Origin of the sequence: Pseudomonas sp. Tn43 (assembly GCF_014192635.1) — a bacterium.
Classification (GTDB): Bacteria; Pseudomonadota; Gammaproteobacteria; order Pseudomonadales; family Pseudomonadaceae; genus Aquipseudomonas.
This window is the reverse complement of the sequence record NZ_JACHYG010000005.1, coordinates 122,184-179,854: the sequence shown is the minus strand read 5'-3', so window position 1 is coordinate 179,854 and position 57,671 is coordinate 122,184. Positions and strand designations below refer to the sequence as shown.

Annotated in this window: 49 protein-coding genes (1 of these 49 only partly in view); 26 read left to right on the top strand and 23 right to left on the bottom strand. The window is 59.8% G+C overall.

Annotated elements, in window-relative coordinates:
* The 3 genes in view from fabG to FHW68_RS15320 are tightly spaced (at most 28 nt apart) and all read left to right on the top strand, a layout consistent with a single transcriptional unit that may run on beyond the window.
* Positions 1 to 713 carry the 3' portion of a 3-oxoacyl-ACP reductase FabG gene (gene fabG / locus FHW68_RS15330; protein WP_183681105.1) on the top strand. It extends 16 nt beyond the left edge of the window, so 713 of the gene's 729 nt are visible here — the last part of the coding sequence; its start codon lies beyond the left edge, outside the window; the stop codon is at positions 711 to 713.
* A complete protein-coding gene (locus FHW68_RS15325; protein WP_095633493.1) occupies positions 713 to 1,939 on the top strand; it encodes a beta-ketoacyl-ACP synthase in 1,227 nt (408 codons plus the stop codon). Before fabG ends, FHW68_RS15325 begins: the two co-directional genes overlap by 1 nt.
* 28 nt (positions 1,940 to 1,967) lie before the next feature.
* Positions 1,968 to 2,414 (top strand): excinuclease, encoded by a 447-nt coding sequence (locus FHW68_RS15320; RefSeq protein ID WP_183681103.1) that lies wholly within the window; start codon positions 1,968 to 1,970, stop codon positions 2,412 to 2,414.
* A gap of 626 nt (positions 2,415 to 3,040) precedes the next feature.
* On the opposite strand, the gene FHW68_RS15315 is transcribed toward FHW68_RS15320, so the two are convergent.
* Positions 3,041 to 3,943, bottom strand: a complete 903-nt coding sequence (locus FHW68_RS15315; protein ID WP_183681100.1) for a LysR family transcriptional regulator — start codon at positions 3,941 to 3,943, stop codon at positions 3,041 to 3,043.
* A 153-nt stretch (positions 3,944 to 4,096) separates the two neighbouring features.
* On the opposite strand from FHW68_RS15315, the gene FHW68_RS15310 reads away from it, so the two are divergent.
* On the top strand, positions 4,097 to 5,338 hold the full coding sequence (locus FHW68_RS15310) for an MFS transporter (RefSeq protein ID WP_409258757.1): 1,242 nt from the start codon (positions 4,097 to 4,099) through the stop codon (positions 5,336 to 5,338).
* Positions 5,339 to 5,400: 62 nt separating this feature from the next.
* On the opposite strand, the gene hemE is transcribed toward FHW68_RS15310, so the two are convergent.
* From hemE to FHW68_RS15255, 11 genes are all read right to left on the bottom strand, one after another.
* Positions 5,401 to 6,468 carry a uroporphyrinogen decarboxylase gene (gene hemE, locus FHW68_RS15305; RefSeq protein WP_095633481.1) on the bottom strand — a complete coding sequence of 356 codons (1,068 nt, stop codon included), beginning with the start codon at positions 6,466 to 6,468 and terminating at the stop codon, positions 5,401 to 5,403.
* A 181-nt stretch (positions 6,469 to 6,649) separates the two neighbouring features.
* Complete coding sequence (locus tag FHW68_RS15300; protein ID WP_095633480.1) at positions 6,650 to 8,068, bottom strand: FAD-dependent oxidoreductase; 1,419 nt, start codon at positions 8,066 to 8,068, stop codon at positions 6,650 to 6,652.
* 126 nt (positions 8,069 to 8,194) lie between these two features.
* Positions 8,195 to 12,640, bottom strand: a complete 4,446-nt coding sequence (gene gltB / locus FHW68_RS15295; RefSeq protein WP_183681096.1) for a glutamate synthase large subunit — start codon at positions 12,638 to 12,640, stop codon at positions 8,195 to 8,197.
* Positions 12,641 to 12,990: 350 nt separating this feature from the next.
* The gene (locus FHW68_RS15290; RefSeq protein WP_095633478.1) at positions 12,991 to 14,595 is read right to left on the bottom strand and encodes an AAA family ATPase; all 1,605 of its coding nucleotides are present in this window, start codon (positions 14,593 to 14,595) and stop codon (positions 12,991 to 12,993) included.
* 10 nt (positions 14,596 to 14,605) lie between these two features.
* Entirely contained in the window at positions 14,606 to 15,706 is a 1,101-nt protein-coding gene (gene aroB, locus FHW68_RS15285) for a 3-dehydroquinate synthase (RefSeq protein ID WP_095633477.1), read from the bottom strand.
* 149 nt (positions 15,707 to 15,855) lie between these two features.
* Complete coding sequence (gene aroK / locus FHW68_RS15280) at positions 15,856 to 16,374, bottom strand: shikimate kinase AroK (protein ID WP_032830073.1); 519 nt, start codon at positions 16,372 to 16,374, stop codon at positions 15,856 to 15,858.
* Between the two features lie 4 nt (positions 16,375 to 16,378).
* Positions 16,379 to 18,454, bottom strand: a complete 2,076-nt coding sequence (gene pilQ, locus FHW68_RS15275; RefSeq protein WP_183681094.1) for a type IV pilus secretin PilQ — start codon at positions 18,452 to 18,454, stop codon at positions 16,379 to 16,381.
* 13 nt (positions 18,455 to 18,467) lie between these two features.
* Positions 18,468 to 18,995 (bottom strand): pilus assembly protein PilP, encoded by a 528-nt coding sequence (locus FHW68_RS15270; protein WP_095633475.1) that lies wholly within the window; start codon positions 18,993 to 18,995, stop codon positions 18,468 to 18,470.
* Positions 18,992 to 19,615 (bottom strand): type 4a pilus biogenesis protein PilO, encoded by a 624-nt coding sequence (gene pilO / locus FHW68_RS15265; protein WP_183681092.1) that lies wholly within the window; start codon positions 19,613 to 19,615, stop codon positions 18,992 to 18,994. The genes FHW68_RS15270 and pilO overlap by 4 nt, the downstream gene beginning before the upstream one ends.
* Positions 19,612 to 20,178, bottom strand: a complete 567-nt coding sequence (locus FHW68_RS15260; protein WP_095633473.1) for a PilN domain-containing protein — start codon at positions 20,176 to 20,178, stop codon at positions 19,612 to 19,614. Before FHW68_RS15260 ends, pilO begins: the two co-directional genes overlap by 4 nt.
* Positions 20,178 to 21,242: a pilus assembly protein PilM gene (locus FHW68_RS15255; protein ID WP_183681090.1), complete on the bottom strand. Its 1,065-nt coding sequence runs from the start codon at positions 21,240 to 21,242 to the stop codon at positions 20,178 to 20,180. The genes FHW68_RS15260 and FHW68_RS15255 overlap by 1 nt, the downstream gene beginning before the upstream one ends.
* Before the next feature lie 220 nt (positions 21,243 to 21,462).
* Between FHW68_RS15255 and FHW68_RS15250 the strand changes: the two genes are divergently transcribed.
* Positions 21,463 to 23,907, top strand: a complete 2,445-nt coding sequence (locus tag FHW68_RS15250; RefSeq protein ID WP_371916219.1) for a penicillin-binding protein 1A — start codon at positions 21,463 to 21,465, stop codon at positions 23,905 to 23,907.
* A gap of 123 nt (positions 23,908 to 24,030) precedes the next feature.
* On the opposite strand, the gene FHW68_RS15245 is transcribed toward FHW68_RS15250, so the two are convergent.
* The 3 genes from FHW68_RS15245 to rpmE form a co-directional block, all read right to left on the bottom strand.
* Positions 24,031 to 25,299, bottom strand: coding sequence for a malic enzyme-like NAD(P)-binding protein (locus FHW68_RS15245; protein WP_007899225.1), 1,269 nt, complete (start codon positions 25,297 to 25,299; stop codon positions 24,031 to 24,033).
* Between the two features lie 183 nt (positions 25,300 to 25,482).
* Complete coding sequence (locus FHW68_RS15240) at positions 25,483 to 26,271, bottom strand: thermonuclease family protein (protein WP_095633522.1); 789 nt, start codon at positions 26,269 to 26,271, stop codon at positions 25,483 to 25,485.
* 26 nt (positions 26,272 to 26,297) lie between these two features.
* The gene (rpmE, locus tag FHW68_RS15235) at positions 26,298 to 26,525 is read right to left on the bottom strand and encodes a 50S ribosomal protein L31 (RefSeq protein ID WP_095633470.1); all 228 of its coding nucleotides are present in this window, start codon (positions 26,523 to 26,525) and stop codon (positions 26,298 to 26,300) included.
* Positions 26,526 to 26,825: 300 nt separating this feature from the next.
* Between rpmE and FHW68_RS15230 the strand changes: the two genes are divergently transcribed.
* The 11 genes from FHW68_RS15230 (at position 26,826) to FHW68_RS15180 (ending at position 40,027) form a co-directional block, all read left to right on the top strand.
* The gene (locus FHW68_RS15230) at positions 26,826 to 29,045 is read left to right on the top strand and encodes a primosomal protein N' (RefSeq protein WP_183681088.1); all 2,220 of its coding nucleotides are present in this window, start codon (positions 26,826 to 26,828) and stop codon (positions 29,043 to 29,045) included.
* 219 nt (positions 29,046 to 29,264) lie between these two features.
* The gene (gene argS, locus FHW68_RS15225) at positions 29,265 to 31,001 is read left to right on the top strand and encodes an arginine--tRNA ligase (protein ID WP_183681086.1); all 1,737 of its coding nucleotides are present in this window, start codon (positions 29,265 to 29,267) and stop codon (positions 30,999 to 31,001) included.
* A gap of 1 nt (position 31,002) precedes the next feature.
* The gene (locus FHW68_RS15220; RefSeq protein WP_095633467.1) at positions 31,003 to 31,710 is read left to right on the top strand and encodes an SPOR domain-containing protein; all 708 of its coding nucleotides are present in this window, start codon (positions 31,003 to 31,005) and stop codon (positions 31,708 to 31,710) included.
* Between the two features lie 250 nt (positions 31,711 to 31,960).
* Positions 31,961 to 32,491 carry an ATP-dependent protease subunit HslV gene (gene hslV / locus FHW68_RS15215; RefSeq protein WP_007936812.1) on the top strand — a complete coding sequence of 177 codons (531 nt, stop codon included), beginning with the start codon at positions 31,961 to 31,963 and terminating at the stop codon, positions 32,489 to 32,491.
* Between the two features lie 52 nt (positions 32,492 to 32,543).
* A complete protein-coding gene (gene hslU, locus FHW68_RS15210; protein WP_095633465.1) occupies positions 32,544 to 33,884 on the top strand; it encodes an ATP-dependent protease ATPase subunit HslU in 1,341 nt (446 codons plus the stop codon).
* Between the two features lie 96 nt (positions 33,885 to 33,980).
* Positions 33,981 to 34,358, top strand: a complete 378-nt coding sequence (locus FHW68_RS15205) for a gamma-butyrobetaine hydroxylase-like domain-containing protein (RefSeq protein ID WP_008009230.1) — start codon at positions 33,981 to 33,983, stop codon at positions 34,356 to 34,358.
* Between the two features lie 242 nt (positions 34,359 to 34,600).
* Entirely contained in the window at positions 34,601 to 36,280 is a 1,680-nt protein-coding gene (gene phaC / locus FHW68_RS15200) for a class II poly(R)-hydroxyalkanoic acid synthase (protein ID WP_095633464.1), read from the top strand.
* A gap of 134 nt (positions 36,281 to 36,414) precedes the next feature.
* On the top strand, positions 36,415 to 37,269 hold the full coding sequence (gene phaZ / locus FHW68_RS15195; protein WP_095633463.1) for a poly(3-hydroxyalkanoate) depolymerase: 855 nt from the start codon (positions 36,415 to 36,417) through the stop codon (positions 37,267 to 37,269).
* A gap of 129 nt (positions 37,270 to 37,398) precedes the next feature.
* A complete protein-coding gene (gene phaC, locus FHW68_RS15190; protein WP_095633462.1) occupies positions 37,399 to 39,081 on the top strand; it encodes a class II poly(R)-hydroxyalkanoic acid synthase in 1,683 nt (560 codons plus the stop codon).
* Between the two features lie 59 nt (positions 39,082 to 39,140).
* Complete coding sequence (locus FHW68_RS15185; protein WP_095633461.1) at positions 39,141 to 39,761, top strand: TetR/AcrR family transcriptional regulator; 621 nt, start codon at positions 39,141 to 39,143, stop codon at positions 39,759 to 39,761.
* A gap of 17 nt (positions 39,762 to 39,778) precedes the next feature.
* Positions 39,779 to 40,027, top strand: a complete 249-nt coding sequence (locus FHW68_RS15180) for a hypothetical protein (RefSeq protein ID WP_183681468.1) — start codon at positions 39,779 to 39,781, stop codon at positions 40,025 to 40,027.
* Here the strand turns inward: FHW68_RS15180 and FHW68_RS15175 are convergent.
* From FHW68_RS15175 to FHW68_RS15165, 3 genes are all read right to left on the bottom strand, one after another.
* The gene (locus FHW68_RS15175; protein WP_095633459.1) at positions 40,018 to 40,803 is read right to left on the bottom strand and encodes a phasin family protein; all 786 of its coding nucleotides are present in this window, start codon (positions 40,801 to 40,803) and stop codon (positions 40,018 to 40,020) included. The two genes, FHW68_RS15180 and FHW68_RS15175, sit on opposite strands and share 10 nt — an antisense overlap.
* 10 nt (positions 40,804 to 40,813) lie before the next feature.
* Positions 40,814 to 41,236, bottom strand: a complete 423-nt coding sequence (locus FHW68_RS15170; protein WP_095633458.1) for a phasin family protein — start codon at positions 41,234 to 41,236, stop codon at positions 40,814 to 40,816.
* Positions 41,237 to 41,485: 249 nt separating this feature from the next.
* Positions 41,486 to 41,761 (bottom strand): polyhydroxyalkanoic acid system family protein, encoded by a 276-nt coding sequence (locus FHW68_RS15165; protein WP_183681084.1) that lies wholly within the window; start codon positions 41,759 to 41,761, stop codon positions 41,486 to 41,488.
* A gap of 155 nt (positions 41,762 to 41,916) precedes the next feature.
* Here FHW68_RS15165 and ubiE point away from each other — a divergent pair, with 155 nt between their 5' ends.
* The 10 genes from ubiE (at position 41,917) to FHW68_RS15115 (ending at position 50,195) form a co-directional block, all read left to right on the top strand.
* On the top strand, positions 41,917 to 42,687 hold the full coding sequence (gene ubiE, locus FHW68_RS15160) for a bifunctional demethylmenaquinone methyltransferase/2-methoxy-6-polyprenyl-1,4-benzoquinol methylase UbiE (RefSeq protein ID WP_008005057.1): 771 nt from the start codon (positions 41,917 to 41,919) through the stop codon (positions 42,685 to 42,687).
* A complete protein-coding gene (locus FHW68_RS15155; RefSeq protein WP_095633456.1) occupies positions 42,687 to 43,310 on the top strand; it encodes an SCP2 domain-containing protein in 624 nt (207 codons plus the stop codon). Before ubiE ends, FHW68_RS15155 begins: the two co-directional genes overlap by 1 nt.
* Positions 43,307 to 44,911, top strand: coding sequence for a ubiquinone biosynthesis regulatory protein kinase UbiB (gene ubiB / locus FHW68_RS15150; RefSeq protein WP_095633455.1), 1,605 nt, complete (start codon positions 43,307 to 43,309; stop codon positions 44,909 to 44,911). Before FHW68_RS15155 ends, ubiB begins: the two co-directional genes overlap by 4 nt.
* Before the next feature lie 140 nt (positions 44,912 to 45,051).
* Entirely contained in the window at positions 45,052 to 45,453 is a 402-nt protein-coding gene (hisI, locus tag FHW68_RS15145) for a phosphoribosyl-AMP cyclohydrolase (protein ID WP_095633454.1), read from the top strand.
* Entirely contained in the window at positions 45,446 to 45,778 is a 333-nt protein-coding gene (locus FHW68_RS15140; RefSeq protein ID WP_007899279.1) for a phosphoribosyl-ATP diphosphatase, read from the top strand. Before hisI ends, FHW68_RS15140 begins: the two co-directional genes overlap by 8 nt.
* Positions 45,779 to 45,801: 23 nt before the next feature.
* Positions 45,802 to 46,080 (top strand): twin-arginine translocase TatA/TatE family subunit, encoded by a 279-nt coding sequence (locus FHW68_RS15135; protein WP_095633453.1) that lies wholly within the window; start codon positions 45,802 to 45,804, stop codon positions 46,078 to 46,080.
* A 10-nt stretch (positions 46,081 to 46,090) separates the two neighbouring features.
* Entirely contained in the window at positions 46,091 to 46,522 is a 432-nt protein-coding gene (tatB, locus tag FHW68_RS15130; RefSeq protein WP_183681082.1) for a Sec-independent protein translocase protein TatB, read from the top strand.
* On the top strand, positions 46,519 to 47,313 hold the full coding sequence (tatC, locus tag FHW68_RS15125; RefSeq protein WP_095633451.1) for a twin-arginine translocase subunit TatC: 795 nt from the start codon (positions 46,519 to 46,521) through the stop codon (positions 47,311 to 47,313). The genes tatB and tatC overlap by 4 nt, the downstream gene beginning before the upstream one ends.
* The gene (locus FHW68_RS15120) at positions 47,310 to 48,017 is read left to right on the top strand and encodes a 16S rRNA (uracil(1498)-N(3))-methyltransferase (RefSeq protein ID WP_183681080.1); all 708 of its coding nucleotides are present in this window, start codon (positions 47,310 to 47,312) and stop codon (positions 48,015 to 48,017) included. The genes tatC and FHW68_RS15120 overlap by 4 nt, the downstream gene beginning before the upstream one ends.
* A 261-nt stretch (positions 48,018 to 48,278) precedes the next feature.
* The gene (locus FHW68_RS15115; protein ID WP_183681078.1) at positions 48,279 to 50,195 is read left to right on the top strand and encodes a methyl-accepting chemotaxis protein; all 1,917 of its coding nucleotides are present in this window, start codon (positions 48,279 to 48,281) and stop codon (positions 50,193 to 50,195) included.
* Positions 50,196 to 50,394: 199 nt separating this feature from the next.
* On the opposite strand, the gene mdoH is transcribed toward FHW68_RS15115, so the two are convergent.
* The 5 genes from mdoH to FHW68_RS15090 form a co-directional block, all read right to left on the bottom strand.
* Complete coding sequence (gene mdoH, locus FHW68_RS15110; protein ID WP_183681076.1) at positions 50,395 to 52,965, bottom strand: glucans biosynthesis glucosyltransferase MdoH; 2,571 nt, start codon at positions 52,963 to 52,965, stop codon at positions 50,395 to 50,397.
* Entirely contained in the window at positions 52,958 to 54,763 is a 1,806-nt protein-coding gene (locus tag FHW68_RS15105; RefSeq protein ID WP_183681074.1) for a glucan biosynthesis protein G, read from the bottom strand. The genes mdoH and FHW68_RS15105 overlap by 8 nt, the downstream gene beginning before the upstream one ends.
* A 321-nt stretch (positions 54,764 to 55,084) precedes the next feature.
* Positions 55,085 to 55,522 (bottom strand): D-aminoacyl-tRNA deacylase, encoded by a 438-nt coding sequence (dtd, locus tag FHW68_RS15100; RefSeq protein WP_095633446.1) that lies wholly within the window; start codon positions 55,520 to 55,522, stop codon positions 55,085 to 55,087.
* The gene (gene pip / locus FHW68_RS15095) at positions 55,519 to 56,490 is read right to left on the bottom strand and encodes a prolyl aminopeptidase (protein WP_095633445.1); all 972 of its coding nucleotides are present in this window, start codon (positions 56,488 to 56,490) and stop codon (positions 55,519 to 55,521) included. Before pip ends, dtd begins: the two co-directional genes overlap by 4 nt.
* A gap of 105 nt (positions 56,491 to 56,595) precedes the next feature.
* The gene (locus FHW68_RS15090) at positions 56,596 to 57,525 is read right to left on the bottom strand and encodes an alpha/beta hydrolase (RefSeq protein ID WP_183681072.1); all 930 of its coding nucleotides are present in this window, start codon (positions 57,523 to 57,525) and stop codon (positions 56,596 to 56,598) included.
* Between the last annotated feature and the right edge of the window lie 146 nt (positions 57,526 to 57,671).

The following is a 57,671-nucleotide window of genomic DNA, read 5'->3' as shown; positions in this document are numbered from 1 at the left end:
TGGTCACCGGCTCCAGCCGTGGTATTGGTCGCGCTATCGCGTTGCGTCTGGCCCGGGCCGGGCATGACATCGTGCTGCACTGCCGCAGCGGTCTGGCAGACGCCGAAGCCGTCAAGGCCGAAGTCGAGGCCCTGGGCCGCAACGCTCGTATCCTGCAATTCGATGTGTCCGACCGTGCCCGTTGCAAAGCTGTTCTCGAAGCCGATGTCGAAACCCACGGCGCCTATTACGGCGTGGTGCTCAACGCCGGCCTGACCCGCGACGGGGCTTTCCCGGCCCTGAGCGAGGAGGATTGGGATCTGGTGATGCGCACCAATCTCGACGGTTTCTACAATGTGCTGCACCCGGTAATGATGCCGATGATCCGTCGTCGCGCCGCCGGGCGGATTGTCTGCATCACTTCGGTTTCCGGATTGATCGGCAATCGCGGGCAAGTCAATTACAGCGCGTCCAAGGCCGGTTTGATCGGCGCTGCCAAGGCGTTGGCGATCGAACTGGGCAAGCGCAAAATCACCGTCAACTGTGTCGCACCCGGCCTGATCGACACGGCGATGCTCGACGAAAACGTGCCGGTGGAAGAACTGATGAAAATGATCCCCGCACAACGCATGGGCACCCCTGAAGAGGTGGCTGGTGCGGTTAATTTCCTGATGTCGGCGGAAGCATCGTACATCACCCGGCAGGTTCTGGCCGTCAATGGAGGCCTGTGCTGATGAAGCGCGTCGTCGTCACCGGCATGGCCGGCATCACCTCACTGGGCAGCGACTGGGACACCATCGCCGCCAACTTCGCCGCCAACCGCAGCGGCATCCGCCGCATGGACGAGTGGGACCGTTTTACCGAACTCAGCACGCGCCTGGCCGGGCCCATCGATGACTTCAAAGTGCCGAGTCACTGGACCCGCAAACAACTGCGCAGCATGGGCCGCGTCTCACGGCTCGCTGTTGGTGCTGCTGAGCAAGCGTTGGCAGACGCCGGGCTGCTGGGTGATGAATCGATCAAGGACGGGCGCATGGGCGTTTCCTGCGGCTCGTCCACCGGCAGCACCGACGAGATCAAGGCGTTCGGCAACATGCTGCTCAACTCGGTGGCCGAAGGTTTGAACGCCAACTCCTACGTGCGGATGATGCCGCACACCACAGCGGCCAATGTCAGCATCTTCTTCGGCCTCGCCGGCAGGCTGATCCCGACCTCCAGCGCCTGCACCAGCGGCAGCCAGGGCATCGGTTATGCCTACGAATCGATCAAGTTCGGCCGCCTGCCGCTGATGCTCGCCGGCGGCGCCGAAGAATTGTGCCCCACCGAAGCCATGGTGTTCGATGCGCTCTACGCCACCAGCCTGAAAAACGACGCCCCGCAAACCAGCCCTCGCCCCTACGACACGGGCCGCGATGGCCTGGTGATCGGTGAGGGCGGCGGCATGCTGGTACTCGAAGAGCTCGAACATGCCTTGGCGCGCGGTGCCCGCATCCACGCCGAGATCGTCGGTTTTGGCAGCAACGCCGACGGTCAGCACGCTACCCGCCCGGAACAGCTCACCATGCGCCGAGCCATGGAACTGGCACTGGAAGACGCCGGACTGCAGCCTTCCGACATCGGCTACGTGAACGGTCACGGCACCGCTACAGAACAAGGCGACATTGCCGAAACACTGGCCACCAGCGCGTTGTTCGGCGAACACATGCCAATCAGTTCACAGAAGAGTTTCCTCGGCCACACCCTGGGAGCCTGCGGCGCGCTGGAGTCCTGGTTCAGCATCGAAATGATGAACCGCGATGTGTATGTGCACACCTTCAACCTCGATGAGGTCGATCCACAGTGCGGCAAACTCGACTACCTGCGCGGTGAATTCCGGCAGATGAGCAACCAGTACGTGATGAACAACAATTTCGCTTTTGGTGGGGTCAACACCTCGTTGATTTTCCGCCGCTGGTCGTAAACGAAATACCAAGGTCAAGGAGACCTTCATGCACTTCAAGAAACTCGCTGCCGCTACCGCCCTGCTGATCTGCGCGTTGCCGAGCATCAGCCAGGCCCGCGACACCGCGGTGTATCTGCCTTTTGACAAAGCAGTCGCCGAAGCCACCCGCGCCGGCAAAATCGATGGCAGCGTGAAATTCTACCTGGCAGGCAATACACCGACCGGCAACGTCACCGTCCTCAGCGCCGGCGCTGTCACCAACAAGAAAACCAACGCCTTCAACAAGTCTGACGAAGTGGCCTGCCAGTGGGTCGCGCAATCGGCAATCATCAGCCTGCACCAGGCCGCGAAAAACGCCGGCGCCAACGCCGTGACCAACATCGTCAGTTACTACAAGAAAAATGAGCGCAAGGATGCCACGACCTATGAGTGCCACGCCGGGGCGCTCATGGCGGGCGTTGCGTTGAAAGGGGATTTGGCGAAGGTTCAGTAAGGCACTGGTGAGAGGATCGCCCCAATACCAGCCAGCTGAGACCGAGGAACTGTGGCGAGCGAGCTTGCTCGCGCTGGGCTGCGCAGCGGCCCCCAAAATTCTGACGATCACTGCCGATTTTTGTGAGCGCTACGCACTCAAGCGGGAGCAAGCTCGCTCGCCACAATGACAAAGGGCGCCTTTCGGCGCCCTTTCACAAACAGGTCGGCTTGTCATTGCCCTTTACCTGTCTGGCTCTACGATGGCTGGTTGCCCAGGATCCTCAGAGTCTCACAAGCCCCTTTCGGGAACGTCAACAGTATTGCTTTAAATTGAACGGACGACAACGGCTGGCAATTCGCCGGTCGCGCCACCTTTAGTGCCATCACAGACCCAGAGCGCTACGTACTGCGGCTTTGATTGCAAAAAATTCATCTGTTGCAAGTTGTGAAATGAGATAAACACGCTTTCCCTGACGATCCCGACTTTTGATCCGGTCCAGTCTGGAGAGACTTACCGTCGCAACCATATCGCATTTTGCCCAGCAGATCGGACTGGCTCCGTGCAGATGAGATTCTGCGCAAGAATCAGGTAAATAACCAAGGCAGATCCGTAACCTGAAATGTCCCTCTTTCGGGCGCTTGCAGTCATGGCATTAACGGCTCAACCTTACGCGTCAGCAACTCCACAAACGCCTTGGCCATCGGCGATTTCTGGTCCTTGCGCTGCACCAGCCACACCGCCGACACCGCTTCCGGATCCAGCAGCGGGCGATAGACCACGCCATCAATACGCATCCGCTGATACGACGCCGGCAATACCGACACCCCCAATCCTGCCGCCACCAACCCGATAATCGTCATCGCCTCGCCCGCCTCTTGGGCGAAGTGCGGGCTGAAGCCGGCATCACGGGCCAGGCTGAGCAATTGTGCATACAGACCACTGCCATAACTGCGTGGGAAAAATACGAACGGCTCGAGGGCCAAGGCTGAGAGAAACAGGCCCTGTTCGCTATCGGTGACCAACGGATGCTTCGAGCTGAGCACCGCCACCAGAGGCTCGCGCATCAGTTCCACCACGCTGAGTGAGTCCGGCAGCCCAAGCGGCCGCATGATGCCGACTTCGATTGACTCATCCACCAACGCATCGGCGACCTGGGTGCTGCTCATTTCCCGCAGGTTGAGATGCACCGCCGGGAAGCGCTGGCGAAACGAAAAGATTGCCTGGGGAATGGTCGTGTTGAACGGCGCTGATGAGGTGAAGCCGATCTTCAGTTCACCCAACTCACCCAGTTGTGCCCGCCGTGCCACATCGGCCGCTTTGTCGACCTGAGCCAGCACCAGCCGCGCCTCTTCCAGAAACAGACGACCCGCCTCGCTAAGTTCGACCCGACGATTGGTACGTTCGAAAAGTCGCGCGCCGACTTCCTGTTCCAGTGCCTGAATCTGCTGGCTCAGCGGTGGTTGCGAGATGCCCAGCACCTGGGCGGCGCGACCGAAATGCAGTTCTTCGGCGACGGCAATGAAGTAGCGCAGGTGGCGCAATTCCATGTGAATTCCATTAGGTCGTTAAAGCTATCAAACAGGTCGAACAATATATTGGATTGAATCATTAGCCGGCTATATGATTTTTTCATTGCCTGATCGGCTGCGCCCTTCCGAGGTCCGAAAGTGAAAACTGCTGTCGCCCCACTCGCCCATGAAATTCCGCCCGCGGCCCCGGACGATCTCGTCGCCAAGTTGAGCGAGATCTATATCGAAAAAGGTACGCCGCTGTTTATGCGCACGGTGCTGGCGCTGTTCTCGGGCGGTTTCGCGACCTTTGCCCTGCTGTATTGCGTGCAGCCGATGATGCCGCTGCTGTCCCGCGAGTTTTCCATCAACGCAGCCCAGAGCAGCCTGATCCTGTCGGTCGCCACCGGCATGCTTGCCATCGGTTTGCTGATCACCGGCCCCCTCTCTGATCGCATCGGGCGTAAATCGGTGATGGTCGCCGCGCTGTTCGCCGCCGCTCTGTGCACCATGGCCAGCGCAATGATCCCGAGCTGGCAAGGCGTGCTGGTCATGCGGGCGCTGGTCGGACTGTCGTTGAGCGGTCTGGCGGCGGTGGCGATGACTTACCTGAGTGAAGAGATCCATCCACAGCACCTTGGTCTGGCCATGGGTTTGTACATCGCCGGCAATGCCATCGGCGGCATGTGTGGCCGGTTGATCGTAGGCGTGTTGATCGACTTCGTCAGCTGGCACACGGCGATGCTGGTCATCGGTGGCCTGGCGCTGATTGCCGCTGCGGTGTTCTGGAAGATTCTTCCCGAGTCGCGCAACTTCCGCGCCCGCTCGTTGCACCCGCGCAGCCTGCTCGACGGCTTCACCATGCACTTTCGCGATGCCGGTCTACCACTGCTATTCCTTGAGGCGTTCGTGCTGATGGGTGCATTCGTCACACTGTTCAACTACATCGGTTATCGCCTGCTGGCCGAGCCGTACCATATGGACCAGGCCTTCGTCGGGCTGCTCTCGGTGGTGTACCTGTCGGGCATCTACAGCTCGGCGAAAATCGGCGCCCTGGCCGACCAGCTCGGCCGGCGCAAAGTGCTCTGGGCAACCATCGTGGTGATGATCGCCGGCCTCGCCCTGACCCTGCTCACGCCGTTACCGGTGGTGATCATCGGCATGCTGATTTTTACCTTCGGCTTCTTCGGCGCGCATTCGGTGGCCAGTAGCTGGATTGGTCGCCGAGCGATCAAGGCCAGAGGACAGGCGTCATCTTTGTACCTGTTCAGCTATTACGCCGGGTCGAGTATCGCGGGCACGGCGGGCGGCGTGGCCTGGCATTTGGGTGGCTGGAACGGGATCGGGTTGTTTATTGGCGGGTTGTTGGTGATTGCGTTGTGGGTGGCGTTGAAGCTGGCGAAGTTGCCGCCGTTGGAAAATGTGAAAGCTTGAAAGCAAAAGATCGTTGAATAAAAACGCCCGGCATAAGCCGGGCGGTTTTTATCGAGCCACGATCACTCGTGATATTGCGCCGACAGTTCATGTACCGCGCGCAGGAAGGCACCGGCATGCTCCGGGTCGACCTCCGGGGTGATGCCGTGGCCCAGATTGAACACGTGACCACTGCCCTTGCCGTAGCTGGCGAGGATCCGGCCGACTTCGGCGCGAATCGCTTCGGGCTTGGCGTACAACACTGTCGGGTCCATGTTGCCTTGCAGGGCGACCTTGTTGCCGACGCGCTGGCGGGCTTCGCCGATGTCGCAAGTCCAGTCCAGGCCCAGCGCATCCGCGCCGGCGTCGGCAATGCTTTCCAGCCACAGGCCGCCGTTTTTGGTGAACAGGATGACCGGTACTTTGCGGCCTTCGTGTTCGCGGATCAGGCCGCTGACGATTTTACGCATGTAGGCCAGGGAGAATTCCTGGTAAGCCGCCGCCGAGAGGTTGCCGCCCCAGGTATCGAAGATCTGCACCGCTTGCGCGCCGGCCATGATCTGGCCGTTGAGGTAGCTGGTGACTGACTGCGCGAGTTTATCCAGCAGCAAATGCATGGCTTGCGGATTGTCGTAGAGCATGGCCTTGGTCTTGCGGAAGTCTTTCGACGAACCGCCTTCGACCATGTAGGTCGCCAACGTCCATGGGCTGCCGGAGAAGCCGATCAGCGGCACGCGGCCGTTCAATTCGCGCCGGATGGTGCTGACCGCATCCATGACGTAGCCCAAGTCTTTGTGCGGATCTGGAATCGGCAGGGCTTCGATGTCAGCCATCGTGCTGACGACTTTCTTGAAGCGCGGGCCTTCACCGGTTTCAAAGTACAAGCCTTGGCCCATGGCATCGGGGATGGTCAGGATGTCGGAGAACAGGATTGCCGCGTCCAGTTGCGGGTAGCGATCGAGCGGCTGCATCGTGACTTCGCAAGCGAACGCCGGGTTCATGCACAGGCTCATGAAATCACCGGCCTTGGCACGGCTGGCGCGGTATTCAGGCAGGTAGCGACCGGCCTGACGCATCATCCATACAGGCGTGACGTCTACGGGTTGCTTGAGCAGGGCGCGAAGGAAACGGTCGTTCTTCAGGGCAGTCATGTCGGCATCCGGAAAAAAAGTGCGGGCATTTTCTCAGAGCGCGAGGCAAAAGGCACGGCAAGAGCCGCTCCTTTTGTCTATCGGGTCAATTGGTCGCAGGGGGAGCAGCTGCAAGTTTCAAGCTACAAGCCGCAAGCGCCGTGGCTTGTAGCTTGCAACTTGTAGCTTGAAGCTGGGGTCTTCAGACCCCCAGGTAATCCAGGATCCCTTCAGCCGCATTGCGGCCTTCGAAGATCGCCGTTACCACCAGGTCGGAACCGCGCACCATGTCGCCACCGGCGAAGATTTTCGGGTTGCTGGTCTGGTGTTTGTACTGGCCTTGTTCCGGTGCCACGACGCGGCCCTGGCTGTCGGTCTGGATGTCGAACTGCTCGAACCACGACGCCGGGCTTGGACGGAAACCGAAGGCGATGACCACGGCATCGGCCGGGATGATCTCTTCGGAACCCGGGATCGGCTCGGGGCTGCGACGGCCACGGGCGTCCGGTTCGCCGAGACGGGTCTCGACCACTTTCACGCCTTCGACGCGGTCTTCTCCGACGATCGCGATCGGCTGGCGGTTGTAGAGGAATTTCACGCCTTCTTCCTTGGCGTTCTTCACCTCTTTGCGCGAGCCCGGCATGTTCGCCTCGTCGCGACGATAGGCACACGTCACCGATTTGGCGCCCTGGCGAATCGAAGTACGGTTGCAGTCCATCGCCGTGTCGCCACCGCCCAGTACCACAACCTTCTTGCCTTTCATGTCGACGAAATCTTCCGGCGACTTTTCAAAGCCCAGGTTGCGGTTGACGTTGGCGATCAGGAAGTCCAGCGCGTCATACACGCCTGGCAGGTCCTCACCGGCAAAACCGCCCTTCATGTAGGTGTAGGTGCCCATGCCCATGAACACGGCATCGTATTCTTCGAGCAGTTGCTCGATGGTCACGTCCTTGCCGATTTCGGTGTTCAGGCGGAACTCGATGCCCATGCCGGTGAAGACTTCGCGGCGATTGCTCAACACGGTCTTTTCCAGCTTGAACTCGGGGATGCCGAAGGTCAGCAGACCGCCGATTTCCGGGTTCTTGTCGAACACCACAGGAGTCACACCGCCACGTACCAGCACGTCGGCACAACCCAGGCCGGCTGGGCCCGCGCCGATTACCGCGACACGCTTGCCGGTCGGTTTGACCTTGGACATGTCCGGGCGCCAGCCCATGGCGAACGCGGTGTCGGTGATGTACTTCTCGACCGAGCCGATGGTCACCGCACCAAAACCGTCGTTGAGGGTGCAGGCACCCTCGCACAAACGATCCTGAGGACATACCCGGCCGCAGACTTCCGGCAGGGTGTTGGTCTGGTGCGACAGCTCGGCGGCCTGCAGGATGTTGCCCTCGGCCACCAGTTTCAGCCAGTTGGGAATGAAATTGTGCACCGGGCACTTCCATTCGCAATACGGGTTACCGCAACCCAGGCAGCGGTGGGCTTGATCAGCCGACTGCTGGGGTTTGAACGGCTCGTAGATTTCCACGAACTCTTTCTTGCGTTGACGCAACAGTTTCTTCTTCGGATCCTTGCGCCCGACATCGATGAATTGGAAGTCGTTGTTGAGACGTTCGCCCATCTTCAAAACCTCTTACACGACAGCTTCAAGCTACAAGCTTCAAGCTGCAAGAAAATCACATTAATCCGGTACGCCGCGCACTGCATTGAGCTTGCCGCTTGAAGCTTGCGACTTGCAGCTGCGTCGTTACTGCGGACTGGCACGAGTACTGGAGAGCAACGTTTTGAGGCTCGCCGCCTTAGGTTTGACGAGCCAGAAACGACGCAAATAGTCATCGAGGTTTTCAGCAAGGTTACGACCCCACTCGCTGTCGGTTTCCTCGACGTATTCGTTCAGCACGCGTTGCAAGTGGCTGCGATAAGCTTCCATCGCCTCACCGCTGATCCGCTGGATTTCCACCAGTTCGTGGTTGACCCGGTCAACGAAGGTGTTGTCCTGGTCGAGCACGTAGGCGAAACCGCCGGTCATGCCGGAGCCGAAGTTGTAACCGGTCTTGCCCAACACGCAGACGAAACCACCGGTCATGTACTCGCAGCAGTGATCGCCAGTGCCCTCCACGACGGTGTGAGCACCGGAGTTACGCACCGCGAAACGCTCGCCCGCGGTACCGGCAGCGAACAGCTTGCCCCCGGTGGCGCCATACAGGCAGGTGTTGCCGATAATGGCGCTGTCCTGAGTCTTGTAGAGGCTGCCTTTGGGCGGAACGATGACCAGTTTGCCGCCGGTCATGCCTTTGCCGACATAATCGTTGGCGTCGCCTTCCAGGTACATGTTCAGACCGCCGGCGTTCCACACACCGAAGCTCTGACCCGCCGTGCCTTTGAAACGGAAGGTGATCGGCGCGTTGGCCATGCCCTGGTTGCCATGCTTGCGAGCAATTTCACCGGAGATTCGCGCGCCGATAGAACGGTCGCAGTTGCAGATATCCAGGGCGAAATCGGCGCCACTCATGTCGTTGATGGCCGAAGTGGCCAGGTCGACCATTTTCTCCGCCAGCAAACCTTTATCGAACGGCGGGTTGCGGTCGACCTGGCAGAACTGAGGCTTGTCTGCCGGGATGTGATCGCTACCCAGCAACGGGGTCAGGTCCAGGTGGTGTTGCTTGGTGGTCTGGCCGTCAAGGATTTCCAGCAGATCGGTACGGCCGATCAGCTCTTCGAGGGAGCGCACACCCAGCTTGGCCAGCCACTCACGGGTTTCTTCGGCGACGTAGGTGAAGAAGTTCACCACCATGTCGACGGTACCGATGTAGTGATCCTTGCGCAGCTTCTCGTTTTGAGTCGCGACGCCGGTGGCGCAGTTGTTCAAGTGGCAAATACGCAGGTATTTGCAGCCCAGGGCGATCATTGGCGCAGTACCGAAACCGAAGCTTTCAGCACCGAGAATGGCAGCCTTGACCACATCGAGGCCGGTTTTCAGGCCGCCGTCGGTCTGCACCCGGACCTTGCCGCGCAGGTCGTTGCCGCGCAGGGTCTGGTGGGTTTCGGCCAGGCCGAGTTCCCACGGTGCGCCCGCGTATTTGATCGAGGTCAGTGGCGATGCACCGGTTCCGCCGTCGTAGCCGGAGATGGTGATCAAGTCCGCGTAGGCCTTGGCCACACCGGCAGCGATGGTGCCGACGCCGGCTTCTGCAACCAGCTTCACCGAGACCAGCGCTTTCGGGTTGACTTGTTTCAGGTCGAAAATCAGCTGCGACAAGTCTTCGATCGAATAGATGTCATGGTGCGGCGGTGGCGAAATCAGAGTCACGCCCGGCACTGCGTAACGCAGCTTGGCGATCAGACCGTTGACCTTGCCGCCCGGCAGCTGACCACCTTCGCCGGGCTTGGCGCCTTGGGCGACTTTGATCTGCAGCACTTCAGCGTTGACCAGGTATTCCGGGGTGACACCGAAACGACCCGTGGCGACCTGCTTGATTTTCGAGCTCTTGATGGTGCCGTAGCGCGCCGGGTCTTCGCCGCCTTCGCCGGAGTTGGAACGCGCACCGAGGCGGTTCATGGCTTCGGCCAGGGCTTCGTGGGCTTCCGGCGACAATGCGCCCAAAGAGATGCCCGCGGAGTCGAAGCGCTTGAGCACCGATTCCAGCGGTTCGATCTCGCTGATGTCCAGTGGCGTGTCCAGGGTTTTGAGCTTGAGCAGATCACGGATCATCGACACCGGACGGTTGTCCACCAGCGCCGTGTATTCCTTGAACTTGCTGTAATCGCCCTGCTGCACAGCGGCTTGCAGGGTGCTGACCACGTCCGGGTTGTAGGCGTGATATTCGCCACCATGGACGAACTTCAGCAGACCGCCTTGCTGGATCGGCTTGCGCGGGCTCCAGGCTTCGGCCGCCAAAGCTTTCTGCTCGGCTTCGATGTCCACGAAACGCGCGCCCTTGATGCGGCTGGGCACACCACGGAAGCTCAGGTCGCAGACTTCTTCGGACAGGCCGATCGCCTCGAACAGTTGCGCACCGCGATAGGACGCGATGGTGGAGATGCCCATCTTCGACAGGATCTTCAGCAGACCTTTGGTGATGCCTTTACGGTAGTTCTTGAACACCTCATAGAGGTCGCCCAGCACTTCGCCGGTGCGGATCAGGTCGCCCAGCACTTCGTAGGCCAGGAACGGATAGACCGCCGAGGCACCGAAACCGATCAGCACCGCGAAATGATGCGGATCGCGAGCGGTCGCGGTTTCCACCAGAATGTTGGAGTCGCAACGCAGGCCCTTTTCGGTCAGGCGGTGATGCACCGCACCGGTCGCCAGCGAAGCGTGGATCGGCAACTTGCCCGGAGCGATGTGACGGTCACTCAGCACGATCTGGGTGCGACCGGCGCGAACGGCTTCTTCAGCCTGATCGGCGACATTGCGCACCGCGGCTTCGAGGCCGACGCTCTCGTCGTAGTTGAGGTCGATGACCTGGCGTTCGAAGCCCGGACGATCGAGGTTCATCAGCGAGCGCCACTTGGCCGGGGAAATGACCGGCGAGCTGAGAATCACGCGCGAGGCGTGTTCCGGCGACTCCTGGAAAATGTTGCGCTCGGCACCGAGGCAGATTTCCAGCGACATGACGATGGCTTCACGCAGCGGGTCGATCGGCGGGTTGGTGACCTGCGCGAACTGCTGACGGAAATAGTCGTACGGCGTACGCACGCGCTGGGACAGCACGGCCATCGGCGTATCGTCGCCCATCGAGCCAACGGCTTCGTAGCCTTGCTCGCCAAGCGGACGCAGCACCTGGTCGCGCTCCTCGAACGTGACCTGATACATCTTCATGTACTGCTTGAGCTGATCGACGTCGTAGAACGCCGAACCATGGTCGTTGTCTTCCATGGTCGCCTGGATGCGCAGGGCATTCTTGCGCAGCCATTGCTTGTACGGGTGACGGGACTTCAAACGGTTGTCGATGGCATCGGTGTCGAGGATTTGACCGGTTTCAGTGTCCACGGCAAAGATCTGGCCCGGACCGACACGGCCCTTGGCAATCACGTCTTCAGGCTGGTAGTTCCAGACACCGATTTCCGAGGCCAGGGTAATGAAGCCGTTCTTGGTGGTGACCCAACGCGCCGGACGCAAACCGTTACGGTCGAGCAGGCACACCGCGTAACGACCATCGGTCATTACCACGCCGGCCGGGCCGTCCCACGGTTCCATGTGCATCGAGTTGTATTCGTAGAATGCACGCAGATCCGGGTCCATGGTTTCGACGTTCTGCCACGCAGGCGGAATGATCATCCGCACGCCACGGAACAGGTCGATGCCACCGGTGACCATCAACTCGAGCATGTTGTCCATGCTGGAGGAGTCGGACCCGACTCGGTTCACCAGCGGGCCGAGTTCTTCCAGATCCATCAGATCGTTGGTGAACTTGGTGCGACGGGCCTGAGCCCAGTTGCGGTTGCCGGTGATGGTGTTGATCTCGCCGTTGTGGGCAAGGAAGCGGAACGGCTGAGCCAGCGGCCATTTCGGCAAGGTATTGGTGGAGAAGCGCTGGTGGAACACGCAGATTGCGGTTTGCAGGCGCTGGTCGCTGAGGTCTGGATAGAAGGCGGTCAGGTCCGCCGGCATCATCAGGCCTTTATAAATGATGGTCTTGTGGGAAAAGCTGCAGATGTAGTGATCGACGTCGGCGGCGTTGGCCACGGACGAACGACGACGGGCGCTGAACAGCTTGATCGCCATGTCCTGATCGCTCAGGCCTTCACCGGCGATGAAAACTTGTTCGATCTGCGGCAGGCGCTCGAGGGCCAGGCGGCCGAGGACGCTGGTGTCGATTGGCACTTTGCGCCAGCCGACCAGGGTCAGGCCTTCGGCGAGGATCTCGCGGTTCATGTTCTCGCGAGCGGCTTCGGCTTTCACCGGGTCCTGGTTGAAGAAGACCATGCCCACCGCATATTGCTTGGGCAGTTCGACGCCGAAGGTTTCCTGGGCGATCGCACGCAGGAATAGATCCGGCTTTTGAATCAGCAGACCGCAACCGTCACCGGTCTTGCCGTCGGCGTTGATCCCACCGCGGTGGGTCATGCAGGTCAGGGCCTCGATGGCCGTTTGCAAAAGGGTATGACTGGGCTCGCCCTGCATATGGGCTATCAGGCCGAAACCGCAGTTATCCTTGAATTCATCTGGTTGGTACAGACCTGCTTTCATAGACACTTTCTCACCAGGCTGCCTCTTATCGAGGCAAATTTCTTTTCAATTCAGCCAGTTACCATCCACGCCGAACGTACGCCAGCTTTGCGGGGGCAAAAGGGAGGTCATTGTACACACCGACACAGAGGCTCACAAATTTGACGACGAACTGTCGCAAATCCATGTCGCATTTGTGAAAGGTTTAAAGCGATATGCTGTGCTAGTCAAAACTTTTTTAATTTTGACCGCACCGACTCAAAGACCACTATGACGCAGACACCACAAGGCACGCGACCTGTAGAGGCGGCATGCACGTGTAGAAATTTTGAGGTGCTTGGAGAGGCGGCCTGGGTAAGGCCGCCGAATCTTCAGCGAGTTGTTGCCAGTTCCTGTTGGACGCTGGCGACAGTGCGAGGCCAAGGTTTACCAGCCTGAACCTTCGCTGGCAAGGCCTTGATGGCGGTAACGGCTGCATCGCGGTTGGCGAAGCTACCGTAGGTGATGACATAAAGCGGCTTGCCGTTGAGTACTTTCTTGAAATAACGGTACTCACCGCCCTGCTCCTTGACGAAGCTTTGCGCGGCCGATTCGGAGCTGGTGCCAAGGATCTGCACCACGTAGTTACCCGGCGCCTGGCCGGCGTACCAGCTGCCACCGGCGGCCTTGGCCACGGTGACTGGCTTCTCGGCAGGTTTGACGGCCACAGCCGGCTTGGCGGGCGCTGGAGCCGGTTTGGCAACAGGTGCAGGCGCTGGCTTGGCTGCAGCGACCTGAGTCGGCGCAGGCGCCGGCTTGGGGGCCGGTATTGGAGTCGGCGCCGGGGTTGGCGCCGGGCCTGGCTGGATGCCCGCAGGCGGTGCAGTCGTGGTCACGGTCGGCGGCGTAGCGCTGGAACCTTCAACCGGCACACCGTCGTCGCCTTCGGTGATACCACCGGCCGCTTCGGCCAGCGGACCACGCATCACCGGCTGCGAATTGCCGACCAAAGGCAATGGCATCGGTTGTGAATTACCGGCGAACTCTACGGCGGGAGCGCCACTGCTGTCAGGTTGTGGCGCGCCCTGGCCCAATGGCAGTTGCGCCTGCTCATTGGCAGGCGCGCCGGTGGTCGGTGCTTTGCTGCGACCCGGCATCAACCAGGCGGCGGCTACCGCGACCACGACTACGGCGGAAATCGCCAATACGTGTTTCTTCGGCATGTTGAACCCCATACTTGGACGCTTCACCGCTGAGCGGCTGGCAATCATGGCTTCGATCATTGCATCGCGGGCGACCTGATTGATATTGCCAGGCCAACCGTCGGAGCTTTCGTGAATATCAGAGATCTGATCCGCGGTGAAAAGTTCGATACCACGGCCAGCGCCCTCAAGACGCTGATCCAGATATTCGCGGGTTTCTTCCTCGGTGTAAGGCTGCAATTCGATGACGTGGAAACGCTCTTCCTCAAGGCTCAGCGCATCAAGCTGGGCGATCAGCGAGGACTCGCCGAACAGGAACACGTGGGGGCGACCCTCCGGTGCACCCGCGGCCAAAGCCAGCAAGGCTTCCAGCGCGGATTCATCGAGTTGCTCGGCATCATCCACCAGCAAATAGACTTCCTGCCCCGTGAGGGCAAGCTGTACCACCTGCGCGAGGATGGCGCCGATTTCGGCCTGTTCGACATTCAGCGTCTGAGCCACCTGATGCAGCACACCCGCTGCATCGCCGGCACCACGGGCGGAAACCACCACGCTCTGCACTGACTGTTTGTTGGTGCTGGCCACCAGGGCCTGACGCAACAGGGTTTTGCCGCTGCCTTGAGGGCCGGTAACCACCAGCAGCAACTGGCTGTAACGGGCCAGATGATGCAGTTGCCCCAGCACCGGTTTGCGCTGGGCCGGGAAAAATTTGAAGCCAGGCACCCGTGGAGCGAAAGGGTCATGACTTAACTGGTAATGGCCGAGGAAAGCCTCGTCGGCATGCAAACTAGTCATCGGAATCTTATTAACCTTTAAGCTGAGCCAGGGCGCGGTAATCCGCTCCCAGCGTGGCCTGTAAAACCTCTTTCGGATAATCGTCGGTCACCACCGCTTCGCCCATGTGGCGCAGCAGCACCAGGCGCAAACGACCGTCGATCACTTTCTTGTCAATCGCCATGTGTTCGAGAAAATCGGCTTCGCTCATCTCTTGCGGCGGGATGACCGGCAGGCCGGCCCGCTGGAACAGACGAATACCGCGATCACGCTCCTGTTCGCTGATCCAGCCCAGGCGTGCGGACATTTCCAAAGCCATTACGGTGCCAGCAGCGACTGCCTCACCATGAAGCCAGACACCATAGCCCATGTGAGTTTCGATCGCGTGGCCGAAGGTATGGCCCAGGTTCAACGTGGCGCGTACGCCCGTCTCTTTTTCGTCGGCACCGACCACCGCAGCCTTGGCCGCGCAGGAGCGTTCGATGGCGTAAGTCAGGGCAGTCTGGTCCAGCGCTCGCAGGCGATCGACGTTCTCTTCGAGCCAGGTCAGGAATGGCTCGTCGCAGATCAGCCCGTATTTGATGACTTCCGCCAAACCGGCAGACAGTTCGCGGGGCGGCAGAGTATTGAGAGTGGCGGTATCGATCAGTACCACGTTGGGCTGATAGAAGGCGCCGACCATGTTCTTGCCCAGCGGGTGATTGATCCCGGTCTTGCCGCCCACCGAAGAATCGACTTGGGACAACAACGTGGTGGGTATCTGGATGAAATCGACGCCACGCTGGTAGCAGGCCGCCGCAAATCCGGCCATGTCGCCAATCACGCCGCCACCCAGGGCGATTATCGTGGTGCGGCGATCGTGCCGTGCGCTCAGCAGGCCGTCGAAAATCAGTTGCAGGGTTTCCCAGGTCTTGAAGGCTTCGCCGTCGGGCAGCACCACCGAAATCACCGAGAACTGCGCGAGGCTGCGGGTCAGACGCTCCAGGTAGAGCGGCGCCACGGTCTCATTGGAGATGATCGCCACCTGCCGCCCGCGGATATGCGGGGCCAGTAGCTCAGGCTGATCCAACAAACCTTCGCCAATATGAATCGGGTAGCTGCGCTCGCCTAGATCGACCTTGAGTGTCTGCATGTGTCCCCACAGTGAAATGGAATCAGGCATCCTGCCTAAAGTTTACGAATTCCATGGCGTCTGCTGGTGTGACGCCATTCGGTAGCCAACCGCCACAACCTGGAGCGGCTGCGTCAGGACGCCGAGAATAGCGCATTTCGCGCCGCGCATTAACGTGGCGGTAGTTGCTGCAAGCGTTCGAGGATGTCGAGCACCACCATCCGCGGTGGCCGCTCATCGGTTTCAACCACCAGGTCGGCGATCTCCCGGTACAGCGGATCACGGATGGCCAGCAAGTCCCGCAGGGTTTTCGCCGGGTCGGCGGTGCGCAGCAGTGGCCGATTGCGATCGCGAGCCGTCCGGCCGACCTGCTGCTCGACCGACGCATGCAGATAGACCACCCGACCACCGGCGTGCAGCGCCCGGCGATTGGCTTCGCGCATCACCGCACCGCCTCCGGTCGCCAATACCACACCGTCGCACGCACACAGCTCGGCGATCATCGCCTGCTCGCGGTCACGAAAGCCCGGTTCGCCTTCCTTATCGAAAATCCACGGGATATTGGCGCCCGTGCGCAATTCAATTTCCTTATCGGAATCTTTGAATGGCAGGCGCAGCTCTTTGGCCAGCAACCGGCCGATGGTGCTTTTTCCAGCCCCCATCGGTCCAACAAGAATCAAATTTCGCACAGAATCAATGACTCACAGCAATCGCCTGATTGTTCATGATACGCGGAGTGAGAAATACCAGCAGCTCGGATTTTTTCTCCGAAACCACGTCACGCCGGAAAAGGCGGCCAAGATACGGCACATCACCGAGAAATGGCACCTTATCTACAACCTTGCTCTGAGTATTTGAGAAAACCCCACCGATGACGATGGTCTCGCCGTCGTTAACCAACACCTTGGCGTTGACCTCGTTTTTCTTGATCGGCGGCACATCCTGCACTTTGTTCAAGTAATCCGGTTCGTCCTTGGTGACCTTGACCTCCATGATGATTCGGTTGTCCGGCGTGATCTGCGGGGTCACTTCCAGGGATAGCGAAGCCTCCTTGAATGACACCGAGGTAGCGCCGCTGGAACTGGCTTCCTGATAGGGAATCTCGGTGCCCTTGAGGATTTTCGCGGTTTCCTTGTCGGACGTGACCACCTTGGGCTGCGAGACGATTTCCCCGTTGCCGGTTTTCTCCATGGCCGAAAGCTCAAGGTCCAGCAGCACATTGTCGGTAATGAACGCGATACCGATCCCCGAGGTATTGGCAGAGGCCCCCAGATCGACGAACGGCGAGTTGGTACTGATGCTGCCCGGCGTACCGATTGTGGTCGAAGAGCCGTTGACCCCCGAGGTGTTCCAGTTACCTTTGCGCACCGAACCGCCCCAGCGCACGCCAAGGCTTTTGTCGTAATCGACATTGGCCTCGACGATACGGGCCTCGATCATCACTTGACGCACCGGAATATCCAGTTGCGCAACGATGCGACGCAGCTCGTCGAGTCGGTCCTGGGTCTGGTAAGCAATGATATTGTTGGTTCGTTCATCGACAGTGATTGATCCTCGCTCGTCGATTTTCGCCTCGGTGCTGGTCACCGACTGGAACAGCTTGGCGATCTCGGCGGCTTTGGCGTAGTTGACTTGCAACAGCTCGCGACGCAGAGGCGCCAGTTCGGAGATCTGCTTCTGCGACTCCAGCTCTTGACGTTCTCGGGCAGCGATTTCATCGGCCGGCGCCACCAGCAGCACGTTACCGATCTTGCGCTTATCCAGCCCTTTGGTTTTCAGCACCAGATCCAGCGCCTGATCCCATGGCACATTCTGCAAACGCAACGTGATGCCACCCTGTACCGTGTCGCTGGCCACCAGATTGAGGTTGGTGAAATCAGCGATCAGTTGCAGCACCGATCGCACATCGATGTCCTGAAAATTCAGCGAGAGTTTTTCGCCTGTGTAGGCAAAGCGTTCGGCGTTGCGCTTTTGCAGATCATCGACAGTCATCGGCCGGATGCTGACGGTCAGTTTGTTGTCGGTCTGATAGGTCGAATAATCGAAAGCACCGCTGGGCTCGATGCTGATGATGGCCCGATCGCCCGTTGCGCTGGCGTTGACGAACTGCACCGGTGTGGCGAAATCCTTGACGTCGAGGCGTACGCGCAACCGTTCAGGCAGCTGGGTCTTGGTGAAACCGACGATGATTTTGCCATCGCGCTCCTGGATGTCCGGCGCGATGGAGGGATCCGACAGATCGATGACCACGTTGCCCTCGCCTTGGGTGCCGCGCTGGAAATCCACGCCCCGGATGGCTTTGCCCACGGGTGCATTGACCCTGGCAGGCGCTGGCGTTGCAGTGGCTGCACGCGGTGCGCTGGCGGTCGGTTTGGGCACCTTGCCACTAGCCCCTTGCCCGACAATCACGAACAAACTGTTGCCTTCGACGCGGGTGTTGTACGGCGTCATTTGAGTCAGGTTGATGATCAGCCGCGTACGGTCCTTGGCCTCCACGACCGTGGCGCTGCGGGCATTACCGCCACCCAGATCCCGATTCTTGTTCGCCAGCTGACTGGTGACCCCAGGCAGGTCCAGCGCAATCCGCGCAGGCTGCTCTGTCGTGTAACCGCGGGGCTGGGGTGGTGGCCCATCGAACGATAACTTCAACTCGACACGGTCGCCGGGCAGCGCGGCGACATCCAGCGCTTTGAGGTTGGCCGCCAGTACCATCGGCGACAGAATCGCTATCCATAGCGAAATACCGAAGGTTGATAAAATCCTGTTCATTATTCGAGTTCCACTATGAGTGCTCTTTCAAAGGGATGGTCCGCGGCCGTTCCAGCCAGGCACCTTCGCCGTCAGGAACGATTTCGACCACGTCGACTTGTGAACCGCTGATGGCGACGATCCGCCCATCGTTACGCCCCAGGTAATCGCCGACTTTCAGCCGATGCACGCCGCCCGCCCCGCGCAACAGCGCAAAGAAGCCGGTTGCATTGGAGAGCGTGCCGACCATTTCAAACTGTTCGATGTTAAAACCTTCGAGGTACTGCTTGACCCGGTGGGGGTCGGGTTTGACGTTGCGCGAGCCGTGCTTCTGACCGGCCAGATCGACTCTGACCTGTCGGGAGAACGGGCTACGCAGGTTGGCAGCGTTATAGGTGAATGTCGGGTAAGACCGGAATGTCGGCGTTGGTTCGATTTTGCCGGGGGCACGCAGACGCACTTCGTTCAGGTAGGCGTCCAAATCGCTGAAATCGTTGTCGCCACCACAACCGGCCAGGATGAGCAGGCACATAACCATCGACAGGCAACGAATCGGGCTCATTTCTGCAACCCCTTGTCGTTGTAGCGATAGGTCTTGGCAAGAATGCTCATGCGCAACTTCGGACCGCCATCGGGATTGGCCGGCACCAGGTCGAAGTCATGCAGGGTAACGATCCGTGGCAACCCGGCCACGCCGCTGACAAAAGTGGCCAGGTCGTGATAAGCGCCGGTGACGGTGATCTGAATAGGGAGCTCGATGTAGAACTGCTGGGTAACCTCCGGGAGCAGCTTGATTTCTTCGAAGTCCAGGCCGCTGCCCAGGCCGGTGCGGGTGATGTCCTCAAGCAGGCCGGGCACTTCGGTGTCGCTGGGCAATTGCCGCAAAAGCATGCCGAAGGAGTTCTCCATTTCCTTCATCTGCTGGGTATACAGCTCCAGGTTCGCCGCCATATGGGCTTTGGTCGCGAATTGCTCCCTGAGCGTCGATTCTTCCTCGCGCCTGAGTTCCAGGTGGTTTTGCAGGTCACTGATCAAGACGCTGTAGCCCAGGGTTAGCATCAGGACCATCAGCAGGACACTCGCCAGGAGCTTGATCGCCGGTGGCCAGGAACCCATGTTGCTGGTGTCCAGATCGTTGATGTCGATCTGGCGCAACCCTTCGAACCATTCGGACGGTTTCATTTGGCGCCCCCCACAATCGCGGGCTGGGTCTGACGGACGGTCAACTGAAAAACATTGGCCTGATCCAGCTGACCGGCGGTGGTCGCTTTGACTTCCGTGAGGTTGGGCGCATCGAACCAATCGGAGGCATCAAGATTGCGCATCAGATCCGAAACCCGGTTGTTGGATTCCGCCGCGCCGGTGATGGACACGGTTTTGCCGACCATTTGCACCTCGGTGAAATAAACCCCGTCCGGCAAGGTGCGCGCCAATTGATCGAAAATCCTCCCGCTGATCGGCCGGTTGCCTTGCAAGTCCTGAATAATGCGCATGCGCTCCACGAGTTGCTGTCGGCGGGCCTTCAGATCGCTGATCTGCTTGATTCGCTCGTCGACCACGGCAATCTGCTTGCCGATGTAATCGTTACGGGCGACTTGCCGGTTAATGGCGTTGTTAATGACCTGATCCGCAATCAGCAGCGCTGCCACCGAGCCCAACAGCACACTGACCAACGCCAGTAAAAAGCGTTTGCGCCGCCCTTCGCGCAACTCTTCACGCCAGGGTAAAAGATTGATCCGCGCCATCAGTCGAAGCTCCTGAGGGCCAGCCCGCAAGCGATCATCAGTGCCGGAGCATCGCTCGCCAGAGCACCGGCGTTAACCTTGCTGCTCAGGGTCATGTCGGAGAAAGGGTTGGCGACCTGGGTCGGCGTACCCAGGCGTTGCTCGATCAATCGCTCCAGCCCGGGGACCGAGGCGGTGCCGCCGGCCAGGAGGATATGGTCGACCGAGTTGTACTGGCCAGAGGCAAAGAAAAACTGCAGTGAACGCGACACTTGTTGCACCAACGCATCACGAAACGGCTGCAAGACCTCGCTGACGTAATCGTCCGGCAAACCACCCTGCTTCTTCGCCAACCCCGCCTGTTCGACCGTCAAGCCATAACGACGCTGAATCTCTTCCGTCAGTTGACGCCCGCCGAACAATTGTTCGCGGGTGTAGATGATCCGCCCGTTGTGCAACACGCTCAGGGTGGTCATGGTGGCGCCGATATCGACCACCGCCACGGTGAGGCGCTCCTGAGAGGCGGCCAACTGGGTGGCCAGCAGGCCGAACGATCGCTCCAGGGCATAAGCTTCGACGTCGACCACGCGCGCGGTCAGCCCGGCCAGAGCCAGGGCCGCCTCACGCACCTCGACGTTTTCCTTGCGACACGCCGCCAGCAGCACATTGACCCGCTCGGGGTTGCGCGCCGACACGCCTTGCACTTCGAAATCGATCGCCACTTCATCCAGAGGATAAGGAATGTACTGATCGGCCTCGATCTTCAGCTGGTTTTCCATCTCGTCATCGGAAAGACCGGCGTCCATCTCGATGGTCTTGGTGATGACCGCTGAACCGGCCACAGCGACGGCCACGTTCCTGAGGCTGGTCTTGGCCTTGGATAACACCCGCGCAAGCGCCTGCCCCACCCCTTCGAGTTCGGCGATATTTTTCTCGACCACGGCGCTGGCAGGCAGCGGCTCGACCGCATAGGCCTCGACCCGATACCGGTCGCCTTGACGACTTAGCTCCAGTAGCTTCACCGACGTGGAGCTGATGTCGATCCCCAGAAGCGTATTGGCTTTTTTATTGAAGAGTCCTAGCACTACCAATTCCCTATGACTATCCGTGAGTTACGGACTCTGTAATATCCATTGCGTTCAATACCCTCCGTCTTGACAGAAGCGCAAATGACGCCTCCCGACGGAAAAATGCTTATAATGCGGAGCGTTTTTTCCGCTTTCACTGCAAGCGCGGGTCATTCTGTGTATAGCCTGAACCCCTGATGCCTAATTCATTCTTTACCCTGGATATCCAAAAGCCTTGATTCGTCTGCTGAAATTTTTCGGTTGGTCCATCGTCGCCGTTTTCTGCGGGCTGCTCCTGGGTCTGAGCGGCGCTTTTCTTTACCTTAGCCCTGGATTGCCATCTGTGGAGGCGCTGAGAAGCATTCAGTTGCAGATTCCTTTGCGGGTGTACAGCAGCGACAACAAATTGATCGCAGAATTTGGCGAAATGCGCCGTACGCCAATCCGTTTCGCCGACATTCCCCCCAATTTCATTAATGCGTTACTAAGTGCTGAAGACGACAATTTCGCCAACCACTATGGCGTCGACCCCAGCAGCCTGATGCGTGCCGCCACCCAACTGGTAAAGAGCGGACACATTCAGTCCGGCGGCAGCACCATCACCATGCAGGTAGCGAAGAACTTTTTCCTGACCAGCGAACGCAGCTTCTCGCGCAAAACCACCGAAATCCTCCTGGCCCTGCAGATCGAACGACAGTTGACCAAGGACGAGATCCTCGAGCTGTACGTCAACAAGATCTATCTGGGCAACCGCGCCTACGGCATCGAAGCAGCGGCGCAGGTTTATTACGGCAAGTCGATTCGTGACGTGAGCCTGGCGCAGATGGCGATGATCGCCGGCCTGCCAAAAGCTCCGTCGCGCTTCAACCCGCTGGCCAACCCGACCCGCAGCAAAGAGCGTCGCGACTGGATCCTGGGGCGCATGTACAAGCTCGGCAAAATCACCGAAGCCGACTACATCACTGCGATCAATGAGCCGCTGAACGCCAGCTACCATGTACCGACTCCCGAAGTGAACGCGCCATACGTCGCCGAAATGGCCCGGGCCGAAATGGTCGGCCGCTATGGCAGCGATGCGTACACCGAAGGTTTCCGTGTCACCACCACGGTGCCGAGCAATTTGCAGGAGATGGCCAATACCGCGGTTCACGAAGGCTTGATGACCTATGACCAGCGACACGGTTATCGCGGCCCCGAGTCACGCCTGCCGGGTAAAACCCGAGAGGCCTGGGCTCAGGAGTTGACCAAACAGCGAATCATCAGCGGCCTGGAACCGGCGATCGTGACCCAGGTCGACAAGAACGGCGTACAGGTATTGACCCGCACGGGTACCGGCGAAGAGCACGTCGCCTGGGAAACCATGAAGTGGGCTCGTCCGTTCCTGAACACCAACAGCATGGGCGCCAATCCGAAGCAGCCATCGGACGTCGCGCAGGTCGGTGATCTGATTCGCGTGCAGCGTCAGCCAGACGGTTCGCTCAAATTCAGCCAGATTCCGCAGGCTCAAGGCGCGCTGGTTTCCCTCGACCCGCAGAACGGTGCCATTCGTTCGCTGGTCGGCGGTTTCGCCTTCGAGCAGAGCAATTACAACCGCGCCATGCAGGCCAAGCGTCAGCCGGGCTCGAGCTTCAAGCCGTTCGTTTACAGCGCCGCCCTGGACAACGGCTATACCGCCGCCAGCCTGGTGAACGACGCACCGATCGTGTTCGTCGACGAGTACCTGGACAAAGTCTGGCGCCCGAAGAACGACACCAATACCTTCCTCGGCCCGATCCGCATGCGTGAAGCGCTCTACAAGTCGCGCAACCTGGTATCGATCCGCCTGCTGCAAGCGCTGGGTGTCGACCGCACCATCGACTACATCAGCAAGTTCGGCTTCAACAAACAGGACCTGCCGCGCAACCTGTCCCTGGCCCTGGGCACAGCGACCCTGACGCCAATGGAAATCGCCACCGGCTGGGCCACCTTCGCCAATGGCGGCTACAAGATCACCCCATACATCATCGAACGGATCGAAAGCCGCAACGGCGACACGCTATTCGTTGCCAACCCGCCGAGCGTTCCGAAAGGCACCGTAGCCAGCGACGGCATTGCCATGCCGGCCTCTGACACCTTCACGATCAACGCTACCCCAGGCGAAGCACCGAGCACCCAGCCCATGCCACAAACGCCGGCCGTGGCCGAGCGCATCATCGATGGGCGCACCACTTACATCCTCAACAGCATGCTTGAGGATGTGATCAAACTCGGCACCGGTCGCCGTGCGCTGGCCTTGGGTCGCAGCGACATCGCGGGCAAGACCGGCACCACCAACGAATCCAAGGACGCCTGGTTCTCCGGCTACAACGCCGATTACGTGACCACTGTCTGGACCGGCTTCGATCAGCCGGAAAGCCTGGGCAAGCGCGAGTTCGGCGGTACCGTTGCCTTGCCGATCTGGATGAACTACATGGCGGCGGCCCTCAAAGACAAACCGCCCCACACCCAAGCGGAACCCGAAGGCATTCTCAGCCTGCGTGTCGACCCGATCAGCGGCCGTGCGGCCACCCCAAGCACGCCAGGCGCCTATTTCGAGCTGTTCAAGGCCGAAGACACACCACCGTCGGTTAACGAGCTGAGCAACGGCATTGTGCCGGGCAGCCCGCTGCCAGCCGATGAGGCAGCGCCGATCGATTTGTTCTAGAGGAGCAGCTGCGAGCTTCAAGCTGCAAGCCACAAGAAGAAGCCACCCTTCGCTTTTAACTTGCAGCTTGAGCCCCATAAAAAAACCCAGCACTTGGCTGGGTTTTTTTATGGGCGGCTGCTTTTATCCGTTGAACACGTCATCCACGCTTTTCAGCGGGTAGTTCTTCGGATACGGCAGGGTCGCCACACCGGTCTCGATCGCAGCCTTGGCCACGGCATCGGAGATCAGGGTGATCAGACGGGCATCCATTGGTTTCGGAATGATGTACTCGCGACCGAATTCCAGTTTGATGCCGCCGTAGGCGTCGCACACTTCCTGAGGCACTGGCAGCTTGGCCAGTTCACGCAGGGCGTTGGCGGCAGCCACTTTCATTTCTTCGTTGATGCGCTTGGCGCGAACGTCCAGGGCACCACGGAAGATGAACGGGAAGCCCAGTACGTTGTTGACCTGGTTCGGGTAGTCCGAACGGCCGGTGGCCATGATCACGTCGTTACGGGTGGCGTGAGCCAGTTCCGGGGAGATTTCCGGATCCGGGTTCGAGCACGCGAACACGATCGGGTTGGCCGCCATGGATTTCAGGCCTTCAGCACTGAGCAGGTTCGGGCCGGACAAGCCAACGAACACATCGGCACCTTCCAGTGCGTCAGCCAGGGTGCGCTTCTCGGTCGCGTGAGCGAACACAGCCTTGTACTGGTTCAGATCGTCACGGCCGGAGTGGATCACGCCGGTACGGTCGACCATGTAGATGTTTTCGATGTTGGCGCCCATGCTCACCAGCAATTTCATGCAGGAGATGGCGGCAGCACCGGCACCCAGGCAGACGATTTTGGCGTCAGCCAGGGTTTTGCCAGCGATTTCCAGGGCGTTGATCATGCCGGCCGCAGTAACGATTGCGGTGCCGTGCTGGTCATCGTGGAATACCGGAATGTCGCACTGCTCGATCAGAGCGCGCTCGATCTCAAAGCACTCAGGCGCCTTGATGTCTTCCAGGTTGATGCCACCGAAGGTAATGGAGATGCGCTTGACGGTGTCGATGAAGGCTTGCGGGCTTTCGGAGTCGACTTCGATGTCGAATACGTCAATGCCGGCGAAGCGCTTGAACAGCACGCCCTTACCTTCCATGACAGGCTTGGAAGCCAATGGGCCAAGGTTACCCAGGCCGAGAATAGCGGTGCCATCGGAAATGACTGCAACCAGGTTGCCCTTGCCGGTGTACTTGTAGGCCAGTTCAGGATCGCGGGCGATTTCGCGTACTGGTTCGGCTACGCCGGGGCTGTAGGCCAGCGACAGATCGCGGGCGGTAGCGGTGGCCTTGGTGAGCTCGACACTCAGCTTCCCTGGACGGGGATGGGCGTGATATTCGAGAGCGGCAGTTTTCAGATCAGACATAGGGGCATTCCGCTTTTTACTGTTGGACAGACGGACCGCCGAGGATACTCGCCTCGCAAAGTCCTCACAAGACTGACCAGTCACCCCTGTCAAGCGCCCGGCCCTACGACTTTGGGCCAAGAGCCACGGAACACAAGGGATAGACTGTTCACAATCAGCAGAAAAAATGTCTACAGTTTGTTCTTACGGTGCTGCCTGCAACATCGCTCGATCGGTCAGCGGCAGAAGCCAGCGCGCCTGCCCCGGTTTCAACCCGCCACGGCGCGAACGATCCACTACCCAGCCACGAGCCTCGATTTGCTTGCCTTTGAGCTTTTCAAGCGATGCGACATCGAATCGATCCAGCACATTGGGTGCAACCCGCAATACAACCGAATCCTGCAACTCGATCCAAACCCCGCCGCGATTGCGCTGAACCTTGCTCACACGACCACTGAGCATGGCGAAACCGGACGCGCTGATCTGCTCCGCTTTCAATACAGGTGATTGTCGCCACAGCCCGAGACCGGCCCGACGAGCGCTGCGTTCGGCCGCTTGCTGGCAGGCGACCAAATCGACGTTCGGTGCCACCGCCACCTGAAAACCGAGACCCTCGGCGAGCATCTGCGCTTCGAGATTAGCCCCATCGACACTGTAGACATGAGCCAGGGTGCGGCCGTAATGGTCCTTGCTTTCCTTACCCGGTAACAAACCGACCTGTCCGTTGCTCGCAGCCACCAGAGCTTCAAGACGTTTGCGCGCAGCCACGGCGAACGGTTCGTCGGAGCGACCTTGCTTGCCCAGCTCCGGCGTATTCAAACCGATCATGCGCACACTGCGGCCATCGCTCAGACGCAAGGTGTCGCCATCCACCACGCGTTGCACCGTGACTGACGTGAGTCCGCTCGGTGTCGGGCAGAAGGCCTGGGCACCGGAAAGCCAAATCGCGGACACAAAAAAGGCGCCCGCGAGGGACGCCTTTTTCATCAGCAAGGAAAAGCCCACCGGGCCTTTCAACCTTACTCTGCAGCAGGAGCTTTCTTGCCGAAAGCGCCGAAACGGTCTGCGAAGCGCTGTACACGACCGCCAGTATCCAGAGTCTTCTGCTTACCGGTGTAGAACGGGTGGCACTCGTTGCATACGTCGATCGCCAGAGGCTTGGCCAGGTTCGAACGAGTTTCGAACTTGTTGCCACAGCTGCAGGTAACTGCGGTGATTTCGTATGTTGGATGGATATCGGCTTTCATGATGTATTCCTCAGGCTAGCGTGCCGCCACTCAACACCATTGTTGAATACCGCACGTAATTAGGCCGCGGATTCTACCAGACCTTTGCAATCACGCAAGCTGTCCCTTACACCGACCGTCTGCTAGGCTCGCGCCCCAAATGCTGATCATCTGCACGCAAACCTGTGGGAGCGGACTTGCCCGCGAAAGCGTCCTGACAGCCAATGAAGATGCCGGCTGCATAGGCCTCTTCGCGGGCAAGCCGCTCCCACAGGGATTGCGCTCAGCCTTTCTTACTGCCCGCCCAGAGAGACTCCCTGCGTGCCCAACGCCATTCTGCGCCTCGCCCTGCCTTCGCCTCTGCGCCGCCTGTTCGACTACCGCGCGCCAGCCGGAGTCCTGCGCGCCCAGCTACATCCGGGCATGCGCTTGCGGGTGCCGTTCGGTCGGCGCGAGATGATCGGGATTCTGGTGGAGGTCACCGACACCAGCGAAGTGCCGACTGAAAAACTCAAACCGGCCCTTGCGCTACTCGACGCCACGCCGCCCTTGCCGCCCGCGCTGTTCAAGCTGTGCCTGTGGACCTCTCAGTATTACCAGCACAGCCTCGGCGACACCTTGAGCTGGGCGCTGCCAGTATTGTTGCGTCAGGGTGAACTGGCCGAAGCTCGCCAGGAGCGCTTTTGGTCCGCCGCGCCTGGCGCCAGCCTCGATGATCCGCGCATCGCCCGCGCACCACGACAGCGTGAAGCCCTGGCGACCCTGGCCCAGCATCCCCATGGCGTCGCTCATCAGTTGCTGAGCAAACTGATGCTGAGCAAGGACAGCCTCGATCTGTTGCTGGCCAAGGAGCTGGTGCAAGTTGAAATCCGCAAACACGCACCCGGCGTGCGCCATGAACACTGGCTGGCCCAACCGGAACTACCGCTCAACCCGGAGCAGCGTGCCGCTTATGAAGCGATTCGTACCGGGTTCGACAGCTATCACGCGTTTCTGCTGGCCGGCGTCACCGGCAGCGGCAAGACCGAAGTCTATTTGCAACTGATCCGCGAAACCCTCGAGGCTGGCAAACAAGCCTTGGTGCTGATCCCGGAGATCAACCTCGGCCCGCAAACCCTGGCGCGTTTCGAGCAGCGCTTCAATGCGCGCATTGCGCTGATCCACTCCGCGGTCAATGACCGCGAACGTCTGGAAGCCTGGCTGGCGGCACGGGATGGCGAGGCCGACATTATTATCGGTACCCGTTCGGCACTGTTCACGCCGATGAAAAACCCCGGTCTGATCATCATCGATGAAGAGCACGACGGCTCTTATAAACAGCAGGAAGGCCTGCGCTACCACGCCCGCGACCTGGCACTGGTCCGCGCCCGGCAGGAAAACATCCCGATCGTGCTCGGGTCCGCTACACCGTCACTGGAAAGCCTGCAAAACGCCTACACCGGTCGTTACGGCCTCTTACGCCTGAATGGGCGGGCCGGTGGAGCCCAACAACCGCGCTTTCTGCGCCTGGACGTGAAAAGTCGTCCGCTGGACAGCGGCATTTCCGGGCCAATGCAGCAAGCCATCGCTCAAACCCTGGCCGCCGGCCAGCAGGTGCTGGTGTTCCTCAACCGCCGGGGGTTCGCCCCGACGCTGCTCTGCCACGACTGCGGCTGGATGTCTGAATGCCAGCGCTGCGACGCGCGAATGACCGTGCACCAGCGCTCCGGCGAACTGCGTTGCCACCATTGTGGCTACGTTGAACGCGTGCCCCGCCATTGCCCGAAGTGCGGCAAGGTCGATTTGCGGCCCGTGGGCGCCGGCACCGAGCGCGCCGAAGAACGCCTGGGGATTCTGTTTCCGGACGTCCCGGTGCTGCGGGTCGACCGCGACAGCACTTCACGCAAAGATGCGATGAATCAATTGTTCGCCACCATCCAGAAGGGCCAGCCGTGCATTCTGGTCGGCACACAGATGCTTGCCAAAGGGCACCACTTTCCACGGGTGACCCTGGTGTCGATTCTCGATGCCGACGGCGGACTGTTCTCCGGCGATTTCCGCGCCAGCGAACGCATGGCGCAGTTGATCGTCCAGGTCGCAGGACGCGCGGGGCGGGCCGAAGAGCCGGGCAAAGTGATCATTCAGACGCATCTGGCAGACCATCCACTGCTGGTGCAATTGACCGAACAGGGCTATTTCGCCTTTGCCGAACAGGCATTGAGCGAACGCCGGGGCGCCGGCCTTCCACCGTTTGCGCATCTTGCGCTGCTGCGGGCCGAAGCGCATAAACCGGGGCAGGCCGAAGGCTTCCTCGATGAAGCGTGCAGCGAGGCCGAGCGTTTGCTGGCCGAGCAGAATCTGAGCGGAATCGAGTTGCTGGGGCCGGTGCCGGCACCGATGGAACGCCGAGCCGGGCGATACCGTGCACAGTTATTGCTGCAAGCCACGGCCCGGGCGCCGCTGCATCGATTGCTGAGCAGTTGGTTGCTGGTGTTGGAGCAGATGCCGAGTGGGCGGGCGGTGCGCTGGTCCTTGGATGTCGATCCGGTCGATTTGTATTGATTGGAAGATGGCCTTCGCGGGCAAGCCTCGCTCCTACAGGGCAGTGCGCCGATCAAAAGATTGTAGGAGCGAGGCTTGCCCGCGAAGGCGGTCGATTTGTCACCACATATCCATAACCTGCCCGCTATAGTTGGCAAGCCCGTCTTCGCAACGGATAATGCCCAGTTTTTCCACCAGCGCATCGAAGCGCCGCCGCGCTAGCGGTCGAAAGAGAAGACCATGAAAGACACCATTCGCCAGCTGATCCAACAAGCCATCACCCAACTCGTCAACGAAGGTGTGTTGCCTGAAGGCCTGTCGCCGGCGATCCAGGTGGAAAACTCCCGCGACAAGAAAAACGGCGACTTCGCCAGCAACATCGCCATGATGCTGGCCAAACCAGCGGGCATGAAGCCCCGTGACCTGGCCGAGAAAATCATCGCCGCGCTGCCGGCTGACGAGAACGTCTCCAAGACCGAAATCGCCGGCCCTGGCTTCCTGAACTTCTTCCAGAACACTCAAGCCCTGGCGACCCGCCTGGACGCGGCGCTCGCCGACGACCACATCGGCGTACGCAAGGCCGGCCCGGTGCAGCGCACTGTGGTCGACCTGTCGGCCCCCAACCTGGCCAAAGAGATGCACGTCGGCCACTTGCGCTCGACCATCATCGGCGACGGCGTGGCCCGGGTTCTGGAGTTTCTCGGCGACGAAGTGATCCGCCAGAACCACGTTGGCGACTGGGGCACCCAGTTCGGCATGCTGATGGCGTACTTGCAAGAAAACCCGATCACCAGCGACGAGCTGTCGGACCTGGAAAACTTCTACCGCGCCGCCAAGCAACGCTTCGACGAATCCGCAGAGTTCGCCGATCGCGCCCGTGGCCTGGTGGTCAAGCTGCAAGCCGGCGACCCGGACTGCCTGGCGCTGTGGACCAAGTTCAAAGACATCTCGCTGTCGCACTGCCAGAAAATCTACGAACTGCTGAACGTCAAACTGACCATGGCCGACGTGATGGGCGAAAGTGCCTACAACGACGACCTGATCAACGTGGTCAACGACCTCAAGGCCGCTGGCCTGCTGGTCGAGAGCAACGGCGCTCAATGCGTGTTCCTCGACGAGTTCAAGAACGCCGACGGCGACCCGCTGCCGGTGATCATCGTCAAGGCTGACGGCGGTTATCTTTACGCCACCACCGACCTGGCGGCCGTGCGTTATCGTAGCGGTGTGTTGAAGGCCGATCGCGCGCTGTACTTCGTCGACCAGCGCCAGGCCCTGCACTTCCAGCAAGTGTTCCAGGTCGCGCGTCTGGCCGGCTTCGTGACCCATCCGATGGAAATGGAGCACATGGGCTTCGGCACCATGAACGGCGCCGACGGCCGTCCGTTCAAGACCCGCGATGGCGGCACCGTGAAGCTGATCGACCTGCTGACCGAAGCCCAGGAGCGCGCCTACACGCTGGTAAAAGAAAAGAACCCGACGCTTGCCGAAGACGAATTGCGCAATATCGCCAGGGTCGTGGGCATTGGCGCCGTGAAATACGCCGACCTGTCCAAGCACCGCACCAGCGACTACAGCTTCAACTTCGACCTGATGCTGAACTTCGAAGGCAACACCGCGCCATACCTGCTCTACGCCTACACCCGGGTGGCCGGCGTATTCCGCAAACTTGGCAAGGACTTCAGCGAAGTCGAAGGACAGATCGTCCTTGAAGCGCCGCACGAACTTGAACTGGCCGCGAAACTGGCGCAATTCGGCGAAATACTGAACAACGTGTCCGACAAAGGCACGCCGCACATTCTCTGTACCTACCTGTACGATGTTGCCGGCCTGTTCTCCAGTTTCTACGAGAACTGCCCGATCCTTGGGGCCGACACACCGGCGCAAATGCAGAGCCGCCTGCGTCTCGCCGCACTGACCGGCCGCATTCTCAAGCAAGGCCTGGAACTCTTGGGTCTGGAAACTCTGGAGCGTATGTAAGTTGGCTGCCAAGAAAAAACCTGCACCCAAACGTGGCGCCAGCCGTTACCAAGCTCCTGCAAAGCAACCGGTCCCGGGCTGGCTGTGGATGGCCATCGGCCTGACGGTCGGCGCGTTCATTGTGTTCCTGATGAAGCTGGAGCCGGGCAAGGGCAGCGATACCGTCAAGCGCGAGAAGATCGAGCAGCAGAAAGCCAGCAAGATCGCCGAGGCCAACAAGACCCCGCCGAGCCCGACGCAACCGGTGAAGCCGAAGTACGACTTCTACACCTTGCTGCCGGAATCGGAAGTGATCGTGCCACCGGACGCCGTACCGGAAAAAACCCTGCCGACACCACAAGTGCCGGCCATTCCCACCACGCCGGTGACGCCAGAGCAAGCGGCGAAGATCGACACGGCCCGGGCTCAAGCGGCGTTGGCCGGCATTACCCCGCCGCCAGCGCCGCCCGTGGCAAAAGCTGCGCCGGTGACCAAGTTCTTCCTGCAGGCCGGCTCGTTCCGCAAGGAAGCCGATGCCGACAAGGTGCGTGCGCAGATCATTCTGCTGGGTCAGGCCGTGGCGGTTGAATCCGGCACCGTGAAAGACGAGACCTGGTATCGAGTGCTGGTCGGCCCGTTCAGCAACCGCGAGCAGCTAACTACCGCCCAGAAGCAACTGGCCGGCAGCGGCTTCAGCAACTTGTTGTTACAACAACGCCAAAGTCGTTAACCCTTCATGATAGTTCCCACGCTCCGCGTGGGAATGCAGCCCGGGACGCTCCGCGTCCCTTTCTAGAGCTGGAACGCGGAGCGTCCCTTGAGGCATTCCCACGCAGAGCGTGGGAACGATCAAACAGACAACCCCCCATCCCTGCCCTACACCGCTCGTCCCCTCTCCCGCTCCACAGTTGAAAAACGCTCCACCACCCCCATATGAGTTGCGATAAGGCATTTTCGCCCCGCTGCGTGGAGACTCTCCCTTGACCACCATCGTTTCAGTTCGCCGCCACGGCAAAGTCGTCATGGGCGGCGACGGCCAGGTTTCGCTCGGTAATACCGTGATGAAAGGCAACGCGAAGAAAGTTCGCCGCCTCTATCACGGCCAGGTTATCGCCGGTTTTGCCGGGGCCACCGCTGACGCCTTCACCCTCTTCGAGCGTTTCGAAGGCCAGCTGGAGAAACATCAGGGCCACCTGGTTCGAGCCGCCGTCGAACTCGCCAAAGAATGGCGCACCGACCGCTCCCTGAGCCGCCTCGAAGCCATGCTTGCGGTCGCCAACAAAGATGCCTCCCTGATCATCACCGGCAACGGTGACGTGGTTGAGCCCGAAGAAGGCCTGATCGCCATGGGTTCGGGCGGCGGTTACGCCCAGGCCGCCGCGAGCGCCCTGCTGAAGAAAACCGATTTGTCGGCCCGGGAAATCGTCGAAACCGCCTTGGGCATCGCTGGCGACATCTGCGTGTTCACCAACCACAACATCACCATCGAGGAGCAGGATCTCGCTGAGTAAGCCTGTGCAGGCCATTGCACGGCTCATTTATGCTTGAGGACCGCCAATTATTATGCCCATGACCCCCCGTGAAATCGTCCACGAACTCAATCGCCATATCATCGGCCAGGACGATGCCAAACGCGCCGTCGCCATCGCCCTGCGCAACCGCTGGCGCCGGATGCAGCTGCCCGAAGAGCTGCGCGTCGAAGTCACTCCCAAGAACATCCTGATGATCGGCCCCACCGGTGTCGGTAAAACCGAAATCGCCCGTCGCCTGGCCAAGCTCGCCAACGCGCCGTTCATCAAAGTCGAAGCGACCAAGTTCACCGAAGTGGGCTACGTTGGCCGTGACGTCGAATCGATCATTCGTGATCTGGCCGATGCTGCGATCAAGTTGCTGCGCGAACAGGAAATGACCAAGGTTCGTCACCGCGCCGAAGACGCCGCCGAAGAACGCATCCTCGACGCTTTGCTGCCACCGGCACGCATGGGGTTCACCAACGAGGACGCCGCTCCGGCCCAGGATTCCAACACCCGTCAACTGTTCCGCAAGCGCCTGCGCGAAGGGCAGCTGGATGACAAGGAGCTCGAAATCGAAGTGGCCGAAGTGACCGGCGTCGATATCTCCGCACCACCGGGCATGGAAGAGATGACCAATCAGTTGCAGAGCCTGTTCGCCAACATGGGCAAGGGCAAGCGCAAGAGTCGCAAGCTCAAGGTCAAGGAAGCGCTGAAACTGGTACGCGACGAAGAAGCCGGTCGTCTGGTCAACGAAGAAGAATTGAAGGCCAAGGCCCTGGAAGCTGTCGAGCAGCACGGCATCGTGTTCATCGATGAAATCGACAAGGTCGCCAAACGCGGCAATTCCGGTGGCGTCGACGTGTCCCGCGAGGGCGTACAGCGCGACTTGCTGCCACTGATCGAAGGCTGCACCGTCAACACCAAACTGGGCATGGTCAAGACTGACCACATTCTGTTCATCGCCTCCGGTGCGTTCCACCTGAGCAAGCCGAGCGATCTGGTGCCGGAGCTGCAAGGTCGCCTGCCGATTCGGGTCGAACTCAAGGCCCTGAGCCCGGAAGATTTCGAGCGCATCCTCAGCGAACCGCACGCATCGCTCACCGAGCAATATTGTGCACTGCTGAAAACCGAAGGCCTGCTCATCGAATTCCTGCCGGACGGCATCAAGCGTCTCGCCGAGATCGCCTGGCAAGTCAACGAGAAAACCGAAAACATCGGTGCCCGTCGCCTGCATACCCTGCTCGAACGTCTGCTCGAAGAGGTATCGTTCAGCGCCGGCGATCTGGCCAGCACCCACGAGGACAAGCCGATCCTGATCAATGCCGATTACGTCAACAGCCACCTGGGCGAATTGGCGCAGAACGAAGACCTGTCTCGCTACATTCTGTAAAGCGGCAAGCTTCAAACGACAAGCTGCAAGCTGCAAGCTGGACATCACCGTCTTGCAGCTTGTAGCTTGTAGCTTCAAGCCCGGAAGCCCTTCGCCATGACCCAACTTCCCACCGACATCAAACTGCACAAAGCCTCGAAAACCCTGTCGCTCAAATACGCATCCGGCGAGGAATATCACCTGCCCGCCGAGTTTCTTCGCGTGCATTCTCCTTCCGCCGAAGTCCAGGGCCACGGCAAACCTATCCTGCAATTTGGCAAGATCGGCGTAGGCCTGAGCAAGGTCGAACCGGCCGGTCAGTACGCACTGAAATTGACCTTCGACGACGGCCACGACAGCGGCCTGTTCACTTGGGAATACCTGTACCAGCTGGCAGTGCGCCAAGAAGATCTCTGGAACGATTATCTTGCTGAACTCAAAGCAGCTGGAAAGACCCGTGACCCGAATGAATCGGTCGTCAAGCTGATGCTCTAATACAAGCCTCTGACCGTTTAGAGGGCATTTTCTAATTCCATCTGTTTGAATGCTCCGCTGCGGTGTCAACGATTGGCCCGCTTGCGAAAAAAATTAAACTCGGGTAACCAATGGAGCTGGCAAGTTCCGTGCATTTGTAGCTATTCGCAATTAACGGTCACCCGAGCAGTAGTACCTGGCGTTTGCTGTGTGACTACACAGCTGGGCTCAGGTACTCGTCTCAGGACAATGGAGCGTCGTAGATGAGTAACAAGCTTAACGATGACTTGAAATTTCAGGCTTCGGAAAATACCTTGGGGCTGAATCCTGTTGTTGGACTACGTAGAAAGGATCTCTTGGGCTCTGCCCGAATGGTGCTGACCCAGGCCATCAGACAACCCATCCACAGTGCCAGGCATGTCGCCCATTTCGGCATCGAACTGAAGAACGTGCTGTTTGGAAAATCCGAGCTTCAACCGCAAAGTGATGACCGTCGCTTCCTTGATCCGGCCTGGAGCCAGAACCCGCTCTATAAACGTTATTTGCAAACCTACCTGGCGTGGCGCAAGGAGCTTCACGCATGGATCGATGACAGCAATCTTTCTCCCAAGGACGTCGCTCGCGGGCATTTCGTGATCAACCTGATGACCGAAGCCATGGCCCCGACCAACACGGCGGCCAACCCGGCGGCGGTCAAACGCTTCTTCGAAACCGGTGGTAAAAGCCTGCTCGACGGCCTCTCTCATCTGGCCAAGGACCTGATACACAACGGCGGCATGCCGAGCCAGGTCAACATGGGCGCATTTGAAGTCGGCAAGAGCCTGGGCGTAACCGAAGGCGCAGTGGTGTTTCGCAACGACGTGCTGGAGCTGATCCAGTACAAGCCAATCACCGAGCAGGTGCATGAACGCCCGCTGCTGGTGGTGCCGCCACAGATCAACAAGTTCTATGTTTTCGACCTGAGCCCGGACAAGAGTCTGGCGCGCTTCTGCCTGCGCAACAATGTGCAGACGTTTATCGTCAGCTGGCGCAACCCGACCAAGGAGCAGCGCGAGTGGGGCCTGTCGACCTACATCGAAGCGCTCAAGGAAGCGGTCGATGTGGTCACCGCAATCACCGGCAGCAAAGACGTGAACATGCTGGGCGCCTGCTCTGGCGGCATCACCTGCACCGCTCTGCTGGGCCACTACGCGGCGATCGGCGAGAAGAAGGTCAACGCCCTGACGCTGATGGTCAGCGTGCTCGATACGACCCTCGATAGCGACGTGGCGCTATTCGTCGACGAGCAAACACTCGAAGCCGCCAAGCGCCATTCTTACCAGGCCGGCGTGCTGGAAGGCCGTGACATGGCGAAAGTCTTCGCCTGGATGCGCCCCAACGATCTGATCTGGAACTACTGGGTCAACAACTACCTGCTGGGCAACGAGCCACCTGTTTTCGACATCCTGTTCTGGAACAACGACACCACTCGCTTGCCGGCCGCGTTCCACGGCGACCTGATCGAGATGTTCAAAAACAACCCACTGATCCGCCCCAACGCACTGGAAGTGTGCGGCACACCGATCGACCTGAAGCAGGTCACTGCCGACATCTTTTCCCTGGCCGGCACCAATGACCACATCACCCCCTGGAAGTCCTGCTACAAATCGGCACAGCTGTTCGGTGGCAAGGTCGAGTTCGTGCTATCCAGCAGCGGGCATATCCAGAGCATTCTGAACCCGCCGGGCAATCCGAAAGCGCGCTACATGACCAACTCCGACATGCCGGTCAAAGCCGAGGAATGGCTGGAAAACTCCACCAAGCACACCGATTCCTGGTGGTTGTATTGGCAGGCATGGCAGGCCGAGCGTTCGGGCAAGCTGAAAAAATCCCCCGCCAACCTTGGCAACAAGGCCTATCCAGCGGGTGAAGCGGCGCCAGGCACTTATGTACACGAGCGTTGAGCTTCAGGTGGCACGCAGTCCGCGGCACTGGGAGGTGCCGCGATCACTATCAATCACTCTCGAGGCCAGCCTCGAACATTCTGCGACGGCCCGGGACGGCCCGATCAGCGTTTAAAACCTACAGGGCTTCGTGCATGCCGCATCCGTTCGTATTCCGTACCGTCAACCTGGATGGCCAGACCCTCCGCACAGCGGTACGCCCCGGCAAGCCTCACTTGACGCCCTTGCTGATTTTCAACGGCATCGGCGCCAACCTGGAGCTGATATTCCCGTTCGTCCAGGCTCTGGATCCGGACCTGGAAGTCATTGCCTTCGACGTGCCCGGTGTCGGCGGCTCATCGACTCCCAATGTGCCCTATCGCTTTTCCGGGCTGGCAAAACTGACGGCGCGAATGCTCGACTATCTCGATTACGGGCAAGTCAACGTGATCGGCGTGTCGTGGGGGGGGGCGCTGGCACAACAATTCGCCCATGACTATCCCGAGCGCTGCAAGAAATTAGTGCTGGCGGCCACGGCGGCAGGCACCGTGATGGTTCCGGGCAAGCCTAAAGTGCTGCTGATGATGGCCAGCCCGCGACGCTATATCCAGCCCTCCCATGTGATCCGCATTGCACCGATGATCTACGGCGGCTCGTTCCGTCGCGATCCGACCCTGGCGGCCAGTCACGCCTCCAGGGTTCGTTCGGCAGGCAAACTCGGTTACTACTGGCAATTGTTCGCCGGCCTTGGCTGGACCAGCATTCACTGGCTGCACAAGATCCACCAACCGACCCTGGTGCTGGCTGGCGACGACGACCCACTGATCCCGCTGATCAACATGCGCATGCTGGCCTGGCGAATTCCCAACGCCCAACTGCACATCATCGACGACGGCCATCTGTTCCTGATTACCCGGGCCGAAGCGGTGGCACCGATCATCATGAAGTTTCTTGAGGAGGAGCGTCAGCGCGCAGTTATGCATCCGCATCCGGCGCCATCGGGCGGTTAACCGATCCCGACTTTTGTTTATGAAAAGGAGTCGGCAGGAGGCCGTGCCGCGCAACAACCCGCAACAACGTCTATGGTGTTTTGTTCGGGTGTGTCTGTTTTTGGCCTGATGACGAAGGAGTGTTAACTCATGCGCGACAAACCAGCGAAGGGCACTTTGCCCACTCCCGCTGCATTCATCAATGCTCAGAGTGCGGTTACCGGTCTGCGCGGCCGGGACCTGCTTTCGACCTTGCGCAGCCTGGCCACCCACGGCCTGCGCAACCCGGTGTATACGGCCCGGCATGCCTTGAAGCTGGGCGGCCAGCTAGGCCGCGTGTTGTTGGGTGAAACCCTGCACCCGACCAACCCGCAGGACAGTCGCTTCACCGACCCGACATGGAGCCTCAATCCTTTTTATCGCCGCAGCTTGCAGGCCTATCTGAGCTGGCAGAAAGAAGTCAAAAGCTGGATCGACGAAAGCAACATGAGCCCCGACGATCGTGCCCGCGCGCACTTTGCCTTTGCCTTGATCAATGACGCCGTGGCGCCGTCCAATACGCTGCTCAATCCGCTGGCGATCAAAGAGTTTTTCAACTCCGGCGGCAGCAGCCTGGTGCGGGGTATCGGCCATCTGGTCGACGACGTCCTGCACAACAACGGCCTGCCACGACAAGTGACCAAACAAGCATTCGAGGTGGGCAAAACGGTTGCCACCACGACCGGCTCGGTGGTGTTTCGTAATGAACTGCTGGAACTGATCCAATACAAGCCGATGAGCGAAAAGCAGTATTCCAAGCCATTGCTGATCGTGCCGCCGCAGATCAACAAGTACTACATTTTCGATTTGAGCCCCCATAACAGCTTCGTTCAGTTCGCCCTTAAAAACGGTTTGCAGACTTTCGTTATCAGCTGGCGCAATCCCGATGTGCGTCATCGCGAATGGGGGTTGTCGTCTTACGTCGAAGCCACTGAAGAAGCGATGAATGTATGCCGCGCAATCACCGGTGCACGGGAGGTCAACTTGATGGGGGCCTGTGCTGGCGGGCTGACCATTGCCGCATTGCAAGGGCATTTGCAGGCCAAGCGACAGCTACGACGGGTGTCCAGCGCGACCTATCTGGTCAGCATGCTCGACAGCCAGATAGACAGCCCCGCTACCCTCTTCGCCGACGAAGAGACCCTGGAAGCGGCCAAGCGCCGCTCGTATCAAAAGGGCGTTCTGGAAGGTCAGGACATGGCCAGGGTGTTTGCCTGGATGCGTCCCAACGACTTGATCTGGAATTACTTCGTCAATAACTACCTGATGGGCAAGGAGCCGCCGGCGTTCGACATCCTCTACTGGAACAATGACAACACGCGTCTGCCAGCAGCGTTTCATGGCGACCTGCTGGATTTTTTCAAGCACAACCCGCTGAGTCATCCGGGCGGCCTGGAAGTATGCGGTACGCCGATCGACCTGCAGAAGGTCACCGTCGACAGCTTCAGCGTGGCAGGCATCAATGATCACATCACCCCGTGGGACGCGGTGTATCGCTCGACATTACTGCTGGGGGGTGAGCGCCGCTTCGTGCTGTCCAACAGCGGTCATGTACAGAGCATTCTCAACCCACCGAACAATCCGAAAGCCAACTACATCGAAAATCCGAAACTGAGCAGCGACCCGCGTGCCTGGTATTACGACGCCAAGCGCGTCGACGGTAGTTGGTGGACGCAATGGCTTGACTGGATCCAGGAACGCTCCGGCGCACAACACGAAACCCAAACGGCCCTCGGCAACCAGAACTATCCACCGATGGAAGCGGCACCCGGTACTTACGTGCGCGTGCGCTGACGTTTAACCAACCACGGCCGCCAATGGCCGTGGCATGACTCGACCATTAAGAAGACTGGATGAAAACCCGCGACCGGATTCTCGAATGTGCCCTGCAGTTGTTCAATCAAAAGGGCGAACCGAATGTGTCCACCATGGAAGTGGCCAACGAAATGGGCATCAGCCCAGGCAACCTCTACTACCATTTCCACGGCAAGGAACCGCTGATCCTCGGGCTGTTCGAGCGCTTCCAGGCCGAGCTGACACCTTTGCTCGACCCACCGTCCGATGTGGAACTGGGCCCCGAGGATTACTGGCTGTTCCTGCACCTGATCATCGAACGCCTGGCCCATTACAGGTTTCTGTTCCAGGACCTGTCGAATCTTGCCGGCCGCCTGCCGAAACTGGCCAAGGGGATACGCAACCTGCTCAATGCGCTAAAGCGCACACTGGCTTCATTGCTGGCGCAATTGAAAGCTCAGGGTCGATTGGTCAGTGACACCCAGGCGCTGGGGCAACTGGTGGAGCAAATCACCATGACGTTGCTGTTCTCGCTGGACTATCAACGAATTCTCGACCGTGAAGGTGAAGTACGACTGGTGGTGTATCAGATCATGATGCTGGTGGCACCGCACTTGCTGCCGCCGATCAAGATTGCGACCGAGCGGTTGGCGTTGCAGTACCTCGAAGAGCACGACTAATCCTGTAGGAGCGAGGCTTGTCCGCGAACAACGATAACGCGGTATTCCTGATGGACCGAGGCGGCTGGTTCGCCGGCAAGCCTGGTTCCTACAGGAGCGGGCTTGCTCGACAAACAAAAACGCCCGACCTTCGCAGGCCGGGCGTGATCGTTCCCATGCTCCGCGTGGGAATGCAGCCGGTGACGCTCTGCGTCACTGCCGCAATGGATGCGGAGCGTCCGGTGAGGCATTCCCACGCGGCGCGTGGGAATGATCATCAGGACTGACTGGTTGGCGTCGATGGAGCCGGCGCGGCAGTCTGGCTTACAGCAGGAGTCGGCGCAGCGGCGGAATTCGCCGTGCTCGCCGTGCTCACCGGGGTCGCCGGTTTGGCGGCAGCCGCTGCTGGTTTCGGGGCGGCGGCTTTCGGGGCTGCCGGTTTTTTCACTGCAGGCTTCTTGACTGCTGGCTTTTTCGCAGCGGCGGGTTTGGCCGCTGCAGTTTTAGCTGCAGGTTTTGCGGCTGCTTTGGCCGCAGGTTTCGCCGCGGCAGTTTTGGTTGCCGGTTTGGCGGCAGCCTTGGCCAATGGTTTGGCTACGCTTTTGGCTGCTGGTTTGGCTGCCGCGGTTTTCGCCGCAACAGGCGCAACCTTGGCACCGGTGAGTTTTTCGATTTGCTTGGTCAGGGTATCGACTTTGCTGTGCAGTGCCTTGACCTCATTGCGGCTCGGTACACCCAGGCGCGAAATGGCGCTGTTCAGACGCTTGTCAAAAGCCCCTTCCAGCTCATCCCATTTGCCCAGTGCGCGATCCTTTACACCGCTGATGCGCGATTTGGCCGAGGAAGCAGAGTCCTTGGCGGCATCGACTTTCTTGCCGACAGCACTCTTGGTGAGCTTCTCGGCTTTCTCGCCGTCCTTAACCAGTGCATCGAAGAGCTTGCTGCCGTCAGTGTCGATCTTCGAGTACACGCCTAAACCAGCCAGCCAGATCTTGCGGGAGTAGTCTTCGACCTTCCCGATCCACGAGCTGCCTTCTTTTTCAGTATTCTTTTTACCAGCCATCCCGTTCTCCTTAAGATTTACGCGCGACACGTTCGAGCAATGCCGTCAGCTCATCGAGCTTAGCAGAGAGTGTCTCAACGTCATGTTTAGACGGAATGCCGATACGATTCAAGGCACTTGCGATACGCGTATCGAAAGCCCTTTCGACTTTGTCGAGTTGAAGTTCGACTTTGCCTTTGAAAGTGCTCACTTCACTCTTGGCTTCATCGATCTCGGCATTGGCCGCTTCAAGCTTTTCAGTGACTACTTTTTTGCCTTTCTTTTCAACAGCTTGACCAGCCTTGATCAGCTCTTGAACATACTCGCTGCCCTCTTGGCCGACCTTGGTGTAAGCCCCAAGACCGGCGAGCCAGATCTTGCGGGCATACGATTTGACGTCGCCCTGGGCGTTTGTCTCAACGTCGACTTTTTTCTTCGAAATAACTTTGGCCATGGTGCACCTCACGCGCAGAAGGGTCGAGGAACTGCCCGCAGAGAGTCGGGCTCAGGCACAAAGTAGTGAGAATAATTAGAAACGGCACCCTAACAACTGACACAAACCTTCGGGCGCACCACAAACAAATGTGGGAGCGGGCTTGCCCGCGAAGAGGCCTGTATATCCGCAATATCTCCTGCGGCAGGAATATCGTCTTCGCGGGCAAGCCCGCTCCCACAGGGTTTCTCATGTCACAGAAAGAATGGATTAAGCCAACGCTTTATCCAGAGCTCTTTCGATTTCCGATTTGATCGTGCCGCTCATGGCGGACATCAACAGGCCCAGTTCGACATCGACCTTGATCGAGTCCTCGCCCACATACACCGCCCCTTTGACACCCGTGCGCCTCAGATTCAGGGTGTCGCCGGACCACTGCGGCTCCAGGCCATATTGTTCGGACAGCTTCTGCGCCAACTGGTCGGCCTTCTCGCGGGCCGCTTCCTTACCCAGGTGGTGGGCACGTTCAACACTAATACGGGCCATCGAATGACTCCTGCTTTATCGTGACTTGCTCAAGACATCTTGACCCTGCATGCGTCAAAACGTCCCGGTAGTTGCCTATCTTACCTGCAGCCTTGCCAAGACAAAGCAGGCCACCGGGATTAGAATGTCCCGCATTCTTTTTTGGTGACAGCGATATGACTGATCAGCGCAAAGGCAGCGATGCCGAACCCACCACTCACTTCGGCTTCAAAAATGTTCCGGAGAGCCAGAAAGCGGAAAAAGTCGCTGAGGTTTTCCACTCGGTAGCCGCCAAGTATGACCTGATGAATGACCTCCTGTCGGGCGGCATGCACCGCCTGTGGAAGCGCTTCGCGATCGAGCTGTCGGGCGTGCGCACCGGTAACCGCGTGCTGGACATCGCCGGCGGCACGGGTGACCTGACCCGCAAGTTCTCGCACCTCGTTGGCCCGACCGGTCAAGTAGTGCTGGCGGACATCAACGAATCCATGCTCAAGGTCGGCCGTGATCGTCTGCTGGACCTGGGTGTATCGGGCAATGTCGAATTCGTCCAGGCCGACGCTGAAAAGCTGCCGTTCCCGGACAACCATTTCGATTGCGTGACCATCGCCTTCGGCCTGCGCAACGTGACGCATAAAGAAGACGCCCTGCGCTCGATGCTGCGCGTGCTGAAACCGGGTGGCCGTCTGTTGGTGCTGGAGTTCTCCAAACCGACCAACGCGCTGATGTCCAAAGCCTACGACGCCTACTCGTTCGCCTTCATGCCGTTGATGGGCAAGCTGATCACCAATGATTCGGAAAGCTATCGCTACCTGGCCGAATCGATCCGCATGCACCCCAATCAGGAAACCCTGAAGTCGATGATGGTCGAGGCCGGTTTCGATCGTGTGACCTATCACAACATGACCGCAGGCATCGTCGCTCTGCACCGTGGCATCAAACCCTGATGGTGCTGGCCGGCCTGCTTGCCAGCGTTGAACTCGGCCTGAACCGGGTGCTGCGTCTCGACAGCACGGCCCTGCCGCGGCTGGCGCATTTGAGTGGCAAGGTGATTGCCGTCGACTGCCGCAGCCCGGCGTTGCAACTGTTCATCCTGCCCAGCGATGAAGGCCTGATGCTCGCCTCGCAGTGGGAAACCGCTGCCGATTGCACCTTGCGCGCACCGGCCTCAAGCCTGCTCAAGCTGGCGACGAGCAAGGACAAGACGTCGGTGCTGCATGCCCCGCAAGTCGAACTCGACGGCGACAGCGGCGTGCTGCTGGAACTGGCGGCAATCCTTCAGGACCTCGAACTGGACTGGGAATACGAACTCTCGCGCTGGCTGGGACCTGTGGCCACGCACCTGATTGGCGGTCATCTGCGCAGTCGCGCACGTTGGTATCAGCAAGGATTCGCCAGCCTTAACCAGAACCTGGGTGAATACCTGGCCGAAGAATCCCGCGCCCTGGTCGGTCAGCGTGAAGCTGACGCCCGTTTTAATGAACTGGACCAGATCAAACTCGATCTGGAACGTCTCGAGGCGCGTTTCCAGCGCCTTTCCCGATCCCTCGACCCAAGCGATAACGCATGAAGCTGCTTGCCGTCCGCCGTTTGTTGCGCATCCAGCGCGTTGTGATTCGCTACCGCCTCGATGACTTGCTGTTCGCCCTGCCACTGCCCTGGTTTTTGCTGGCGCTGCGCTATGCCTTGCCGTGGCGCTGGTTTCCGCGCAAAACACTGGACCTGAGCCGTGGCGCGCGACTGCGCCTTGCGTTGCAGGACCTGGGGCCGATTTTCATCAAGTTCGGCCAGATTCTTTCGACGCGCCGCGACCTGCTGCCCGAAGACATCGCCGATGAACTGATGAAGCTGCAGGACCGCGTGCCGCCCTTCGACTCGCAAGTGTCGATCCGGCTGATCGAAGAGCAGCTCGGCAAAAAAATCAGCGAAGTCTTCAGCCGCTTCGACGTTGAACCGCTGGCCTCGGCCTCGGTGGCGCAAGTGCACGCCGCGCAGCTGAAAACCGGTGAAGAAGTCGTCGTCAAAGTGATCCGCCCGGGCCTGAAACCGATCATTGCCCAAGACCTGGCGTGGCTGTTCATCCTCGCCCGCGCCGCAGAAAAACTCTCCGCCGATGCTCGCCTGCTGCACCCGGTGGACGTGGTCAGCGACTACGAAAAAACCATCTACGACGAACTCGACCTGCTGCGCGAGGCGGCTAACGCCAGCCAGTTGAAGCGCAACTTCGAAGGCTCGCCATTGCTCTATGTGCCGCAAGTCTTTTGGGACTGGTGCCGGCCGAAGGTGCTGGTGATGGAGCGCATCTACGGGATTCAGGTCACCGACCTCGCAACACTGGCCGACCAGCGCACCGACATGAAAATGCTCGCCGAGCGTGGTGTGGAGATCTTCTTCACCCAGGTGTTCCGCGACAGCTTCTTCCATGCCGACATGCACCCCGGCAACATCTTCGTCAGCACCGTGCAACCGTGGAGCCCGCAGTACATTGCGATCGACTGCGGCATCGTCGGCAGCCTGACCCCGGAAGACCAGGACTATCTGGCGCGTAACCTGTTCGCGTTCTTCAAACGCGATTACCGGCGTGTCGCGCAGTTGCACATCGATTCGGGCTGGGTGCCGGCGGAAACCAAACTCAATGAGTTCGAAGCAGCGATCCGTACCGTGTGCGAGCCGATCTTCGAAAAACCGTTAAAAGATATTTCCTTCGGCCAGGTACTGATGCGCCTGTTCCAGACCGCTCGACGCTTCAACATGGAAGTGCAACCGCAGTTGGTCCTGCTGCAAAAAACCTTGTTGAACATCGAAGGTCTGGGCCGTCAGTTGTACCCGGACCTGGATCTGTGGAATACCGCCCAGCCGTTCCTCGAGCGCTGGATGCGCGAGCGCGTCAGCCCCAAAGCCTTGTTAAGCAACGCGCAGAGCCAGTTCGAGCAGATCCCGCATCTGGCCAACATGGCCCGCGACCTGCTCGAGCGCATGTCACAGCCCCATGCCAACGACCCGCCACCCCCTTGGCACAAACGCAAGGACGACTGGTTCCTGCGTCTGCTCGGCACTGCTCATCTGGCCGGTGGCACGATACTCGCCGCCGGCGGCCCGCTGAACGAATTGGGGCATTGGCCCGCCGGTATCATGGTGGCGGTCGGCTTGTATCTGGTCGTTCGTCGATAGCAGTAATCAGCTGCAAGTTATAAGCTGCAAGCTTCAAGCGTCGGGTTCAAGAACTTAAAACTCTCAACACTGGCACAACGCAACATTGCCTTTACTTGCGGCTTGAAGCTTGTAGCTTGTAGCTGCTTCAGGAACTGAAGATGAAAAACTGGCTGGACGAGATCAAGTGGGACGCCGATGGCCTGGTGCCGGCGATTGCCCAGGATCACAAGACCGGACGCGTCCTGATGATGGCCTGGATGAACCGCGAAGCGCTGCAATTAACCGTTGCCGAGAACCGTGCCATTTACTGGTCACGTTCCCGTGGCAAGCTGTGGCGCAAGGGCGAAGAGTCCGGCCACGTGCAAACCCTGCATGAGATGCGCCTGGACTGCGACGCTGACGTGATCATCCTGATGGTCGAGCAGATCGGCGACATCGCCTGCCACACAGGCCGTCAGAGCTGCTTCTATCGCGTCTTCGAAAACGGCGACTGGAAAACCGTCGATCCGGTGCTGAAAGACCCGCACGCTATCTACTGCGCAGGACATACCCATGAGTGACACCCTGACCCGTCTGGCCCAGGTGCTGGAAGAGCGCAAAGGCGCCGCCGCCGATAGCTCGTATGTTGCCAGCCTGTATCACAAGGGCTTGAACAAGATTCTGGAAAAAGTCGGCGAAGAGTCGGTCGAAACCATCATTGCCGCCAAGGATGCCGCCATCAGCGGTGACTGCAGCGATGTGATCTACGAGACCGCCGATCTGTGGTTCCACAGCATGGTCATGCTCGCCCAACTGGGGCAGCATCCACAGGCTGTGCTCGATGAACTGGACCGTCGCTTCGGTCTGTCCGGACACGCCGAGAAAGCCTCTCGCCCGTCCGCCTGAACACTATTAGAGAGGAACACAACATGGGCATTTTTGACTGGAAACACTGGGTCGTCATCCTGATTGTCGTGGTGCTGGTGTTCGGCACCAAGAAACTGAAAAACCTCGGCACTGACGTGGGCGAGTCGATCAAGGGCTTTCGTAAAGCCATGAACGACGACGAGAAACCGGCCGACCCGACAGCAACCCCGGCCCAACCGGTTCCGCCTGTCCAGCCACAGGCCACAACGTCGGTGAACCCGCCGCACACCATCGACGTGCAGGCGCAAAAAGTCGAAGAGCCGATCCGCAAAGACTCGTGAGCACTGACTAATGTTTGGTATCAGCTTCTCTGAACTGCTGCTCGTCGGCCTCGTCGCCCTGCTGGTGCTGGGCCCCGAGCGTCTGCCGGGTGCTGCGCGCACCGCAGGCCTGTGGGTCGGGCGGCTGAAGCGCAGCTTCAACGCGATCAAACAGGAAGTTGAACGTGAAATCGGTGCCGACGAGATTCGCCGGCAACTGCACAACGAGCACATTCTGTCCCTGGAGCAGGAGGCGCGGAAGATCTTCACGCCGACTCAACAGGAGCCGACGCCGGTGGAACCTGTGGCGACGCAGACGATTCATGCGCCGACAGCTGACGCTACACCGGTGGTGGCAGCCGCTGAACCTGCACCTGCCATTCCAGTAGAAGCTGTTGCTCCTGCCGCCGCGCCGACAACGCCGGCACCTCATGACCCAACATTGCCGCCGCGAGCCCCATGAGCGATCTCCCTGAAAACGACCAGCACATGCCGCTGGTTTCGCACCTCACCGAGTTGCGCACCCGTCTGCTGCGCTGTGTAGCGGCGATATTCATCATCTTCGCCGGGCTGTTCGCCTTCACCCAGCAGATCTACACCTTCGTCTCCACGCCGCTGCGCCAATACCTGCCGGCGGGCGCAACGATGATCGCCACTGACGTGTCATCGCCGTTCCTGACGCCGCTGAAACTGACCATGATGGTCTCGCTGTTCCTGGCGATCCCGGTGATCCTGCACCAGATCTGGGGCTTTATCGCGCCGGGCCTGTACAAGCATGAGAAGCGCATCGCGGTGCCGTTGCTGGTCTCCAGCATTCTGCTGTTCTACACCGGCATGGCCTTCGCCTATTTCCTGGTGTTCCCGCTGATCTTCAAGTTCTTCGCCGCCGCCACCCCGGCCGGCGTGGAAATGATGACCGACATCACCAGCTACCTCGATTTCGTCATGACGCTGTTCTTCGCTTTCGGCGTGGCGTTCGAGATTCCGGTGGCTGTGGTGTTGCTGGTGTGGATCGGCGTGGTCAACGTCGCCTATCTGAAGAAAATCCGCCCGTATGTGATCATCGGTTGCTTCGTGGTCGGCATGATCCTGACACCGCCGGACATCTTCTCGCAGACGTTGCTGGCCGTTCCGATGTGGTTGCTGTTCGAGATCGGCATCCTGTTCGGCAGTTTGATCAGCAAGCGTGGCGATCATCCGGACGATCAACCGGCTGACGATCACAACGACCAGCCGCCAGCGACCCAAGCGTGAACCTGCTGCTCCTCGAAGAGGCCGATTTCATTGCGGCCGACCGGGCGATCCTGCGCGATCGACGGTTGACCCACATGCAGGAAGTCCACCGCTCGGTGGTCGGCGACAGCCTGCGGGTCGGGCGTATCGGCGGCTTGATGGGCTCGGCCGAATTGCTGCGCCTGGACGCCGATGAAGCCGAGTTGCGCGTCACCCTCGACCAGCCACCACCGCCCAAGCTGCCGCTGACGTTGGTGCTGGCTTTGCCGCGACCGAAAATGCTCCGTCGCGTGTTTCAGACCGTCGCCGCCATGGGCGTGCCGCGCATCGTGCTGGTGAACAGCTACCGCGTCGAGAAGAGCTTCTGGCAAACCCCGTTCCTGGAACCCGAAGCGATTCGCGAGCAATTGATCCTGGGCCTTGAACAAGCCCGGGACAGCGTGTTGCCGGAAATCATCATCGAAAAACGCTTCAAGCCCTTTGTCGAAGACCGTTTGCCAGCCATGACCGAAGGCACCCTGGGCCTGGTCGGTCATCCCGGTAATTACCCACCCTGCCCTCGCGGCCTGGACGAGCCGGTGACGTTGGCCATCGGCCCCGAAGGCGGCTGGATTCCTTACGAAATCGATTTGCTGGCCAAGGCCGGCCTGCAACCGGTGCAACTTGGCGAGCGCATCCTGCGAGTAGAAACTGCCGTTACGGCGCTGCTCTCGCGGCTGTTTTAACGTCCAAACATCACACCTGTGGCGACGGGGCAACCTGTAGGAGCGAGGCTTGCCCGCGAAGAACGATGACGCGTCATGCCTGAAAAACCGCGGTGCATTCTTCGCGGGCAAGCCTCGCTCCTACAGGATCTTCGTCGCTCAAATTTCTTAACATTGGGGCAACCCCCTCGCCACCCGAGCATTGCGCCGCGCCTACAGAATCTCGCCTGCCTGCCGATACAGCCCCCATAAAACCAATTAATGGTCCGAGGGGGTTGCAGCATGTACCGTTGGCTAGCCGAGAAACTGGGAAACGTAAGCGTCAATCGCAAACTGGGTGTCGGCTTCGGTCTGGTGCTGCTTCTGACCTTGGTGATCACCTTTACCGGCTGGACGGGCCTGAGCGGTGTGATCAGCCGTGGCGATACACTGGGGTTTATCTCCAGCCTCAATGAGCTGACCAAAGACCTGCGCCTCGCCCGCCTGGATTACGACATGCGCCGTGGCGAACAAGGCCCGGGCGCCGTCAACGAGCTGATCGGCCAACTCGAGACCGGCCTGAAAACCGCCCGCACGCTGATCGAACAGCCTGCCGAAGTGGCAATGATCGATCAGCAATTGGCCGCGGTCAGCGAGTACAAACGCGCTTTCGCGGACATGATTCAAGCCACCGCCACCCGCGAAGATGCTCGCAGCAAATTGGGCGCCACTGCCGACAACGCTGTCGCCCGGGTCGCTGAAGTCGAAAAATCCATGCTCCAGGGCGACAGTGTCGCCCAGTTCAACAGCGTGATCGAACTGAGCAAACTGATTCAGCAAGCGCGTTTCCAGGTTCGCGGCTACACCTACAGTGGCAAGCCCGAAGCCGAGCAGCCGGCGCTGGACGCCATTGGCAATGCTCTGAAGAACCTCGAAAGCCTGCCCTCTCAACTGCCGGAACAACACATCACCAACCTGCAACAAGCGACCGACTCGCTCAAAGCCTATCGCGCGGCGGTCAGCCAGTTCCGCGACTCCCAGATCGCCAGCGCTGCCGCCCTCAAACGCATGAGCGGGCAAGGCGACATTCTGTTCGAGGTCAGCAAAAAGCTCACCGTCTCGCAAACTCTCGTGCGTGACACCGATGCGGCACATGCCAAAAACCTGCTGCTGTTGGCCACCGTCCTGGCGTCAGCCTTTGGTTTGTTCGCGGCTTGGGCCATCACTCGCCAGATCATCATTCCCCTGAGCCAGACCCTCAAAGTGGCCGAGCGTGTCGCCGACGGCGACCTGACTCACAACCTGACTTCCGAACGTCAGGACGAACTGGGCCAGCTGCAACGCGCCATGCAGAGCATGACCCTGGGCCTGCGGGAACTGATCGGCGGTATCAGCGACGGCGTGACCCAGATCGCCAGTGCCGCTGAAGAGCTGTCCGCCGTTACCGAACAAACCAGCGCGGGGGTCAACAGCCAGAAGGTCGAGACCGATCAAGTGGCCACCGCCATGCACGAAATGACCGCCACTGTGCAGGAAGTCGCGCGCAACGCCGAGGAAGCGTCCGAAGCTGCCGTCGCCGCCGACCAGCAGGCCCGCGAGGGTGACAAGGTGGTAGGCGAAGCCATCGCCCAGATCGAGCGCCTGGCCGTGGAAGTCGGCAACTCCACCGCCGCCATGGGCGATCTGAAACGCGAAAGCGACAAGATCGGCAGCGTGCTCGACGTGATCAAGTCGGTAGCCCAACAAACCAACCTGTTGGCACTCAACGCCGCCATCGAAGCCGCCCGGGCCGGTGAGGCCGGGCGTGGTTTTGCGGTGGTCGCCGACGAGGTCCGCAGCCTGGCCCAGCGCACCCAGAAGTCCACCGAAGAAATCGAAGAGCTGATCGTCGGCCTGCAAACCGGTACTCAGCAGGTCGCGACCATCATGGACACCAGCCGCAGCCTGACCGACAGCAGCGTCGAATTGACCCGCCGCGCCGGCGGTTCGCTGGAAAGCATCACTCGCACCGTATCGGCGATCCAGTCAATGAACCAGCAGATTGCTGCCGCTGCCGAGCAACAGAGCGCAGTGGCCGAAGAGATCAACCGTAGCGTGCTGAACGTACGGGATGTGTCCGAGCAGACCTCGGCCGCCAGCGAAGAGACCGCGGCCTCCAGCGTCGAGCTGGCGCGGTTGGGGACGCATTTGCAGATGCTGGTGGGGCGGTTCAAGGTTTGAGCTGATGCGGGTATCCCGGTGCGCTTGGAACCGGGGTGATGCAATCGCGGGCAAGCCCGCTCCCACAGGATCCTGCTATCCATGTAGGAGCGAGGCTTGCCCGCGAAGGCTTCTCCACCGTTCTCACAGAATTTGCGCCCGCCCCAAAAAGCAGCAGGCGAAAAAAAGCCCCGCTTCCTTTCGAAAGCGGGGCTTTTCATCAGGCCAACTGCGGCTGCACGCTCACAGGCTTGAGCGGCAACAGCGGCGCATGAGGATCGGCATTCACCGATGTGCGCCAGGCTTGCAGCCACTCAGCGTGGCCTTCGTTCCAGACTTGCTCATGCAAGCGACCCAATGCCACCGGATCACTGAGCAGGGCCACACGTTCGTTGTTGGTCAACCCGGCAGGCCCGACCTTGATCGCATGACGAACCCGCTCGATGCGTAACCCTTCGATCGGCTCGGCCTGACGGTGACGAGACGTCGCCAGTGCACACGCCAAAGCGTTCTGCTGAGGATCGACCACTGACCGGACGAAGCCGTCGTTCAGTGCATGCCAACGGTTTTCGTGGGTGTACTGATCGGTCGCCAGCAATTCCTGTGGCGGGGCATATTCCTCAGGAATCAGGAACAGGCTTTCGTCACGGGACTTCAGGCCCAGGCCGACACGACTGGAAATCACGGATACCGGGATCGACAGCATCAGCGAACCGACGATCGGCACCAGCCACCACAGGAAGCTCGGGTTCAGCCAGATCACCAACAGAGCCCAGAAGAAGCCCAGCAAGGTTTGCGGGCCGTGGCGCTTGACCGCTTCGCCCCATGGCGTGGAGTCGTCGTCACGTTGCGGCGAGTTCCAGGTCGCGGCCCAGCCGAGGAACGCGGCGAGTACGAAACGGGTGTGGAAGATCATCCGCACCGGCGCCAGCAGCATGGAGAACAACATCTCCAGCAGCATCGACAGCGTCACCTTGAACTTGCCGCCGAACTCTTTCGCGCCCTTGGTCCAGATCAGGATGATACTCAGCAATTTCGGCAGGAACAGCAGCACGATGGTCGTTGAGAACAGCGCAATTGCCTTGTCCGGCTGCCATTGTGGCCACAACGGATAAAGCTGACGCGGTTCCAGGAAGTATTGCGGCTCCATCAACGTGTTGACCGCCAGCAAGGCCGTCGACAACACCAGGAACAAGAACCATAACGGTGCAGACAGGTACGACATCACGCCGGTCAGGAACACCGCGCGGTGTACCGGGTGCATGCCCTTGACCAGGAACAGGCGGAAGTTCATCAGGTTGCCGTGGCACCAGCGACGGTCACGCTTGAGTTCGTCCAGCAGGTTCGGTGGCAGTTCTTCATAGCTGCCCGGCAAGTCGTAGGCAATCCATACGCCCCAACCGGCACGACGCATCAGCGCAGCTTCGACGAAGTCGTGGGACAGAATCGCGCCGGCAAACGCGCCTTTACCGGGCAACGGCGCCAGGGCGCAGTGCTCGATGAACGGCTTCATGCGGATAATCGCGTTGTGCCCCCAGTAGTGGGATTCGCCCAACTGCCAGAAGTGCAGGCCGGCGGTGAACAACGGACCATACACACGCGTGGCGAACTGCTGCATACGCGCATAAAGGGTGTCCATGCCCGACGCACGCGGCGCGGTCTGGATGATCCCGGCGTCCGGCGTGGCTTCCATCAGGCGCACCAGGCTGCTCAGGCATTCGCCGCTCATCACGCTGTCGGCGTCGAGCACGACCATGTACTTATAGTCACCGCCCCAACGACGGCAGAAGTCGTCGAGGTTGCCGCTTTTGCGTTTTACGCGGCGACGACGGCGGCGATAGAAAATCTTGCCGAAGCCCTTGGCTTCACGGCAGACGTCCAGCCAGGCCTGCTGCTCGGCAACGCAGATGTCGGCATCGTTACTGTCGCTGAGGACGAAAAAGTCGAAGCGATCCAGGTTACCCGAAGCCGCCACCGATTCGAAGGTCGCCCGCAAACCGGCGAACACCCGCGGCACGTCTTCGTTGCAGATCGGCATCACCAGGGCGGTGCGTGCGTCCTTGGCGATCGGCTCGTTGCCGGCACTGGCGCCGGAAATGCGGTACTTGTCACGGCCGGTGATCAGCTCGAGGAAGCCCATCAGCGCCGTCCAGAAACCGGCCGAGACCCAGCAGAACAGAATCCCGAACATGATCAGAATGCTGGTTTGCAAGGCGTAGGGCAGCACTTGCGTGGCGGTTTGGATCAGAGGCTGATGCAGGACTTCTTCAAGGTCGACGAACGACCAGCCCTGATACGGCATGATGCCTTTCATGTACCAGCCGGCGACGATCGTCTGACCGAGCATCAGCACCAGAAGGATGTAGCGTCGGATCGAACCGACGGTGCGCCAGCGAGCCGCCGGCAGCACGTTCTCATCCTTCGGCGGGGCCGGCGGATTGGTGCGACCGGTCAAGCGACGCCAGCCACGCACCAGAATGTTGGTGCGCCAAGGCTCGGGCACGACTTTGGTCCGACGGATCGGTGGGGTTGCCTTCAGGCAGACCCGACCACTGGCATCGAGCACCAGCATTTCCGCGTCCGCCAGTTCTTCGGCGGTGTTCAAGGTCAGGCGCCGGCCAACCGAGGCTTGAGCAGCCTCGGTCGGCGCGTCGAACGTCGAGGACGACAGACGTTCGTGCAGTTCACTGAAAGACTTGCAGCTCGCGAGTTCCGCGCGCTGCTCGTCGCTCATCGGCAAATGCGCCAGGTACTCGGCAAGCGATTGTGGCTGTACGTGTGAATTACTCATCGGCGGGCAACTGATAGCTCCAGGTCTCGGTCAGGACTTGTTCAGTCGGTGCCGATTCCGTTGTGGCTGGGGCCGCTTGGGCAGCGACAGGCTGCTTGGCGTCTTTGTTGTCCTTGTCCTTGGTGTCCTTGACCTGCTGGGCTTGCGCCTCAGCCTGCCTGGCTTCCTTGTCTTTCTTCTCTTGCTGGCGGGCGGCGATCTTGTCGGCCTTGGCAACGGAAGAACTGGACGCTGGCGCCGCAGTCTTGAGCGCCTCGGCAGGCGTGATGTTCTTGACCAGCGCAGCGCGCATTTCGGTGGCCTTGCTCGGATCCTTGATCTTCATCCGCAACGTCAGGCGCCAGCCCTTGGTTTCAGGGTTGTAACGGACATTGTTCTCGACCAGTTCTGCGTTGTCGCCAACGCTCACCTGGCTGCGCACCTCAGCATCTTCCGGCAGGACTTGCAGGGACGGGCCCTGGAAATCCACCAGATAGGCCACGCTGCCGTCTGGCTGACGAATCAGGTTCGACTGCTTGACGTCACCCGTGGAACGCAGGGTCTGTTGAACCCAGGCGCTGTCCGGCGAATGCAGGGAGGCTTCGTCGAGGGTCCAGTGCATGCGGTAGGCAACGTCCAGGGACTGGCCAGGCTCAGGCAGCTTTTCCGGGCTCCAGAAGGCGACGATATTGTCGTTGGTTTCGTCGGCCGTAGGAATCTCTACCAGATCGACGGAGCCTTTGCCCCAATCGCCTTTCGGTTCGATCCAGGCACTTGGGCGCTTGTCGTAGCGGTCATCGAGGTCTTCGTAGTGACTGAAGTCACGGCCACGTTGCAGCAAGCCGAAACCGCGCGGGTTCTCGATCGAGAAGTTGCTCACCGACAGGTGTTTTGGATTGTTCAGTGGGCGCCAGATCCATTCGCCGTTGCCGGCATGGATCGACAGGCCGCTGGAATCGTGCAGCTCGCGACGGTAATTCAGCACTTTCGATGGCTGGTTGGCGCCGAACAGGAACATGCTGGTCAACGGTGCAACGCCCAGCTTGGTGACTTTGTCACGCAGGAACATTTTGGCTTTGACGTCGACGACCGTGTCGCTGCCTGGACGCACGGTCAGGCGATAGGCGCCGGTAGCACGCGGCGAATCCAGCAGGGCGAAGATCACCAGGTGCTTGTCGCCCGGCTTGGGCTGTTGAATCCAGAACTCGGTGAAGCGCGGGAACTCTTCGCCGGATGGCAATGCAGTATCAATGGCCATGCCGCGAGCGGAGAGCCCGTAGGTTTGCCCCTTGCCGATGACACGGAAGTAGCTCGCGCCAAGCATGGTCATGATTTCGTCTTGCTTGTCGGCCTTGTTGATCGGGTACAGCACACGGAACCCGGCATAACCCAGTTGTTCGGTGGCTTTAGGGTCGAACTTCACGTCGCCGAAATCGAAACGACTTGGGTCGTATTTGATCTCTTCGACGGTGTTGGCCGTGATTTCGTTGATTTTCACCGGTGTGTCGAAATGCATGCCCTGGTGATAGAACGAAAGCTTGAAGGGGGTTTTCTGGTTCGCCCATTCGGCTTTTTCCGTGAGGAACCGGATTTTTTGATAGTCCGCGAATTTCATCTCGCGAAATTCATTCGGCAGGTTACTGCGCGGGGCTTCGTACTTTTGCCCGGCCAGCTCTTTTGCCTTGACCGATACGTCATCCAGATTGAATGCCCAAAGTTGGCCGGCGCTGAACAGGCAGAGCAGTGCAGAGCCTGCTACCAGAGCGCTTCGAAACCGTTTGGCAGACAATTTTGGTGCATTACAGGGACTAACAATCACGAGCAACCCTCGCCGAAAACAGATCAAAAAACCAACGGCCAGTTAAAGTGCCAGCACGGTGTGCGGTGGAAAAAAACCGACCCTGCGAACGACTCTTGCCAAGTTGGCGAGCATTGTTCCGACTCCTATGGGGCAAAATGATTCCCCAACAGGTACCGGACAAGTCTCTACCTAAGTCAAAACGGACCAACGAACGCTGATCCCCGTAGCGCGCGATTATCTAGCAGGCCGCGTTACAACGCATCAGGGGGAACCAAGTATTTATCGGGAAAAGTCCCCGTTTTCAGCTGAAATACCCTTAAAAAGATGTTTCAAGCGCTTTCACGTCTGCAACAGGAAGGTTACCGGGCCATCATTGACCAGGTGCACCTGCATATCCGCGCCGAATCTACCTGATGCCACAGTGCCATGCATCTGTTTCGCTTTACCGGTCAGATAGTCGAACAGCTCCTCACCCAAAGCTGGAGGAGCCGCAGTCGAAAAACTTGGGCGCAACCCGTTTTTGGTGTCAGCGGCCAAGGTGAACTGCGAGACCAACAGCAACCCGCCGCCTACATCCGCCAAGGACAGGTTCATCTTGCCCTCGGCGTCATTGAATACTCGATAGTTAAGCAGTTTGTGCAGAAGTTTGTCGGCGCTGGCCCGAGTATCGTCGGGCTCGACGGCGACCAGCACCAGCAACCCCTGATCTATCGCGCCAACCACCTCTCCCGCAACCTCGACTCGCGCGCCTCGCACGCGTTGTAGCAGGCCCTTCATGCTTCGTCAGGCGACAAGTCGAGCATACGACGGGCCATCAGATCGGCGGCGCGTACCAAGGCATCCGTGATACCTGTTTCGGATGCCGCATGGCCGGCGTCGCGAATTACCTGCAATTCACTGTTCGGCCAGGCTTGATGCAGTTCCCAGGCATTGTCCAACGGACAAATCACGTCGTAGCGACCATGAACGATGATGCCCGGCAGATGGGCGATCTTGGCCATGTCGCGAATCAGCTGGTTAGGCTCCAGGAAAGCATTGTTGGTGAAGTAGTGGCACTCGATACGGGCGATGGACAGCGCACGCTGAGGCTCGGAGAAGCGGTCGACCACCAGCGGATTCGGCCGCAGGGTCGCAGTGCGCCCCTCCCACATGGACCAGGCCTTGGCCGCATGCATCTGGGCGATCTGATCGTTGCCGACCAGACGCTTGTGGAACGCCGACAGTAGGTCATGGCGTTCGTCCTGGGGAATCGGTGCGATGTAGTCCTGCCAGTAATCGGGAAACAGACGACTGGCGCCACACTGGTAGAACCATTCGATTTCCTGGGGACGGCAGAGAAAAATCCCACGCAGAATCAAACCGTGCACGCGCTCCGGGTGGGTTTGTGCGTAGGCCAAAGCCAGTGTCGAACCCCAAGAGCCGCCGAACAGCAGCCATTTGTCGATGCCCAGGTGCTTGCGAATCCGCTCCAGGTCGGCGACCAGATCCCAGGTGGTGTTGTTTTCCAGGCTGGCGTGGGGCGTGGAGCGCCCGCAACCACGCTGGTCAAAGGTGACAATGCGATACAGGTTCGGATCAAAATACCGGCGGCTCTGGGCATCACACCCGGCGCCGGGGCCGCCATGGATGAACACCACCGGCAACCCTTCCGGCGAACCGCTTTCGTCGACATACAGCGTGTGGGTTTTATCGACGGCCAGATCGTGCCGGGCGTGGGGTTTGATCTGCGGGTACAAAGTCTGCATTGCGCGCTCCGTAAGGGGTCGAGGTCATCCCTGGGGGGACTTCTTTTATTCTGCCGTCCGGCATCATAAACCCGAATTACGTCAATGAGCATGTCCCTTGCAGCGTCAGAGTTTGTCAGCCGTCGTCTCAGCCACATAGCCGAGCAGGGTTTCATAGAGCCGGTCGACCTCGATGACCTGCCCCCGCGCCCGCAAACAGCCGTGAACCAGCCCTTCCCCGTAATAAAGCCTTGCGCCCACACCTGCCGCGTTGAGTCGCTCGGCGTAAAGCACGCCGTCATCGCGCAGAGGGTCGAACTGCGCCACGGCGATCAACGCCGGAGGCAGACCGCTGAAATCGTCGGCAAGCAAGGGCATCGCATAGGCACCCGGTTGGCGCATACCGCCTAAATACAACCCGTGATAACACTCCAGATCGTTGCTGCCGAGCAAAGGCGCATCGGCGCATTCGCTGCGCGACGGCAATCGGTGATCGCCACCCAGCCCCGGATAGATCAGAACTTGCGCGCACGGCATCGGCTCACCGGCATCGCGTAAAGCCAGGCACAACGCAGCAGCAAGGTTGCCGCCAGCACTGTCGCCTGCCACCAAGGTATGCGCAGGATCGAGCCGAAACGGTCCTGTGCGCAAAGCGCGCCAGACACTCAGGCAGTCATCGAACGCCGCTGGAAACGGGTGCTCCGGCGCCAACCGATAATCGACGGCGATCACCAGCGCACCGAGCACCGACGCCAGTTCGGCACAGATGAAGGCGTGGGAGTCCAGATCCCCCACCACCCAACCACCGCCGTGCAGGTACACGATGCACGTCCAACCGTTGGTCGGTGGCGGGACCGAGGGTTGCCAGGAGCGCAGAGCTACGCCTGCCAACTCGAAATCGACCACCTCAAGCCCTGCGGGACAAGGCGGGGTAAACGCCCGACACATGTCGTTGTAGGCCTGACGCAAACCGGCGGGGCTGCTGTCGGTGCTGTTGAAGCTGAGGGTTTTCTCGACGAAAGCCGCCATCTGTTCAGAGAGTGGATAAGGAGCCATGAGCCTGCAGCCAGCCAAATAGAGGGAATCAAAAAATTTGAACGATGCAAGTCCCGTGGGAGCGTGGCTTGCCCGCGAAGAATGCACCGCGGTTTTTCAGGTATTACGCGTCATCGTTCTTCGCGGGCAAGCCACGCTCCCCCGAG

Coding starts and splice junctions, on each gene's coding strand:
- pilQ (WP_183681094.1), bottom strand. CDS start 18,454: ATGAACAGGATTTTATCAACCTTCGGTATTTCGCTATGGATAGCGATT.
- tatB (WP_183681082.1), top strand. CDS start 46,091: ATGTTTGGTATCAGCTTCTCTGAACTGCTGCTCGTCGGCCTCGTCGCC.
- phaZ (WP_095633463.1), top strand. CDS start 36,415: ATGCCGCATCCGTTCGTATTCCGTACCGTCAACCTGGATGGCCAGACC.
- FHW68_RS15260 (WP_095633473.1), bottom strand. CDS start 20,178: ATGGCGCGGATCAATCTTTTACCCTGGCGTGAAGAGTTGCGCGAAGGG.
- FHW68_RS15290 (WP_095633478.1), bottom strand. CDS start 14,595: ATGACTAGTTTGCATGCCGACGAGGCTTTCCTCGGCCATTACCAGTTA.
- hslU (WP_095633465.1), top strand. CDS start 32,544: ATGCCCATGACCCCCCGTGAAATCGTCCACGAACTCAATCGCCATATC.
- FHW68_RS15090 (WP_183681072.1), bottom strand. CDS start 57,525: ATGGCTCCTTATCCACTCTCTGAACAGATGGCGGCTTTCGTCGAGAAA.
- FHW68_RS15185 (WP_095633461.1), top strand. CDS start 39,141: ATGAAAACCCGCGACCGGATTCTCGAATGTGCCCTGCAGTTGTTCAAT.
- FHW68_RS15155 (WP_095633456.1), top strand. CDS start 42,687: ATGGTGCTGGCCGGCCTGCTTGCCAGCGTTGAACTCGGCCTGAACCGG.
- dtd (WP_095633446.1), bottom strand. CDS start 55,522: ATGAAGGGCCTGCTACAACGCGTGCGAGGCGCGCGAGTCGAGGTTGCG.
- FHW68_RS15300 (WP_095633480.1), bottom strand. CDS start 8,068: ATGGGCGAACGTCTCAACAACGACTTCCAATTCATCGATGTCGGGCGC.
- argS (WP_183681086.1), top strand. CDS start 29,265: ATGAAAGACACCATTCGCCAGCTGATCCAACAAGCCATCACCCAACTC.
- FHW68_RS15325 (WP_095633493.1), top strand. CDS start 713: ATGAAGCGCGTCGTCGTCACCGGCATGGCCGGCATCACCTCACTGGGC.
- phaC (WP_095633464.1), top strand. CDS start 34,601: ATGAGTAACAAGCTTAACGATGACTTGAAATTTCAGGCTTCGGAAAAT.
- pilO (WP_183681092.1), bottom strand. CDS start 19,615: ATGAAACCGTCCGAATGGTTCGAAGGGTTGCGCCAGATCGACATCAAC.
- rpmE (WP_095633470.1), bottom strand. CDS start 26,525: ATGAAAGCCGATATCCATCCAACATACGAAATCACCGCAGTTACCTGC.
- hisI (WP_095633454.1), top strand. CDS start 45,052: ATGAAAAACTGGCTGGACGAGATCAAGTGGGACGCCGATGGCCTGGTG.
- FHW68_RS15320 (WP_183681103.1), top strand. CDS start 1,968: ATGCACTTCAAGAAACTCGCTGCCGCTACCGCCCTGCTGATCTGCGCG.
- aroB (WP_095633477.1), bottom strand. CDS start 15,706: ATGCAGACACTCAAGGTCGATCTAGGCGAGCGCAGCTACCCGATTCAT.
- FHW68_RS15115 (WP_183681078.1), top strand. CDS start 48,279: ATGTACCGTTGGCTAGCCGAGAAACTGGGAAACGTAAGCGTCAATCGC.
- FHW68_RS15170 (WP_095633458.1), bottom strand. CDS start 41,236: ATGGCCAAAGTTATTTCGAAGAAAAAAGTCGACGTTGAGACAAACGCC.
- FHW68_RS15135 (WP_095633453.1), top strand. CDS start 45,802: ATGGGCATTTTTGACTGGAAACACTGGGTCGTCATCCTGATTGTCGTG.
- ubiB (WP_095633455.1), top strand. CDS start 43,307: ATGAAGCTGCTTGCCGTCCGCCGTTTGTTGCGCATCCAGCGCGTTGTG.
- mdoH (WP_183681076.1), bottom strand. CDS start 52,965: ATGAGTAATTCACACGTACAGCCACAATCGCTTGCCGAGTACCTGGCG.
- phaC (WP_095633462.1), top strand. CDS start 37,399: ATGCGCGACAAACCAGCGAAGGGCACTTTGCCCACTCCCGCTGCATTC.
- FHW68_RS15315 (WP_183681100.1), bottom strand. CDS start 3,943: ATGGAATTGCGCCACCTGCGCTACTTCATTGCCGTCGCCGAAGAACTG.
- FHW68_RS15140 (WP_007899279.1), top strand. CDS start 45,446: ATGAGTGACACCCTGACCCGTCTGGCCCAGGTGCTGGAAGAGCGCAAA.
- FHW68_RS15205 (WP_008009230.1), top strand. CDS start 33,981: ATGACCCAACTTCCCACCGACATCAAACTGCACAAAGCCTCGAAAACC.
- FHW68_RS15175 (WP_095633459.1), bottom strand. CDS start 40,803: ATGGCTGGTAAAAAGAATACTGAAAAAGAAGGCAGCTCGTGGATCGGG.
- hemE (WP_095633481.1), bottom strand. CDS start 6,468: ATGACTGCCCTGAAGAACGACCGTTTCCTTCGCGCCCTGCTCAAGCAA.
- FHW68_RS15165 (WP_183681084.1), bottom strand. CDS start 41,761: ATGGCCCGTATTAGTGTTGAACGTGCCCACCACCTGGGTAAGGAAGCG.
- ubiE (WP_008005057.1), top strand. CDS start 41,917: ATGACTGATCAGCGCAAAGGCAGCGATGCCGAACCCACCACTCACTTC.
- pip (WP_095633445.1), bottom strand. CDS start 56,490: ATGCAGACTTTGTACCCGCAGATCAAACCCCACGCCCGGCACGATCTG.
- tatC (WP_095633451.1), top strand. CDS start 46,519: ATGAGCGATCTCCCTGAAAACGACCAGCACATGCCGCTGGTTTCGCAC.
- gltB (WP_183681096.1), bottom strand. CDS start 12,640: ATGAAAGCAGGTCTGTACCAACCAGATGAATTCAAGGATAACTGCGGT.
- FHW68_RS15270 (WP_095633475.1), bottom strand. CDS start 18,995: ATGAGCCCGATTCGTTGCCTGTCGATGGTTATGTGCCTGCTCATCCTG.
- FHW68_RS15245 (WP_007899225.1), bottom strand. CDS start 25,299: ATGTCTGATCTGAAAACTGCCGCTCTCGAATATCACGCCCATCCCCGT.